The 56,051-nt window shown below is 53.4% G+C and carries 56 protein-coding genes and 1 pseudogene; 48 read left to right on the top strand and 9 right to left on the bottom strand.

Going from position 1 to position 56,051, the window contains the following annotated elements; genetic code table 11:
* Window positions 1-127: 127 nt before the first annotated feature.
* Window positions 128-1,507: a putrescine aminotransferase gene (ygjG, locus tag AX755_RS04340; protein WP_062856357.1), complete on the bottom strand. Its 1,380-nt coding sequence runs from the start codon at window positions 1,505-1,507 to the stop codon at window positions 128-130.
* Between the two features lie 433 nt (window positions 1,508-1,940).
* Between ygjG and AX755_RS04335 the strand changes: the two genes are divergently transcribed.
* Both AX755_RS04335 and AX755_RS04330 read left to right on the top strand, forming a co-directional pair.
* Window positions 1,941-3,461, top strand: coding sequence for a methyl-accepting chemotaxis protein (locus AX755_RS04335; RefSeq protein ID WP_062856356.1), 1,521 nt, complete (start codon window positions 1,941-1,943; stop codon window positions 3,459-3,461).
* 336 nt (window positions 3,462-3,797) lie between these two features.
* Window positions 3,798-5,357: a methyl-accepting chemotaxis protein gene (locus AX755_RS04330; protein ID WP_013098825.1), complete on the top strand. Its 1,560-nt coding sequence runs from the start codon at window positions 3,798-3,800 to the stop codon at window positions 5,355-5,357.
* Here the strand turns inward: AX755_RS04330 and AX755_RS04325 are convergent.
* The gene (locus tag AX755_RS04325; protein ID WP_013098824.1) at window positions 5,354-5,848 is read right to left on the bottom strand and encodes a PadR family transcriptional regulator; all 495 of its coding nucleotides are present in this window, start codon (window positions 5,846-5,848) and stop codon (window positions 5,354-5,356) included. The genes AX755_RS04330 and AX755_RS04325 overlap by 4 nt on opposite strands.
* Window positions 5,849-5,994: 146 nt before the next feature.
* Here AX755_RS04325 and AX755_RS04320 point away from each other — a divergent pair, with 146 nt between their 5' ends.
* Window positions 5,995-6,759, top strand: a complete 765-nt coding sequence (locus AX755_RS04320) for a siderophore-interacting protein (protein WP_023619984.1) — start codon at window positions 5,995-5,997, stop codon at window positions 6,757-6,759.
* On the opposite strand, the gene AX755_RS04315 is transcribed toward AX755_RS04320, so the two are convergent.
* Window positions 6,760-7,929, bottom strand: a complete 1,170-nt coding sequence (locus AX755_RS04315) for a DNA repair ATPase (RefSeq protein ID WP_013098822.1) — start codon at window positions 7,927-7,929, stop codon at window positions 6,760-6,762.
* Between the two features lie 260 nt (window positions 7,930-8,189).
* On the opposite strand from AX755_RS04315, the gene AX755_RS04310 reads away from it, so the two are divergent.
* The 15 genes and pseudogenes from AX755_RS04310 to AX755_RS24270 all read left to right on the top strand — a co-directional run bounded on the left by AX755_RS04310 (window position 8,190) and on the right by AX755_RS24270 (window position 31,591).
* Entirely contained in the window at window positions 8,190-9,863 is a 1,674-nt protein-coding gene (locus AX755_RS04310; RefSeq protein ID WP_062856355.1) for a ShlB/FhaC/HecB family hemolysin secretion/activation protein, read from the top strand.
* A 12-nt stretch (window positions 9,864-9,875) separates the two neighbouring features.
* Window positions 9,876-19,754: a hemagglutinin repeat-containing protein gene (locus AX755_RS04305; RefSeq protein ID WP_062856360.1), complete on the top strand. Its 9,879-nt coding sequence runs from the start codon at window positions 9,876-9,878 to the stop codon at window positions 19,752-19,754.
* Window positions 19,755-19,756: 2 nt separating this feature from the next.
* A complete protein-coding gene (locus tag AX755_RS04300) occupies window positions 19,757-20,299 on the top strand; it encodes an immunity 42 family protein (RefSeq protein ID WP_062856354.1) in 543 nt (180 codons plus the stop codon).
* 167 nt (window positions 20,300-20,466) lie between these two features.
* Window positions 20,467-20,826, top strand: a pseudogene (locus AX755_RS26015) (VENN motif pre-toxin domain-containing protein); the annotation flags it as partial.
* Between the two features lie 48 nt (window positions 20,827-20,874).
* The gene (locus AX755_RS26010; RefSeq protein WP_257287020.1) at window positions 20,875-21,234 is read left to right on the top strand and encodes a polymorphic toxin type 50 domain-containing protein; all 360 of its coding nucleotides are present in this window, start codon (window positions 20,875-20,877) and stop codon (window positions 21,232-21,234) included.
* A gap of 12 nt (window positions 21,235-21,246) precedes the next feature.
* Window positions 21,247-21,546, top strand: a complete 300-nt coding sequence (locus AX755_RS04290) for a hypothetical protein (protein ID WP_062856352.1) — start codon at window positions 21,247-21,249, stop codon at window positions 21,544-21,546.
* An 18-nt stretch (window positions 21,547-21,564) separates the two neighbouring features.
* Window positions 21,565-21,756, top strand: a complete 192-nt coding sequence (locus tag AX755_RS04285) for a hemagglutinin repeat-containing protein (protein ID WP_062856351.1) — start codon at window positions 21,565-21,567, stop codon at window positions 21,754-21,756.
* A gap of 147 nt (window positions 21,757-21,903) precedes the next feature.
* Window positions 21,904-22,632 carry a hypothetical protein gene (locus AX755_RS04280; protein ID WP_062856350.1) on the top strand — a complete coding sequence of 243 codons (729 nt, stop codon included), beginning with the start codon at window positions 21,904-21,906 and terminating at the stop codon, window positions 22,630-22,632.
* A 278-nt stretch (window positions 22,633-22,910) separates the two neighbouring features.
* Entirely contained in the window at window positions 22,911-23,270 is a 360-nt protein-coding gene (locus AX755_RS04275) for a DUF6911 family protein (protein WP_223232826.1), read from the top strand.
* A gap of 222 nt (window positions 23,271-23,492) precedes the next feature.
* On the top strand, window positions 23,493-24,122 hold the full coding sequence (locus tag AX755_RS04270) for a response regulator transcription factor (RefSeq protein WP_062856349.1): 630 nt from the start codon (window positions 23,493-23,495) through the stop codon (window positions 24,120-24,122).
* On the top strand, window positions 24,119-27,307 hold the full coding sequence (locus AX755_RS04265) for an ATP-binding protein (RefSeq protein WP_062856348.1): 3,189 nt from the start codon (window positions 24,119-24,121) through the stop codon (window positions 27,305-27,307). Before AX755_RS04270 ends, AX755_RS04265 begins: the two co-directional genes overlap by 4 nt.
* 62 nt (window positions 27,308-27,369) lie before the next feature.
* The gene (locus AX755_RS04260; RefSeq protein ID WP_013098815.1) at window positions 27,370-27,798 is read left to right on the top strand and encodes a DUF1090 domain-containing protein; all 429 of its coding nucleotides are present in this window, start codon (window positions 27,370-27,372) and stop codon (window positions 27,796-27,798) included.
* A gap of 105 nt (window positions 27,799-27,903) precedes the next feature.
* Window positions 27,904-29,976 carry a fimbria/pilus outer membrane usher protein gene (locus AX755_RS04255; protein WP_224085312.1) on the top strand — a complete coding sequence of 691 codons (2,073 nt, stop codon included), beginning with the start codon at window positions 27,904-27,906 and terminating at the stop codon, window positions 29,974-29,976.
* A 137-nt stretch (window positions 29,977-30,113) separates the two neighbouring features.
* Complete coding sequence (locus AX755_RS04250; protein ID WP_013098813.1) at window positions 30,114-30,797, top strand: outer membrane protein; 684 nt, start codon at window positions 30,114-30,116, stop codon at window positions 30,795-30,797.
* Window positions 30,798-31,057: 260 nt separating this feature from the next.
* Window positions 31,058-31,591 (top strand): serine O-acetyltransferase, encoded by a 534-nt coding sequence (locus AX755_RS24270; RefSeq protein WP_058661840.1) that lies wholly within the window; start codon window positions 31,058-31,060, stop codon window positions 31,589-31,591.
* A gap of 590 nt (window positions 31,592-32,181) precedes the next feature.
* Here AX755_RS24270 and AX755_RS04240 read toward each other — a convergent pair.
* The 3 genes from AX755_RS04240 to AX755_RS04230 are packed head-to-tail and all read right to left on the bottom strand — an operon-like array spanning window position 32,182 to window position 34,730.
* Window positions 32,182-33,195: a phage integrase gene (locus AX755_RS04240; protein ID WP_032610576.1), complete on the bottom strand. Its 1,014-nt coding sequence runs from the start codon at window positions 33,193-33,195 to the stop codon at window positions 32,182-32,184.
* A 9-nt stretch (window positions 33,196-33,204) separates the two neighbouring features.
* Window positions 33,205-34,104, bottom strand: a complete 900-nt coding sequence (locus AX755_RS04235; RefSeq protein WP_032610575.1) for an NAD-dependent DNA ligase — start codon at window positions 34,102-34,104, stop codon at window positions 33,205-33,207.
* Between the two features lie 11 nt (window positions 34,105-34,115).
* On the bottom strand, window positions 34,116-34,730 hold the full coding sequence (locus AX755_RS04230; RefSeq protein WP_032610574.1) for a phage repressor protein CI: 615 nt from the start codon (window positions 34,728-34,730) through the stop codon (window positions 34,116-34,118).
* A 101-nt stretch (window positions 34,731-34,831) separates the two neighbouring features.
* On the opposite strand from AX755_RS04230, the gene AX755_RS04225 reads away from it, so the two are divergent.
* The 12 genes from AX755_RS04225 to AX755_RS04175 all read left to right on the top strand — a co-directional run bounded on the left by AX755_RS04225 (window position 34,832) and on the right by AX755_RS04175 (window position 41,091).
* Entirely contained in the window at window positions 34,832-35,068 is a 237-nt protein-coding gene (locus AX755_RS04225) for a hypothetical protein (protein ID WP_062856346.1), read from the top strand.
* A 34-nt stretch (window positions 35,069-35,102) separates the two neighbouring features.
* Window positions 35,103-35,612, top strand: a complete 510-nt coding sequence (locus AX755_RS04220; protein ID WP_062856345.1) for a phage regulatory CII family protein — start codon at window positions 35,103-35,105, stop codon at window positions 35,610-35,612.
* A gap of 7 nt (window positions 35,613-35,619) precedes the next feature.
* On the top strand, window positions 35,620-35,844 hold the full coding sequence (locus AX755_RS04215; RefSeq protein WP_017441498.1) for a phage filamentation protein Fil family protein: 225 nt from the start codon (window positions 35,620-35,622) through the stop codon (window positions 35,842-35,844).
* Complete coding sequence (locus tag AX755_RS04210; RefSeq protein ID WP_017382392.1) at window positions 35,834-36,034, top strand: hypothetical protein; 201 nt, start codon at window positions 35,834-35,836, stop codon at window positions 36,032-36,034. Before AX755_RS04215 ends, AX755_RS04210 begins: the two co-directional genes overlap by 11 nt.
* A 69-nt stretch (window positions 36,035-36,103) precedes the next feature.
* Window positions 36,104-36,529 carry a tellurite resistance TerB family protein gene (locus AX755_RS04205; protein WP_023307010.1) on the top strand — a complete coding sequence of 142 codons (426 nt, stop codon included), beginning with the start codon at window positions 36,104-36,106 and terminating at the stop codon, window positions 36,527-36,529.
* Entirely contained in the window at window positions 36,529-36,678 is a 150-nt protein-coding gene (locus tag AX755_RS25285; protein WP_017382390.1) for a DUF3927 family protein, read from the top strand. The genes AX755_RS04205 and AX755_RS25285 overlap by 1 nt, the downstream gene beginning before the upstream one ends.
* Window positions 36,679-36,780: 102 nt before the next feature.
* Complete coding sequence (locus tag AX755_RS04200) at window positions 36,781-37,014, top strand: DUF2732 family protein (protein WP_062856344.1); 234 nt, start codon at window positions 36,781-36,783, stop codon at window positions 37,012-37,014.
* Complete coding sequence (locus AX755_RS04195) at window positions 37,014-37,241, top strand: TraR/DksA family transcriptional regulator (RefSeq protein ID WP_062856343.1); 228 nt, start codon at window positions 37,014-37,016, stop codon at window positions 37,239-37,241. The genes AX755_RS04200 and AX755_RS04195 overlap by 1 nt, the downstream gene beginning before the upstream one ends.
* Window positions 37,238-38,095, top strand: a complete 858-nt coding sequence (locus AX755_RS04190) for a DNA adenine methylase (protein WP_062856342.1) — start codon at window positions 37,238-37,240, stop codon at window positions 38,093-38,095. Before AX755_RS04195 ends, AX755_RS04190 begins: the two co-directional genes overlap by 4 nt.
* A 42-nt stretch (window positions 38,096-38,137) precedes the next feature.
* Window positions 38,138-40,441, top strand: coding sequence for a replication endonuclease (locus AX755_RS04185; protein ID WP_062856341.1), 2,304 nt, complete (start codon window positions 38,138-38,140; stop codon window positions 40,439-40,441).
* Between the two features lie 216 nt (window positions 40,442-40,657).
* Window positions 40,658-40,846 carry a hypothetical protein gene (locus AX755_RS04180; protein ID WP_047352651.1) on the top strand — a complete coding sequence of 63 codons (189 nt, stop codon included), beginning with the start codon at window positions 40,658-40,660 and terminating at the stop codon, window positions 40,844-40,846.
* A gap of 11 nt (window positions 40,847-40,857) precedes the next feature.
* Entirely contained in the window at window positions 40,858-41,091 is a 234-nt protein-coding gene (locus AX755_RS04175; protein ID WP_047352650.1) for a DinI family protein, read from the top strand.
* An 89-nt stretch (window positions 41,092-41,180) separates the two neighbouring features.
* On the opposite strand, the gene AX755_RS04170 is transcribed toward AX755_RS04175, so the two are convergent.
* On the bottom strand, window positions 41,181-42,326 hold the full coding sequence (locus tag AX755_RS04170) for a HEPN/Toprim-associated domain-containing protein (RefSeq protein WP_062856340.1): 1,146 nt from the start codon (window positions 42,324-42,326) through the stop codon (window positions 41,181-41,183).
* A 315-nt stretch (window positions 42,327-42,641) separates the two neighbouring features.
* On the opposite strand from AX755_RS04170, the gene AX755_RS04165 reads away from it, so the two are divergent.
* The gene (locus AX755_RS04165) at window positions 42,642-43,709 is read left to right on the top strand and encodes a hypothetical protein (protein ID WP_225855527.1); all 1,068 of its coding nucleotides are present in this window, start codon (window positions 42,642-42,644) and stop codon (window positions 43,707-43,709) included.
* Window positions 43,709-44,047, top strand: coding sequence for an STAS-like domain-containing protein (locus AX755_RS04160; RefSeq protein WP_062856339.1), 339 nt, complete (start codon window positions 43,709-43,711; stop codon window positions 44,045-44,047). The genes AX755_RS04165 and AX755_RS04160 overlap by 1 nt, the downstream gene beginning before the upstream one ends.
* 43 nt (window positions 44,048-44,090) lie before the next feature.
* On the opposite strand, the gene AX755_RS04155 is transcribed toward AX755_RS04160, so the two are convergent.
* Both AX755_RS04155 and AX755_RS04150 read right to left on the bottom strand, forming a co-directional pair.
* Window positions 44,091-45,143 carry a phage portal protein gene (locus tag AX755_RS04155; RefSeq protein ID WP_062856338.1) on the bottom strand — a complete coding sequence of 351 codons (1,053 nt, stop codon included), beginning with the start codon at window positions 45,141-45,143 and terminating at the stop codon, window positions 44,091-44,093.
* Complete coding sequence (locus AX755_RS04150; protein ID WP_017382378.1) at window positions 45,143-46,906, bottom strand: terminase ATPase subunit family protein; 1,764 nt, start codon at window positions 46,904-46,906, stop codon at window positions 45,143-45,145. Before AX755_RS04150 ends, AX755_RS04155 begins: the two co-directional genes overlap by 1 nt.
* Window positions 46,907-47,055: 149 nt before the next feature.
* Between AX755_RS04150 and AX755_RS04145 the strand changes: the two genes are divergently transcribed.
* The 16 genes from AX755_RS04145 to AX755_RS04070 all read left to right on the top strand — a co-directional run.
* Entirely contained in the window at window positions 47,056-47,883 is an 828-nt protein-coding gene (locus AX755_RS04145; protein WP_047747767.1) for a GPO family capsid scaffolding protein, read from the top strand.
* Window positions 47,884-47,898: 15 nt separating this feature from the next.
* Window positions 47,899-49,047 carry a phage major capsid protein, P2 family gene (locus tag AX755_RS04140; RefSeq protein ID WP_016150809.1) on the top strand — a complete coding sequence of 383 codons (1,149 nt, stop codon included), beginning with the start codon at window positions 47,899-47,901 and terminating at the stop codon, window positions 49,045-49,047.
* A 3-nt stretch (window positions 49,048-49,050) separates the two neighbouring features.
* Window positions 49,051-49,704: a phage terminase small subunit gene (gene gpM / locus AX755_RS04135; protein ID WP_006777754.1), complete on the top strand. Its 654-nt coding sequence runs from the start codon at window positions 49,051-49,053 to the stop codon at window positions 49,702-49,704.
* Between the two features lie 98 nt (window positions 49,705-49,802).
* A complete protein-coding gene (locus AX755_RS04130) occupies window positions 49,803-50,270 on the top strand; it encodes a head completion/stabilization protein (RefSeq protein WP_014884903.1) in 468 nt (155 codons plus the stop codon).
* Window positions 50,270-50,473, top strand: a complete 204-nt coding sequence (locus tag AX755_RS04125) for a tail protein X (protein ID WP_000868184.1) — start codon at window positions 50,270-50,272, stop codon at window positions 50,471-50,473. Before AX755_RS04130 ends, AX755_RS04125 begins: the two co-directional genes overlap by 1 nt.
* A 3-nt stretch (window positions 50,474-50,476) precedes the next feature.
* The gene (locus AX755_RS04120) at window positions 50,477-50,692 is read left to right on the top strand and encodes a hypothetical protein (protein ID WP_014884902.1); all 216 of its coding nucleotides are present in this window, start codon (window positions 50,477-50,479) and stop codon (window positions 50,690-50,692) included.
* Window positions 50,673-51,188 (top strand): lysozyme, encoded by a 516-nt coding sequence (locus tag AX755_RS04115; RefSeq protein ID WP_014884901.1) that lies wholly within the window; start codon window positions 50,673-50,675, stop codon window positions 51,186-51,188. Before AX755_RS04120 ends, AX755_RS04115 begins: the two co-directional genes overlap by 20 nt.
* Window positions 51,185-51,613, top strand: a complete 429-nt coding sequence (gene lysB / locus AX755_RS04110; protein ID WP_014884900.1) for an Rz-like lysis system protein LysB — start codon at window positions 51,185-51,187, stop codon at window positions 51,611-51,613. The genes AX755_RS04115 and lysB overlap by 4 nt, the downstream gene beginning before the upstream one ends.
* Complete coding sequence (gene lysC / locus AX755_RS25700; RefSeq protein WP_226866662.1) at window positions 51,498-51,746, top strand: Rz1-like lysis system protein LysC; 249 nt, start codon at window positions 51,498-51,500, stop codon at window positions 51,744-51,746. The genes lysB and lysC overlap by 116 nt, the downstream gene beginning before the upstream one ends.
* Window positions 51,709-52,140 (top strand): phage tail protein, encoded by a 432-nt coding sequence (locus AX755_RS04100; RefSeq protein ID WP_014884898.1) that lies wholly within the window; start codon window positions 51,709-51,711, stop codon window positions 52,138-52,140. Before lysC ends, AX755_RS04100 begins: the two co-directional genes overlap by 38 nt.
* Window positions 52,133-52,579 carry a phage virion morphogenesis protein gene (locus AX755_RS04095; protein ID WP_014884897.1) on the top strand — a complete coding sequence of 149 codons (447 nt, stop codon included), beginning with the start codon at window positions 52,133-52,135 and terminating at the stop codon, window positions 52,577-52,579. Before AX755_RS04100 ends, AX755_RS04095 begins: the two co-directional genes overlap by 8 nt.
* Window positions 52,580-52,647: 68 nt before the next feature.
* The gene (locus AX755_RS04090; protein WP_014884896.1) at window positions 52,648-53,226 is read left to right on the top strand and encodes a phage baseplate assembly protein V; all 579 of its coding nucleotides are present in this window, start codon (window positions 52,648-52,650) and stop codon (window positions 53,224-53,226) included.
* Window positions 53,223-53,582, top strand: a complete 360-nt coding sequence (locus AX755_RS04085; protein ID WP_062856337.1) for a GPW/gp25 family protein — start codon at window positions 53,223-53,225, stop codon at window positions 53,580-53,582. The genes AX755_RS04090 and AX755_RS04085 overlap by 4 nt, the downstream gene beginning before the upstream one ends.
* The gene (locus AX755_RS04080) at window positions 53,569-54,477 is read left to right on the top strand and encodes a baseplate assembly protein (RefSeq protein WP_062856336.1); all 909 of its coding nucleotides are present in this window, start codon (window positions 53,569-53,571) and stop codon (window positions 54,475-54,477) included. The genes AX755_RS04085 and AX755_RS04080 overlap by 14 nt, the downstream gene beginning before the upstream one ends.
* The gene (locus AX755_RS04075; RefSeq protein WP_062856335.1) at window positions 54,470-55,075 is read left to right on the top strand and encodes a phage tail protein I; all 606 of its coding nucleotides are present in this window, start codon (window positions 54,470-54,472) and stop codon (window positions 55,073-55,075) included. The genes AX755_RS04080 and AX755_RS04075 overlap by 8 nt, the downstream gene beginning before the upstream one ends.
* Window positions 55,072-56,051 (top strand): phage tail protein (locus AX755_RS04070; RefSeq protein WP_197474125.1); only part of this gene is annotated, 980 nt, incomplete at its 3' end. The genes AX755_RS04075 and AX755_RS04070, both read left to right, overlap by 4 nt.

Genomic DNA, 56,051 nt, shown 5'->3' with positions numbered 1-56,051 from the left:
TTCTATGCCAGTTATAACTGTTACCCATGTATCCGGTCTAAAGTGTCACCCATGTTTCCGGTTCATACCCTACGCTTACCGGGCTGGTGTAGTAGGCCGGGTAAGCGCAGCGCCACCCGGCGTTTTTTTACGCCTCTTCCACACTCACGCGCAGTGCCGCCAGCGCTTTACGTGCCGCCTTCAGCACCTGCTCACACTGCTCAATGGTCAGCGTCAGCGGTGGCTCAATGCGGATGGTTTTGGAATTGTTGAGTGTGCCGGCCACCAGCACCCGCTGGCGGAACATCTCGCTCGCGAAGCTATAGCCGATTTCGTTATCAACAAACTCAATGGCCATCAGCATCCCTTTACCTCGTGCCTCCTGGATCAGATCCGGGTATTCACGTCCCATCTGACGGAAACCGTCCAGCAGCATGTCGCCTTTCTGCTCCGCCTGCGCAGGCAGGTTTTGCTCCAGCAGCACGTTGATTGTGGCCAGCGCGGCCGCACAGGCCAGCGGGTTACCGCCAAAGGTGGTGGTATGCAGGAACGGGTTGTCGAACAGCACCGAGAAGACCTCTTCGGTGGCAACCGTCGCACCAATCGGCATTACGCCGCCGCCGAGCGCTTTCGCCAGACACAAAATGTCCGGCTGAACGTTCTCGTGCTCGCAGGCGAACATCTTGCCGGTACGTCCCATGCCGGTCTGCACTTCGTCGAAGATCAGCAGCGCGCCAAACTCATCGCACAGCTGACGTACGGCAGGCAGATAGCCCTGTGGAGGCAGGATCACGCCGCCTTCGCCCTGAATCGGCTCCAGGAGCACCGCGGCTACGTCATCGCCGGTTTTACGGCATTCGCTGAGCACGGTGCGCATGGCATTAATGTCGCCGAACGGCACGTGGCGGAATCCCGGCAGCAGCGGCATAAACGGTTTGCGGAAGGTGGATTTGGCGGTCGCAGACAGGGCGCCCAGGGATTTACCATGGAACGCGCCGCTGGTGGCGACAAAAGTGAATTTCCCGCGCGGCGACTGGTACGCTTTGGCGAGCTTAAGCGCCGCTTCGACCGATTCCGTGCCGCTGTTGCTGAAGAAGCTGTATTTCAGTTTGCCGGGTGTTAAGGCTGCCAGCGTTTTCGCGAGCATGGCGCGAAGCGGGTCGAGCAGTTCCTGGCTATGGAGAGGTTGTTTCGCGAGTTGATTCTGTACGGCGGAAACCACTACTGGATTACGGTGCCCCACGTTGAAAATGCCAAAACCACCCAGGCAATCAATAAACTCCTGTCCCTGGGTGTCGACAAGCGTATTCAGACTTCCCGCTTGCCACTCTACGGCTCCGTAATCCCCGCCGGCGGTAACAGATTTGCGATACTCCAGAAAACCTGGATTGACGTGCTCTTTAAAGTAATCGATGACCTCTCGGTTAAGTTGTTTCATCTCCTCATGATCAAGCGTTCGCTTCTCAATGAGATTCAGTGCGTGCGCGGTACAGGCAAGAGCCGAGGCGCTGGAAGGTAACCTGTTCAAAATATGCTCCCGGGGATCGCGTATCACATGATACTGCGTTAAGTATTGCAGGGATTACGCCACTTCAGCGGACTTAACGAAAATCGGGATAAACGCCAGGTTAAAATAATGTTGCGCAATATTTAATCATGCCGATGTTTTCCAGACGGGATTTAGCGGTACGGAAAACGGGGGCAGGAAGACGTGGATGGGGTCAATTGCACCAGGGGGGTGCAGGCGGTGCGACTTAAGTGGGCGTAACAGATCATCCTTTGCAGATAATTTCATTGTGAAAGTATTTAAAATCAATCAATTATAAAATCTCACAAAAAGTGCGGTTTAAGTGAAATCTGCGATCTCCATCAAGTTTAACAACTAAAGATAAATTGTTTACCGCCGAAAAAACAATAAACCACAAAATTAACATTCAAATAACCTGCAAGGGATGCTCACGATGTCCTCTCCAACCTATGTCACCCAGAATGAATATCTTCTGGACGATGACACCACCTTAATGTCTACCACAGACGTCCACAGCTATCTGACTCATGCTAACGACACCTTTGTTCAGGTGAGTGGCTATCAGCTTAATGAGCTGATGGGTCAGCCGCATAATCTGGTGCGCCATCCTGATATGCCTAAAGCCGCTTTTGCCGATATGTGGTACACCCTGCAACAGGGCGAGCCGTGGAGCGGAATTGTCAAAAACCGCCGTAAAAATGGCGATCACTACTGGGTGCGCGCCAACGCGGTGCCGATGGTGCGCCACGGGAAGGTCACCGGCTATATGTCGATTCGCACCAAAGCGACGGCAGAAGAGATCGCCACCGTGGAGCCACTCTATAAGGCCCTGAATGCCGGACGCTGTACCAAACGGATCCATAAAGGGCTGGTGGTGCGTCAGGGCTGGTTCGGAAAACTACCGGCAATGCCGCTGCGCTGGCGGGTACGCGGCGTGATGGCGGTGCTCTTTGGCGCGCTCGCCGCCACGCTGGTGGCAACCTCAGCAGGCTGGGTGTCGTTGGCCGCAGCAGCGATAATGATGCTGCTGGGCACGTTATTGTTTGAACAGCAGATTGTCCGCCCGGTAGAGAACGTGGCGCGACAGGCGCTGAAGGTGGCAACCGGCGAGCGCAATAGCGTGCAGCACCTGAACCGCAGCGACGAACTGGGCCTGACCCTTCGCGCGGTGGGGCAACTGGGGCTGATGTGTCGCTGGCTAATCAATGACGTATCAAGCCAGGTGGTGAGCGTGCGCGACGGCAGCGACAAGCTGGCGCAGGGTAATGAGGATCTGAACGACCGCACGCGTCAGACCGTTGCAAACGTGCAGCAGACCGTGGCGACGATGAACCAGATGGCGGCCTCCGTTCAGAGTAACTCTGAAACCGCCACCGAGGTCGATAAGCTCTCCGTAGCCGCCAGCAGTGCGGCGACCAAAGGCGGGAACGCGATGCAGACGGTGGTCAAAACCATGGACGATATCGCCGACAGTACCCAGCGTATCGGCTCCATTACCACCCTGATCAACGATATTGCCTTCCAGACCAATATCCTCGCGCTGAATGCGGCGGTAGAAGCGGCACGAGCCGGTGAGCAGGGTAAAGGCTTTGCGGTGGTGGCAGGGGAAGTTCGCCATCTTGCCAGCCGCAGCGCTAATGCCGCCAACGATATCCGTAAGCTGATTGATGCCAGCGCCAGTAAGGTACAGTCCGGCTCCGAGCAGGTACACGCCGCAGGACGCACCATGGATGATATCGTTGAGCAGGTGAAAAACGTCACGCAGCTGATCGCGCAGATTAGCCATGCCACCTCTGAACAGGCTACCGGGCTTTCGGAGTTAACCCGCGCGGTGGCTGAACTGGACAGCATCACGCAGAAAAACGCCGATCTGGTTGAAGAGAGTGCGCAGATCTCCGCGATGGTAAAACACCGGGCCGGACGTCTTCAGGATGCAGTGACGGTTCTCCATTGAATCTGTAATGTTCCAGAAAAGCCGTTTATTCTGCCAGGCGTAAACGGCTTTCGTCGCTTCATTTGTAATTATTCTTGCGATTTATTGTTAATTTTATATTAAGTAACTAAAGAAAGTACCTCAGTTATTTATCCCTGCCTAAGTCATTTTTCCCCGATGCTATTTCATAAATGCCCCGTCTGGTGGTTGAGTAACGATCGATACGGCTATATTAATAGCCTCTGCCTATCCATTGTGATGGTTATGAAATAAAAAAACGATCAAAGTCATAAAGTTAGCGGTTTCGTTACCGATAACGGTGATCGTCTGAGAAATAATCACATCGATGGAGTAAATATGTTCTTACATGACGTAAAAATCGGCACGAAATTATTTCTGGCGTTTGGATTCTTTATTGTCCTGATGGTGGTGAGCGCGAGTTTGTCTTTAATGAGTCTGAACCGGGCAAACAACGGGATGCAATCCATTATTACCAGTGATTATCCAACCACGGTAAAAGCGAACCAGTTAATCGATAACTTCCAGGAATTTATTAGCACTCAGCAGCTCATGCTGCTGGATGAACAGGGAACGTACACGGCGCAGTCGCAGCAGCATCTTAAAGAGATTAGTGAGCACATCACGGTGCTCCTCGGTGAGCTGAACAACGTGCTGCAGGATCAGCAATCGCAGCAGGTGCTCGCCGAGATACGCGGCGTGCGCCAGCAGTATCTGGACTCGCGCTATCGTATTTTGCAGGCGGTGCAGAATCACGATCGCGCCGGGGCGCTTCAGGAGATGATGACCAACACCCTCAAACTGCAGCAGGCCTATAAAGCCAAAGTGCAGCAGCTGATTGCGATTCAGAACACTGAGATGCAGAACGCCGGGGTGCAGGTGGAAAGTGATTTCAGGAGCAACCGCCTGCTGCTCATCCTCATCACCCTCTTCAGCGTGGCGGCAGGCAGCCTGATTGGCTGGTTTATCGTGCGTTCCATTACTCGTCCGCTGGGCCAGGCCGTGGATTTTGCGGCGGCGATTGCGGATGGCGATCTCACCGGCAGTATCACCTCGCACGGTAAAGACGAAACCGGCCTGTTGCTGCATGCCCTGATGGAGATGAAAACGCGTCTGCTGGACATTGTGCAGCAGGTGCAGACCGGCTCGGAGAATATCTCCAGCGCCGCCGCGCAGATTGTCGCCGGGAACCAGGATCTGGCCGCGCGCACGGAAGAGCAGGCCAGCTCTGTGGAGCAGACCGCCGCCTCGATGGAGCAGATCACCGCGACGGTGAAAAACACCGCTTCGCATACCGGAGAAGCGACCAACCTGTCGGCAGATGCTGCGAAGGTGGTCAAAAACAACGGTGAGATGATGAAGCAGGTGACCAGCAAAATGCGCCTGATTAACGAGACCTCGAACCGGATGTCCGACATCATCGACCTGATCGATGCCATTGCCTTCCAGACCAATATTCTGGCGCTGAACGCGGCGGTGGAAGCGGCCCGGGCGGGCGAGCACGGTCGTGGCTTTGCGGTGGTGGCTGGTGAAGTGCGCCAGCTCGCGCAGAAGAGTGCTTCGTCAGCCAGTGAGATCCGTGAGCTGATTGAAAGCTCCACCAGCCAGACGCAGGACGGGATGAATCTGGTCGAGAAGGCGAGCGAGCTTATCAATGGCATGGTGGGCAACGTGGAAGAGATGGATGTGATCCTGCGTGAGATCCGCCAGGCCAGCCACGAGCAGACAGAGGGGATCTCGCAGATTAACAGCGCGATTGGCCTGATTGATGCCACCACCCAGCAAAACTCCGCGCTGGTGGAGGAGTCTGTTGCCGCGGCGGCCTCCCTCAACGAGCAGGCGATGCACCTGAAAGAGCTGGTACGCGTCTTCCGCGTGAGCGCGCACGCACCGGCTTAATCCAGCTGGGAGATCTCCAGCGCCGCGCGGTCGATCACGCCAACGATCTGCTTAAGCTGCGCGTCGCTGAGCGCTCCCTGATTCACCTTCAGGTCTAACACCGCTTTGAAGTTATCCAGTGCCCGCTTCATCTGCGGGTTTTTGCGTAGCTGGAAACCGACCGCGCGGGCTTTGATACGCGCCTGAATCTGCTCAAGCTGTTCCTGGTTTTCCTCCAGCCACTGCTGTCCTGCCGCATTGATGGCAATGCGCTTACGCCCATTCTCTTCTTCCGTAATGGTGATAAACGCCTGATCCTGAAGATAATCCAGCGTCGGGTAAATCACGCCAGGACTCGGGGTGTAGTTCCCCTGGGTCAGGTTCTCAATCTCTTTGATCAGCTCATAACCGTGGCTCGCGTTGCGGGTCAGAATATCCAGAATCACCAGCCGCAGATCGCCGTGACCAAAAAAGCGTGGTCGACGTCCGCCGCCATCATGTTCGTGTCGCATAGTGTGCCTCGTAAATTGATATATCTAAACTATATCTAAGATATATTCAGATGCAATCTAAAAGATCTTGCATTCTTGCTGATTAGCAATCATTATCATTTAAAATCAATTTAGATATATCGTATTCACCTGAGAAGGGTCTTAACATGGCAACCACCCGCTATCCACAACGCGTGCGTAACGAACTGCGTTTTCGTGAACTGACCGTGCTCCGTGTTGAGCGCGTAAGCGCTGGTTTTCAGCGCATAGTTTTAGGCGGCGAGGCGCTGGAGGGCTTTAGCTCCCGCGGTTTCGACGATCACACCAAAGTGTTTTTCCCGGCCCCGGGAACGACGTTTGTGCCACCGGTGGTCACCGACGAGGGCATTGACTGGGGCGACGGCGTGCGCCCGCAAAGCCGGGATTACACGCCGCTGTACGACGCCGCGAAGCATGAGCTGGCGCTTGATTTCTTCGTGCATGACGGTGGCGTTGCCAGCCAGTGGGCGCTAGAGGCGAAAGTGGGCGACAGGCTGACGATTGGTGGCCCGCGCGGTTCGCTGGTGGTACCGGAGGATTACGCCTGGCAGCTGTATGTGTGCGATGAGTCCGGGATGCCGGCGTTGCGTCGCCGCCTGGAAGGCATCGCCAGCTTGCCGAAACGCCCGGAAATTCACGCGGTGGTCACCGTCGGGGATGAATCATACAAGGATTATCTGGCGCACCTGAGCGCGTTCAACATCACCTGGGTGATCGGCCACAGCGAGCAGGCGGTGGCTGAGCTGCTGGCGTCGCTGAACGTTCCGGCGGAAGATTACTTTATCTGGCTGACCGGGGAAGGGAAGGTGGTTAAAAACCTGAGCCGACTGTTTGAGACTGAGGCTATCGATCAGCAGCTGGTGCGTGCCAGCGCGTACTGGCACGCGAAATAATTACGCTGCTGAATCGAGCTGCGCTTCGCTCACCTGATGTTCGAGCGAGGCGCGGACCTCGTTCAGCGCCTTTTCCTGCTGCGCGAAGTACGCTTCCATATTGCTGAGCGACGACACCAGCAGCCAGGATTCTTCTTTCTCCAGTTCTGCCAGCTCGTTCACTAAGGTGTCGATCTGCTCGCGAACCTGGGCCATTTTTTTGCGGATGCGCTCCAGATCGTTCAGCCTGTCGCTGGCCATCAGCGGCTCGAAGCCCTGCTGCAGGCGCGCCACCAGAGAACGAATGGCTTTGACGTCTCCACGCTGTTTGGCCTGGTTGAGCTGCACCATCATCGCGTTGGCTTCTTCTTTCAAATCGTCTGCCACCAGATCCGGGTGACACAGCTTGCTCGCCTGCCGCCAGAGCCGTTTCAGCTCGTCCCGATCCTCCTGTGAAAGATCTTTCCCTTTACGCAGACGCACTTCGGCATCCTGATGCTGCTCGCGGTATTTCTCGTACTCTTCGTTGGCCTCGTCACGCGCCTGACGCGCAGGCTCTTCCTCACGCGTTAAGCCGCTCTCCAGCTCCAGCGCCTCGGCCAGCAGGTTAGCAATCAGGTTACTTTGCTGCTGCAGATGCTTACGTGCCTCGGCTGCCTGTACGGAATCGGCAGGAAGTTCGCGCCAGCGCTGGGTGAGTGTTGCCAGCACCTCCACGGCCTGGGCCATGTAGCGCTGACAGCGGCGATAGTCTTCCTCGCGACGACGCGCCTCAGCCTGCTGGCGGCGCAGGTTCAGCTCGGCCAGCGTTTTACGCAGGGCGAGGATCTGCTGCATCAGCGGGCCCAGGCGGGAGAAATAGAGATCGTTGAACTCATCAAGCTGCTGTACGCGCGCGTTACGGCGGTCAATCAGATCGCGCAGTCGCTCTTCCAGCGCTTTCAGTTCCAGTTTGCTCGCGGCGACCTGCGGATCGCGCCATGGCGTCACGGCACGCTGGCTCTGTAGCCACGCGACGATCGCGGCGATGGCCGCAGTGTAGTTTTTCTGCTCAAGCGCCACGACGATTGCCTGTAGCTCATCGTCAAACGCTTCATTTTTCAGCCGGGTTAGCTGGCTCTGAATGATGTCGTCATCTTCCAGTTCAATGGCATTTTTAATGATTTCTAGCCGTTTGATCGGTGTGCTCATGATGCCTTTCGCTTTGGCGCTTAAGTATTTGAGTTAAGGTTAGTTGTTGGAAACGCTACAGGAAATAATACACACGGATGATGATCGGCGCGATGGGGGATTTCTTTAGATTTACGCAGTGTCACCCGCTAAATTCTGAAAATGCAGCAAAATAGACCTTAAATTAAATGCGTGTATTTACACTGTTTACTTTTTGACATAAGTTGCGCGTTTTTTGACAGGCAAGTCTGAAAACGGACTTTTAGCAAGGAGTGGCAGTGATGACAGGGAAAACGTCGATACTACAGGTGCTGGCTGGCATGGCCTTGCTGGCAGGTGCTGCGCAGGCGGCCCCCCTGTCTCCGGCCGACCGTAATACTATTCAGCAGCAACAGCAGCAGCTGCTGGATGAAAACCAGCGCCAGCGTGAAGAGCTGGAGCGCAGCGTGGTATTACCGCGTCCTGTTCAGCCCGACAGTGCTGCGACTCCGCAAGGTCCCTGTTTTGTTATCTCGCGCATTGAGCTGACGGGTACCACCCTTCTTTCTCCGTTAGCCAAAGATCGCCTGGTTGCGCCGTGGGTGAACCAGTGTCTTGATATGGCGCGTCTCAACGCCCTGACCAACGCCGTCTCTGACTGGTATATCAGCCGGGGGTATATCACCAGCCGCGCATTTTTAACCGAGCAGGATCTCTCTGGTGGCGTACTGCATCTCGCGGTACTGGAAGGCAAACTCCAGCAAATCCGGCTTGAAGGGGTTCCCACCCGCACGCTGAGCATGACCTTCCCCGGCCTCGAAGGGAAAATTCTTAACCTGCGCGATATCGAACAGGGCATGGAGCAGCTTAATCGCGTGCGCCAGACGCCGGTTGAAATAGAAATTTTGCCCGGCGACAGGCAGGGCTATTCAATCGTCAATCTGACGGCTTCGCCTGAATTCCCGCTCAGCGGTTCAGTGAGTTTCGATAACAGCGGGCAAAAGAGTACCGGTACCGGACAACTCAATGGCGCGCTATACGGCAATAACCTGCTGGGGCTGGCGGATAAGTGGTTTATCAGCGGCGGGCGCAGCAGTGATTTTTCGAACAGCCATGATGCTCAGAATTTTGCCGCCGGGGTCAGCGTGCCTTATGGCTACGGCTTGCTGGACTACAGCTACAGCTGGAGCAACTACCTCAGCACCATCGATAATAACGGCTGGCTCTGGCGTTCGACGGGCGACACCGAAACCCACCGTCTGAATGGCTCCTGGGTCCTGTTCCGCAATGGCGATATCAAAACCGGCGTGTCGGCGGGCATCACCCACCGCATCAACCATAACTATCTCGACGATGTTCTGCTGGCTACCAGCAGCCGCAAACTTTCAAGTTTCTCCCTGGGCCTTAACCACACGCAAAAAATTGCCTCCGGCGTGGCGACCCTGAACCCGACCTTCACTCAGGGTGTGCCGTGGTTTGGCGCCGAAGATGATAACGACAAACATGGCGATGTGCCGAAAGCCGAGTTCCGCAAATGGAGCGTCAACGGCAGTTTTCAGCGCCCGGTTGCTGACGGGCTGTGGTGGTTGACCAGCGTCTATTTTCAGTGGTCGCCGGACCGGCTGTACGGCAGCGAGCGCCTGACGCTGGGGGGAGAGACCTCCGTGCGCGGCTTCAAAGAGCAGTACCTCTCCGGTGATAACGGCGGTTACTGGCGAAATGAACTCAATTATTCGCTCTTTACGCTGCCGTGGGTGGGGGATGTTGGCCTGTTGGCAGCAGTTGACGGTGGCTGGCTGAAGAAGGACGGATTTGACCGTTACGCCTCCGGCACGCTGTGGGGCGCCGCGTTTGGTCTGACGACGGCTCATCGCGGCTATTCAAGCCAGTTTACCGTTGGCACACCGATGGCGTATCCGGACTGGCTGGCACCGGATCACCTCACGATTTACTACCGCGTATCAGTGGCTTTCTAAGGGACAGGGATGATGAAACAGGATCTGGTTCGTTTTTCACAGCGCGCGCTGAGCGCGTTACTGAGCGTGCTGCTGGCAACGCAGCCGTTGTTACCCGCGGTGGCGGCATCCATCACCCCGTCCGGCAATACGCAGATGGATAAGGCGGCTAACGGCGTGCCGGTGGTGAACATCGCCACGCCGAACCAGTCCGGTATTTCCCATAACAAATACAACGACTACAACGTCGGGAAAGAGGGGCTGATCCTCAATAACGCGACCGGGCAGCTTAACCAGACTCAGCTTGGCGGGCTTATCCAGAATAACCCCAACCTGAAGGCCGGGCAGGAAGCCAAAGGTATCATCAACGAAGTCACCGGCGCTAACCGCTCAAATTTGCAGGGCTATACCGAAGTGGCCGGCAAGGCGGCGAACGTCATCGTGGCGAATCCCTACGGTATCACCTGTAACGGCTGCGGATTTATCAACACGCCGAATGTGACCCTCACCACGGGTAAACCGGTGCTTGATGCCAGCGGTAAGCTGCAATCTCTTGATGTAACCCAGGGGGCGGTCACCATCGAGGGCGCGGGCCTCAATGGCTCGCAGAGCGATGCGGTGTCGATCATCTCCCGTGCGACGGAGATCAACGCGCAACTGCATGCGAAAGATTTACGTGTCGTTGCAGGGGCGAACCGCGTAGCGGCGGATGGCAGCGTCAGTGCGTTAAAAGGTGAAGGTACAGCCCCGAAGGTCGCGGTAGACACCGGCGCGCTGGGCGGCATGTACGCCAACCGGATCCGTCTGGTCTCCAGTGAAACGGGGGTGGGCGTAAACCTGGGCAACCTTAACGCGCGACAGGGGGATATTGCGCTCAGCAGCGCGGGAAAAGTGGTGCTGAAAAACACCCTTGCCAGCGGTAGCACCACGGTCAGCGCGGCGGACGTAACGTTACGCGGAGACCATAAAGCGGGTGGCAACGCCACTGTCTCCGGCCAGACGGCGCTGACGCTTGACCAGGCTCACGTTGCCGCGGATAACAACCTTCAGTTAACAACCCGCGGCACGCTGACGCAAAACGGCGGTGCGTTCACGGCAGCAAATGACGCTACGCTTGCCGCGACCACCCTGATCCAGAGTGCAGATGCCCAGGCAAGCGCGGGTCGTCATCTTGCCGTAAATGCTGAGAAAAACGCGGCGCTTAACGGTTCTGTTGTGGCGGGTCAGCAGCTGTTGGTCAAGGGAGGCGAGCTGGTGCAGCAGGGAAATCTCAGTGCTTCCGAGATTGCCCTCAACGCGCAGACGCTGACGCAGGAGAGCCGCAGCACAACAAATGCCAGCGGGAACATCACGCTTACCACGTCTGGCCACAGCCAACTGAAAGGCAGCACAACCGCCGGGCAATCTCTCGCCGTCAGCGCGGGCAGCCTCGCGAACCATGGCGCATTAGCCGCCGTGTCGGATACCCGGATTAACACCGGTATATTCAGCAATACCGGCACCGTTCAGGGCAACAGCCTGACCGTCTCCGGGACGGATATCACCAGCTCCGGCGCGCTGAAGAGCGCCTCCACGCTGGATATCCGCGCAGGCAATGCCACGCTTTCCGGTGAGACCGGCGCGAAAGGGAAAACCACCGTAACCGCGAGCGGCAATCTGAACAACAGCGGCACGCTTATCAGCGATGACACGCTAACGCTGAACGCGGCGCAGATCGTCAACAGCGGTACGCTTTCCGGTGTCCGGGGGCTCACCACCTCAGGGAAGACGTTCACCGCCAGCGCAACGTCAGTGACCCACAGCGACGGGGATGTGGCGCTGAACAACACCGATACCACGCTTGCTGGTGAAACCAGTGCCGGTGGCGCCGTTACCGTGCAGGGCCGCAGCCTCAACACCACGGCCACGGCACAGACACAGGGCAACAGCGTCGGCGTGGCCGTGCAAAACGCAAAACTTGAAGGAACTCAGGCTGCCAAAGGCAACATGAGGTTGAAGGCTGACAGCAGTCTCAACCACACGGGAAAATCATCAGCCTCAGGGCTTAAGGTTGAAACCGGCCATCTCAGCAACGGTGGAACCCTGACGGCCTCCTCGCTTGCAATCGACAGCCCTGAGGTCATTAACGGTGGTCTGATCCACGCCGGACAAACGCTGTCGCTGGTTACCCGTCTGCTGGACAACCGCAGCAGCGGCGTGCTGTACAGCCCGTCGGCACTGTCACTTTCCCTCTCTGAACTGAACAACGCCGGTATTATCACCAGCGACGCGGCGCTTTCCCTCTCTGGTTCAAATCTGACCAACAGCGGCGAGCTGAGCGGGACTTCACTGGCAATTGATTACGAGACGCTGAAGAACAGCGCGGAGGGGATGCTGCTGGCTCAAGGGGCAAACCGCATCACGGCACAGTCGGTGTCCAGTGCGGGCAGCCTGGTGGGCAACACCCTGACGCTGAATGCCGATCGCCTGGAAAGTGCCGGTCTGTTACAGGGCGATAGCGCATTATCACTGACCGCCGGAATCCTGAATTTACTGACAGGCTCCCGCACGCTGACGGGGGGAGCGCTCGGCCTTTCAGGTACCACGCTGGCTACCGCAGGGCAGCTCCAAGGACAGGATGTCAGTATCCGCTCCCACGACTGGACTAACCGCGGAAGTTCCCTCGCGACCGGCTCACTTGACGTTACGACCGCCGGAACGCTCAGCAATACCGGCGAACTGATGAGCCAGGGCAACGGCACGCTGAATGCGGTCAATACCGTTAACAGCGGCACTATGTTGTCGGCCGGTGACCTTTCGCTTAACGGAAAGACGCTGCGCAACAGCGGTACGCTTCAGGGGAATCGCGTCACCGCGCATCAGGACACCATCACGAACAGCGGAACGCTGACCGGGATTGCCGCCCTGACGCTGGCCGCCCGCCTGGAGATGGCGGCGCCATTACTGACGCTGATGAATGACGCGTCGGGATCGTTGCTGACCGCGGGCGAGTTGTCTGTGACAGGCGGCGATCTGCGTAACGCAGGGCAATGGCAGGGAAAACAGGTACTTATTCATGCGCAGGCGCTTACGAACGGCGGTGCGATCCAGGCAGAAAATTTACTGGATGCGCAAATCGACAGCCCCCTTACCGGGACAACGGGCAGCAAAATCACCTCTAATGGAGAACTGGCGCTCTCAGCACTGACGCTGGTAAACAGCGGGCAGTGGATTGCAAAACACCTCACGCTGGGGGCCAGTACGCTGAACAACAGCGGTGAGATCACCGGCGTTGATGCGCTTTCGGTTGCCCTAACGCAGCTGAATAACCAGGCCGGAGGAAAACTGCTCAGCGCAGGCGCGCTGACGCTTGATGCGGAAAATGCAACGAATGCCGGGCAAATCCAGGGGAAAGCGACCACGGTTACCGCCGGGCAACTCATTAACAGCGGACGGCTTCAGGGAGAAGCGCTGACGCTGAATGCCTCGGGCGCGCTGAACAATACCGCCAGCGGTGTGCTGCTGAGCGAGAATGCGCTGACGGTATCGACAGCCACGCTGAACAATCAGGGCACGCTGCAGGGCGGTGGGGAATCTTCGGTGAAGGCCACCACCCGCGTACAGAACGACGGCAAAATGCTTTCCGGTGGCAAACTCACGCTGGCCGCACCGGAACTGGAGAACAGCAGCAGAGGTCTGGTTCAGGCGGTAACGTTGCTGCTGGATGTGGTGAACGCGGCAAATAGTGGGCGGATACTCGCTACTGACAACGCTGAGCTACGGGGAACGACGCTGACCAACGACGGCATGCTGCAGGGTGCAGACCTGCTGGTTAATTATCAAAAACTGAGTAACAACGGTACGGCTCTCGGTACCCGTTCGCTTACGGTGAAGGGCGATGAGATTACCCATACCATCAGCGGTAAGTTGTTCAGCGCGGGTAACCTCACGCTCAACAGCGGCACGCTGAAAAACGCCGGGCAGATTGTGGCGCTGGGAGACGTCACGCTTCATCTGTTAAATGCGCTTGAGTTCAGTGGAACGCTCGCCGCCAGCAACACCCTGTCTCTCACCGCTCAGGGGGATATCACCAATAATGGCACCTTACAGGGAAACAGCCTCGTTCTGAGCACGGGTGGAGTATTAACCAACAACGGCCAGTTCACTGCAGGTAAGGGTGACAGCACGTTCAGCGCGCAACGTATTGTGCTCAATGCAGCCGGTAGCCTCTCGGCAGGCGGCGACGTGGTATTTAACAGCCTGAGTGACATAACCGTAAATGGCTTTACCGGTACGGCTGGCAGCCTGACGATGAATGCTGTGGGCACCTTGCTTAATACCGCACTGATTTATGCCGCGAATAATATGCAGCTCTTTGCCGACCGTATTCATAACGTCTACGGCGATATTCTGGCAGGGAATAGCCTGTGGATGCAGAAAAATGCGGCGGGTGCAGCGAACAGTGAAGTGGTGAATACGTCCGGGAATATTGAGACGCAGAAGGGTGACATTACGATCAATACAGCCCACTTATTAAATGAGCGGGATGGAAGTAATTCGAATACACAGATAACTGATTTGGATAACCCTTCCTGGGTTGGTGAATCATCCTTTGTCGTAAGCCTGGATGATATGGAGGAAGGAAGTTATTCAACAGAAAAAAATCGTACGGATGTCTGGGTAGGAAGCTGCATGAGTTTTCCAACCTATCCAGGTGCGTGCAGCATGGATGAGCCTTTCTTTACCACTTCTTATCGGATTAATGATTCGGGTCAAACTAAACGTTTTGCGATTAAAAGAACTGAGGTTGATGTAACCAGTACTGGCCATGCAGCGCGCATCGCATCAGCTAATAATCTCAATATCACTGCCAATTATCTCGACAATAGCGGTAGCAATATACTTGCTAATCGCGATATTAGCCTAAAAGGTGAGCAGCTCAACAACCAAAGCTACCAGGCGAGTTCTGAGACTGAATATCTTGTCTACACGGCATCAACCATTAATGCCGGTGGTGTAACCTATATTCTGACTGGGCGTGAGGCCGAATCAGAAAATACCGCTAATGTTGTCAGAGCTGTAATACAGGCAGGCGGTAATGTCTCTGCCACCTTCACCAACGACATCAGCAACACTCTCGTCACCGCCAACACGGACGGCTTTAGCAATACGATTGCCGCCCCTACGCTGACCCCGCTCAGCAACCAGTCCATTACCAGCGGCGAGCAGGCGCAGTCCCTTGTCGAAGCGGATGCGCAGGACATCACCACCCCGCAATGGCGTGATGCGGTGAGTGACGCCCTGAAAGATATCTCCGGCGGTTCATCGCTCTCCGACCAAAACGGCAGCAGCGGTAACTATCCACTGCCGTCCGGCAACAACGGCTATTTTGTTCCCTCCACCGATCCCGATAGCCCGTATCTGATTACGGTGAACCCAAAGCTCGATGACCTCGGCAGCATGGACGACAGCCTGTTTAATGGACTGTATGACCTGCTTGGCATAACACCCGGTGCCACACCGCGTGAAACCAACAGCGCGTACACAGACCGGAACCAGTTCCTTGGCTCGGCTTATTTCCTTGACCGTCTGGGGCTGAACCCGGATCGCGACTACCGGTTCCTCGGCGACGCGGCGTTTGATACCCGTTACGTCAGTAACGCGATTCTGAACCAGACCGGCAGCCGCTATATCAACGGCATTGGCTCCGATCTCGATCAGATGCGCTACCTGATGGACAGCGCCGCAGAGCAACAAAAAACGCTGGGGCTGAAATTCGGCGTGGCGCTCACGGCGGAGCAGGTTGCCGCGCTCGATAAAAGCATGCTCTGGTGGGAGTCAGCGACCATCAATGGTCAGACGGTGATGATCCCGAAAGTCTACCTGTCGCCGAAGGATGTCACCGTGCACAGCGGCAGCGTGATTAGCGGCAATAACGTCCAGCTGGCGGGCGGTAACGTCATTAACAGCGGCAGTACAATTGCGGCGCAGAATGGGCTCTCAATCGACAGCAGCAACAGCCTGAGCAACCTCAACGCCGGACTGCTGAGCGCAGGCGGCGGGCTTAACCTGAGCGCGCTGGGGGATATCAATAACATCGGATCCACCATCAGCGGCAAAACGGTAGGGCTGGAGAGCGTCGCGGGCAGCATTAACAACATCACCCGCGCACAGCAGTGGAATGTCGATGCGGGAAATGTGCATTTCAGTGGCACCGATGTCGGCAAGACGGCCTCCATCACCGCCACCGACGGGCTGACGATGCGCGCCGGACAGGATATCAACGTGACCGGCGCAAACGTGTCGGCGGGTGGCCGCCTGGGTATGGCGGCGGGGAATGATATCAACATCACCGCCAACGAGATTGCGACCAGCGAAGGACGCGCCGGGCGCAACCGCGCGACCACGGAGACGGCGTCCGTCACGCATCAGGGCAGCACCCTGAGCGCGGGCGATGACCTCACCCTGCAGGCGGGTAACGACGTGAATGCCCGTGCGGCGGCGATAGCGGCGGAAGGCGATGTGGGCATTCAGGCCGGTCGGGATGTGAACCTGCTGGCTGAAGCGTCGATGGAACGCTCCAGCAGCCAGGCGAAGAAAAAAACCGCCATTGACGAATCTGTACGTCAGCAGGGTACGGAGATTGCCAGCGGGGGGAATACGGTGATCCTCGCAGGGCGCGACGTAACCGCGCAGGCGGCTGACGTGACAGCGCAGGGCGATATTGGCGTGGCGGCAGGCCGCGACGTAAACCTGACGACGGCGACGGAGAGCGATTACCGCTATCGGGAACAAACTAAAACCAGTAGCGGCTTCCTGAGCAAAAAGACCACCCACACCATCGAGGAAGAGAGCGCGACGCGGGAGAAAGGCTCGCTGCTGAGCGGCGACAATGTGACGGTGTCGGCGGGTAACAACCTGCGGGTGTTAGGTTCTGCGGTCGCTGGCGACGGCGATGTGGCCCTTTCCGCAGGCAACAATGTGGACATCGTGGCGGCGACCAACACCGACACTTCCTGGCGCTTTAAGGAGACCAAAAAGTCCGGCCTGATGGGCACGGGCGGCATTGGCTTCACCATCGGCAGCAGCAAGTCCACCCACGATCTTCGCGAGCAGGGCACCACCCAGAGCGAGAGCTTCAGCACCGTCGGCTCGACGGGCGGTAACGTCAGCATTGCAGCGGGCAAACAGGCGCATGTCGGCGGGGCAGATATCATCGCGCAGAAGGATATCAGCCTGACCGGTGACAGCGTGGTGATTGAGCCGGGGCATGACAAACGTACCCGCGATGAGAAATTTGAGCAGAAGAGCAGCGGGCTGACGGTGGCGCTGTCCGGGGCGGCGGGGAGTGCGGTGAACAGTGCAGTGCAGACGGCACGTGACGCGAAAGGCGAGAGCGATGACCGCCTTGCGGCGCTGAAGGCCACCAAAGCGGCACTGTCAGGCGTACAGGCGTCGCAAGGTGCAGAAATGGCGCAGATTAACGGCGATCCCAACAGCGGTATCGGCGTCAGCGTTTCGCTCTCTTCGCAGAAATCGAAATCCGAGCAGCACATGCAGAGTGACACGGTTGCGGGCAGTACGCTGAATGCGGGGAATAATCTGTCCATTACCGCGACCGGAAAAGGGAAAGGGGAGAACAGCGGCAACATCCTTATCGGCGGCAGCCAGCTGAAGGCGGGCGGCGACACCGCGCTTGTCGCAGCGAACGACATTGTGCTGGGCGGTGCGGCCAGCACACAGCAGACGACAGGAAAGAACAGCAGCAGCGGTGGCGGTGCAGGCGTCAGCATTGGCGGCGGCAAGAGCGGTTACGGCATCGGCGTGTTTGCGAATGTGAATGCTTCGAAAGGCAGTGAAAAGGGCGACGGTACGGCCTGGACGGAAACGACGCTCGACAGCGGCGGGACGGTCTCCATGACCAGCGGTCGGGACGCCATTCTGAACGGCGCGCAGGTGAGTGGCGATAAAATCGTTGCGGATATCGGGCGCGATCTGTGGATGAGCAGCCAGCAGGACAGCAACGATTATAAATCGACGCAGAACAGCACGGCGGCAGGCGGCAGCTTCTCGTTCGGCAGTATGACGGGGTCCGGCTACATCAGTGCCAGCCAGGACAAAATGAAGAGCACGTATGACTCGGTGCAGGAGCAGACAGGGCTCTTCGCGGGCGATGGCGGTTTTGATGTGACGGTGGGACGCCACACGCAGCTTGACGGTGCGGTGATTGCCTCAACGGCGACGGCGGACAAAAACAATCTCGATACGGGCACGCTGGGCTTCCGGGATATCCACAACGAGGCGGATTACAAGGTCAGCCACAGCGGCGTCAGCCTGAGCGGCGGCGGTGACTTTGGCGGTGATGCATTCAAGGGCAACCTGCCGGGCGGCGGGGTATCGGCAGCGGGCAGCAGCGGTCATGCGGAGGGTACGACACAGGCGGCGGTGGGCGAGGGTAACATCACCATCCGTGATACCGAAAACCAGCAGCAGGATGTGGCCAGCCTGAGCCGGGATACAGAACACGCAAACGACAGTATCAGCCCGATATTTGACAAAGAGAAGGAGCAGCGGCGGCTCGCGCAGGTGAGCGCCATCAGCGATATCGGCGGGCAGGTGGCAGACATCGCCAGAACGCAGGGCGAGCTGAATGCGCTGAAGGAAGCGCGTAAGACGCACCCTGACCTGACGGTTGAGCAACTGAAAGAGACGCCAGAGTACAGGACTCAGCAGGCGAAATACGGCACAGGCAGCGACCTGCAACGGGGTATCCAGGCGGCAACGGCGGCGCTTCAGGGGCTGGCAAGTGGAGACCTGACGGCAGCACTGGCGGGGGCGTCGGCGCCGGAACTGGCAAATTATATCGGCCACGGTATGGGCATCGATGACAACGCGGCGGCGAAAGCCATTGCTCACGCCATACTGGGTGGAACGGTTGCAGCGTTGCAGGGCAACAGTTCGGCGGCGGGTGCTGCGGGCGCGGTCACGGGGGAGCTTGTGGCGAACGCGATAATGGCGTCGCTGTATCCGGGCAAAGCGGTGAGTGACCTGAGCGAGGAGCAGAAGCAGACGGTCAGCACGCTGGCGACGATATCGGCGGGGATGGCCGGAGGAATAGCGGGAGACAGCACGGCTTCAGCGGCTGCGGGGGCGCAGGGCGGGAAGAATGCGGTTGAGAATAACTATCTGAGCAGTAAGCAGATAGATGCTTGGTCCGCTGAAATGAAGTCCTGTCAGGCCAGGGGCGGCGACTGTGGCAGCATCATAAAGAAATACGAGGAATTGAGTACCGCCCAACAGCAGCAGTTGATCAGTGACTGTGCCACCAGTCCGGCGACGTGTCAGCAGAAATATGGTGATGTGTTGGCCGACAGCATGGCGGTGAAACATGCACTGGATAAAGCGCTGGGTCAGGACATTCCGGCTAAGATGGCTTATGATCTTACTGCAACATGGATGCATCAGATCCAGGCCGATGGGGTTATTTCAACCAACAAAGTGTCGGAAGCTCTTCAGAAAGAATATGGACTGGATGCAATCCAGGCTGATATTGTAGCAGGTGCGGCGGCAGCGGCGTTTGGGGGAATTAGTAAGGCTGGGAAAGGCAGTGCATTACCTACACCAACAGCTACTACGGCAACGAATGGTCTGAGCTATCAATCTAACCCTAAACATACACCTGGGCAGCAAGGGTATAGTTTCAATGCCGGAACTGAGCCTAAAAACTCGATAGACTTATTTGGTTCATCAGTTGTTAGCGGCAAAAAAAGATATTCTATTGATGCTGAAGGAAATGTTCATCAATTTACGAATACAAATGATGGAACTTGGCATTGGTCTGGTAGTACAGGTGATAAGACAGTTCCTATCAAGAAAAGCGATATACCAAATAGTGTGAAAAAAGAGTTTGGTTTACCTGGGAAATGGAGGTAAGTATGATTTTCGGTGATCCTTATCGTTTTGCTGTTTGGGTTGAACCTGTCTCACAATGGAGTGGTTCTTACACAAATGGACTGTTCCATTTAATTATAAATGGGAATATGTATCCAAGTGATATTAGAACATCCACGCTCTCTTCAGACCTCAGAGAAATTTCTGATAATGATTGTGCTTTAGTCTCTCAACCATTAAATAGGGACGTTTTTACACTGTCTACACAAGAGGCGTTTAGTAGATTATTTAACTTGGCTTATCCGGAGTCTTCTGAATTAGATGAATATCCTGCTCAAGTTTTTGATTATTGTATAACATCCTCTAATGTTAGTGATTCCGGCGCTTGTTTTTTTGCTGTTGCAGATGAGGATAGCGTGAGAATCATCGGAGGAAAAACCGAACAGTTAGTTAAAGTTGAAAATGATGAAAGAAACGTGTGGCGAAAAATAGATAATCCCATCATTGAGGATGTAATAATTTCTAAAGTTGATATGAATGAAATAATATCATCTATTAGAAATTTCTCGGAAAAAATTATTAAGTAAGGGTAAACTCCAGCCCCTATGGCTGGGATTTTTATTTTATCGGTCAGGCAGTTATGTCTCTTCCGCTATCCGGACAATAAGTTGCCCCGGTTCGGTGAGAACCTCTATCTTCTGGGCGGTGGTAAAGCCCAGCGGCTCCAGTCATATACCGGCGAGGGTGAGCTGCGGGGGCGCAGGGCGGAGATATCGCCGGCGCACTGGCGGGATCCCTGGCACCGGAGCTGGCGCATCTGCTGAAATCGACGGAGGACAATCCGGCGGTCAACACAATTGCGCATGCGATACTGGGCGGCGCGGTTGCGGCCGGTGCGGCGACCGGTGAGCTTGCAGCGAAAGCGATAGCGGGCATGCTGTACCCTGACGTCAAAGATTTATCGAAGTTGAGCGAAGAGCAGAAGCAGACGGTTAGTGCACTGGCGACGATATCGGCCGGGATGGCTGGCGGGCTGGCCGGGGACAGTACGGCTTCAGCAGCTGCGGGGGCGCAGACTGGGAAGAATGCGGTTGAGAATAATTCGCTGAGTAAGGACAAGCCGCCGGTTAATATCTATGACATTAATCCACTGAAACCAAATGTGCTGGACGCTGATGGGAATCCTCTTAAAGGTGGTGGTATTGGTAAGTTTACGATTAATAAAGGGCTACAGAACAAGCACTTACCGGGGGCAAACGAGTATAAAATAGCTTCCGAAGCGGGTCTGAATAAAAGCGTTCTTACCGTAGCGCCTGATTCATTGCTACCCAAACTGGGAACGGGTCAGCAGGTAGGTAATACTCCTGTAGGCGTTCCTGGCTCTATGGAGCGAATAAATTATGGTCAAAATATTGGAAACTATATTGACCCTGTGACAGGAGTATCCACACCTACTACAAATGGCATAGTCCACTATGGTAAAAACGGTGTGCATATTGTTCCCGCAAGACCTTCAGAGTAATCAGGAGGAGTAATGGTTTTATCTGATTTAAGTGTATACCTGAGACTTTCATTGCAGAGGGCTTTGTTGGGAAACGTTACCCCTAACATTAGAGCCGTTATTACTGAATTATCTGGTAAAAACATTAGCTTACTTTTTTATTTTGAAGGTGAAGTTGATGACGACGATGAAGAGCTTGCATCGGTAATAGAAACGGAAATTATTGCCGATTTTGATGATGATTTTACTGTAGATACAATAGTTCAGCGTCTTGATTATCCACAGAGGATAAAGAATACAAATGGTTTACTGGTATATCTAAGAAAAGAGTAGCAATAAAGATCCCGCCTCTTGCGCCGGGATCTTTCCCTCGACGATTACTACAGCGGTCGTGACGCCAGCCTGAACAGTGCGCAGGTGAGTGGCGATAAAATCGTTGCGGATATCGGACGCGACCTGTGGATGAGTAGCCAGCCAGGACAAAACTGCCGGGCGGCGTGGTTTTGGGAGCGGGCAGCGGCAGCAAAAGATTCTGCAAACTGAAGACTGAAGGGGTAATACAAAGGGATTATCAGTATTACTGAAAAAAATTAGTAATAGCGGTTCTGAGCACCTGCTCGGAATCCTTGTGGGATGAGGGCATTATGGTGCCTTCTAAATTAGGATAAAATTTATTAAGGATATTTAAATATGTCAAAAAAATTACTATTAAGTGTTGCTGTAGCATCAATGTTTCTGACTGCTTGCTCTGCATTTAACGGCGGTAGTGAATTATTGTCTGATAAGAATAACAGTGATGCTTTAATTAATTCAAAAATAATAGACGGAGAAACAAATGTCTCTTCTTTGTCCAGTGTTATTGGAAAAAAAGATGAATCCCGCTCTGCTTTAAAGAAAACATTCCCTGATGGGAAGCTTTCGGTTGCTTCATATACAGGATTTTTGAACGGCATGACCGGCACTTATGCACATAGAGTTCTTTCAGTAGTCTATGGGTCTGATAATATTGTCATTAATCATGGTATCTTTGTAAAAGATTTGCATAATTCTAATAAATATAATCTTGATTATGTAAGTGCCCGTAATTTGGCATTTACAGAATTAGAAAAAGGTAGTGATAAAACAAAAGTAATAAATTTATTAGGTAATCCTGATGGTATGACGTTCACGGATGAGGGTAACCTTCTGCTTATCTATTCTAAAACGGATGTTTCCAGAGATGCCTCATCTTATATCCCAGTGGTTAACATGATAAGTGGGACAGAGTCTGGTGTATCAGAAAGGCTCTATATTGAGATGAGTAAAGATGAAAAAGTAAAAAATGTTATTTCAGCTACTGTGCAAATTATTCAGGGAAGAGGTATTGGCAATGCGGATAGTTATAATGAAAAATACGAAAATATTAAAAGTAAGTTCTAGATGGCGTATCAATGTCAAATCATAATCGTAAACGCTAATAGCATTTTGCGATTTAATATTTCTTCATAAATTGACATTCCTGTTAGCCCAGTAATTATTTACTGGGCTGCTCAGTAGCAGAGCATTGATATCGGCGAGCAGATGGCAGGCATAGCCAGAACGCAGGCCATAAAATTCCTAAAATGTGTAATTTGCCAGCGACATCACTTTATCCTGCTCTGGATTGTTCATCTTCCATGTTAAAATACGTAGCAAACAACATTGTTAAAGGACAAACGATGAAAATGAAGCTTTCCCTGTTTTGCGCAAATACAGGTTTAAGTAAAAAGGACTTCCCCTTATGGTCAGATGTTTACGATGCGCTTCATCAGCTCAGGACGAATACGGGAAGCGTTAATATTGTAGATGTTGATAATCAAAAAACGCTCAGCATCCATTCGGATGGTATGCATTTCCTGCTCTCATTAATTGAGGGTAAGGATGATAAAACAAAAATACAAAGCATCCAAACTGCTTGTTTTGGAAGGAAAGAAAGTTCTGTTCCGCCTGTTTTTCTGAGTCATTCTCATGGCCTGACAAGTGATTTCGAGTTTGTGACTGAGGTTTCCAGAACCTTTTTCATCACAGGACAGGTTTAGCGTTTTGCTGCATTAAAACAACCTGTTATATCCGGCATTTAAATTCCAAACCCATTTATTTAAATCATTATGCCTAATGAAAAGTAGGTTGTGGTCGTGTATTTCGTATTTTTTCTGAATTATTCTCAAACCAGACAAACCTTGTCCTGATTCAACACGTGGTAGGCTATGGTGTATAGCGTGTAATGGAGCCGTTAATGCCTCAGGAAAGAATAAACACCAATGACAAAAATACTGCTTGTGGATGACCATCCGGCAATCTGCTTTGCGCTCAAGGTGCTGCTGGAAAAAAATCCGGATTTTATCGTGACGACATCCTCCGGCGAGAACCTGCTGGCGCTGCTGCATCGGGAACAGCCGTCGCTGCTGATCCTCGATCTGGAACTCAAAAACGCTGACGGGCTGGATCTTCTCCCGCGTATAAAGCACCACTTCCCTGCGCTCAGGGTGCTGGTTTATACCAACCAGCCTGCAGGGATCTACGCACTGCGTACGCTGAAGGCCGGGGCGAGCGGGTTTATCAATAAAAGCCTGGCGCTGGAGCGCGTCGAGCCGGTTTGCCAACTGCTGCTGGACGGCTATCACTGTTTCCCGGAAGAGACGTTCACGAAAATCGTCGAGGCTACTGAAATACAACATGATACCCGGGCGCTGCTGGCGAGTTTCTCCGATCGTGAAATCGCGGTGCTGAACTATCTGAAGCAGGGCAAAAGCAACAAGGAGATTGCCGACCGGCTGGCGCTCAGCAACAAAACCATCAGCACCTATAAGGCGCGAATGATGAAAAAAAGCGGCTTTGCGCATTTTGAACAACTTTTCGAACTTATTGATACTTCAGAGCCAGAGACGTGAGAGCCGTTACTTTTATACTGCTTTTTTGTATTGCCTTTACCGTGTGCGCCGCGCAACAGGAGGAATCCCTTCGCCTGCTGGCGCGTAGCCATGAAAAGGTGATCGAACCGGGACTCAGCGGCAGCGAATGGCGCTGGGTGCGCGAACACCGCAAAATCCGTCTGGCGGTCTGGGAGCCGATGATGCCCCCTTACGACATCACCACCGGGCTGAATGATTACGGTGGTATCAATGCGGATTTCACCGGGCTGGTGGCAGAAAACCTTGGCCTGGAGATCGAGGTGGTGCGTTATCCCACTTATGACGATGCCTTGTCAGCATTGCGGGCAGGCAAGGCGGATTTTATGCCTCAGGCAGGGGATAGCCAGCAAAAACAGGGGCTGATGCTGAGTGTGCCCTACAGCGACAACATCCCGGTTGAAGTGGTGAATACCGATGCCTCGCCCGATGAGCCGGTGAAAAGGATCGCCGTTTCGCCTGTCTACAGCAGCAGCGACGTGCTGGCCCGTTATCCGGGGGCTGACATTGTGAATTTCTCCTCCACGCGGCATGCGCTGGAGGCGCTGGCGTTTCGTGAAATCGATCTGTTCTTCAGCGATGCGATCACCGCGCGCTATCTGGCGAGTCAGTCCAATTTAAGCAATCTCAGTATTCGTCCTGTGGCGGACACGTTCGAGGCGTCGGGATTCTCGTTCGCCGCGATGCCAAAGATGGCGGTCTGGATCACGATCCTCAACAAGATGCTGACGGCGCTGCCGGAGAACGCGGGGGTGGAGATCCACCGTCGCTGGAGCGGGGGGATCCCGCTTTCCCTGAGCGAAGAGCCACCGCGTTACACCTCGCTCGAACATAAATGGATCAAAGAACATTCCCGGATCCGCGTCGCGGTGGCGCAGGATAACGCCCCCATTGCCTTTTTCAACGAGCGCGGGCAACTGCGCGGCATCCTGGCGGATCTGCTGACCGCGCTCCGCCTGCGTACCGGGTTCACCTTTGAAATCCGCCGTTACCCCAGCCAGGCCGCCGCTTTCAGAGCTATAAATCGCGGAGAGGCCGAGCTGATTGCAGGCGTCACGCAGGAGGGGATCTGGCAGGCGGATCTCCTCACCACCCGAACCTGGCTGTATAACTCCTGGGTTATGGTTGGACGTGCGCTCCCGGGGAAGGAGGCGCTTCAGCCCCGTGTGGTGAGCCTGCGCGGTGAAGCGCCTGATGGCTGGCTTGGCCGACAAAATAGTGGCCAGACGGCGAAGGTCGATACCTGGTGGCAGGGTTTTAACAGCGTGGTGAAGGATAAAAACGACATGATGGTGGTGCCGCTGATCATTGCCAACGCCCAGCTCACCCGCAAAGAATTTGCCTCACTGAAAATTCTTGCCAGCATCGATGCCGAACCGTTGCGCTTTGCCTTTGGCGCATCGCGGCAGGCCTGGCCGCTGATCACCATTCTGAATAAAGCGCTGATCAACATCCCGCCGGAAGATCTCCACGCCCTGACGCGCGGCAGCAATACGGGCAATGCGTTTGCCTCTGTGTCGATGTCGGCGCTGTCGATTACGTGGATGGTGACGTTCACCGCCGCCGGTCTGGCCTTGCTGGCGCTGGTGGCCGGGTGGATCTACCGTCGGCGGCGCATCCAACAGGCGCGCATCCGCAAGCTTATTCAGTCGCTGCGCGCAGCGAAACAGCGCGCAGAGCGAGCCCGTCGGGGAAAAAGCGCCTTTCTGGCGACCATGAGCCATGAAATTCGCACGCCCGTCAGCGCCATTATCGGCATGCTGGAGCTGGTGATGAAACGTCCTGACCATGCCCCGCAAAACCCGCAGTCGATACGGGTCGCCTGGGACGCGGCGCAATCGCTGTTGCTGCTTATCGGGAATATCCTGGATGTGGAGCGTATTGCGTCCGGCCGTCTGGTGCTCCGCCCGGAGCGCGCCTCGCTTCGAAACCTGATTGAAGGAACGGTGTCGCAGTTTGAGGGGCTGGCGGCGCAGAAATCATTGAAGCTGCTGCTGGAAATGGATACCGCCCTGAAAGGGGACGTATTGATCGATGTGATGCGTTTTCGTCAGATCGTCACCAACCTGCTGGGTAACGCCATTAAATTCACCGACCACGGTCAGGTGATGCTGCGGGCGCAGCCGCAATGGCAGGACGGCGAGTTTATGCTGCTGGAGCTGACAATAGCAGACACCGGCGAGGGGATTGATATCGCGACGCAACAGCGTCTGTTCCAGCCTTTTAGTCAGGGTGAGAGCCGTACCCGGGCGCAGGGCAGTGGGCTGGGGCTTTATATCTGCCGCCAGCTCGCGGACATGATGGACGGGGATCTCACGCTGAATAGCGTGCCGGGTGAGGGGACAATGGTCACGGTGACGCTCAGGCTGCCCGTCATGGCCGCACTGCCAGAGAAAGAGACTAAAGCTTGTGTGCCACCCGGCAAACGCGCAGCCTTGACCATCATGGTGGTAGACGATAATCCGGTCGGGCGGATGCTACTTACCCAGCAGCTTGAGTGGCTGGGGCATGCGGTCACCCAGCACGACAGCCCGGCAAAGCTGCTTGAGAGCCTGGCAATCCGACAGCCGGACGCGGTGATCACCGACTGCAACATGCCCGAGATGAGTGGCTATGCCCTGTCGCGCATCATCAATGAATATTACCCGGATGTCACGGTGTTTGGCATGACGGCGGACGCGCGTGAATCCGTGCGGGATGAGGCGCGGGAAGCAGGCATGCGCGACTGTATCTTCAAGCCGGTCACGCTGGTTGCGCTGGAAAATCTGCTTGCCCCTCTGGCCCCCTCCGGTAAATCGCCGGTTGCTTCGCCATATTCCATCACGCTCCCCCCAGCACTGCTGGACGGTGAGCATCTGGCAACGTTTCTGGATTTGCAGATAACCGTGCTGGAGGAGACGCTGGGCGATATTGCGCTGTGGCGAAAGGAACCCGGTACACCCTTGAAGGACGCGCTGCACCGACTGCGGGGCGGTATTCAACTGCTCGGTATGCCAGCGCTTGAGGCGCGCTGTCTGGAGCAGGAGCAGGCTGCCGACAGCGGCGGCATCCGTCAGCTTGAGGAGGAGATTCAGGCATTAAGGGCTGCATTACAGCGCTGGCGCGAGACGGGACTACAACCGGGCGAGACCGTCCTACAGCAGAATGAGGACGGGCGTACAGCGTAAGCTTCCCGTCCGCCGGGGTACTCTTTTATTCGAGGACGTTCACATATAAAGGAGATATCCCGATGAAAAAACTCGTATCCGCCCTGGCCGTTATTGCCTCTGTTGGTATGTTCACCTCCGCCCAGGCGGCAGAAAGCTGCTCTGCCAAAGCCGCGGCACTGGAAAAAGAGATCCGTATCGCCCAGCAGTACGGTAATACCTACAAGGTCAACGGCCTGAAAAAAGCGCTGGCTGAAGTGAAAGCGCACTGCACCCCGGCAAGCGTACAGGCTGACGCGCAAAAAGAGGTGAAGAAGCTGGAGAAGAAACTGGCCGAGAAGCGCGAAGATATTGCCGAGGTTCAGGCCGATCTGCGTGAAGCGAAAGCCAAAGGCGACAGCAAGAAAGTGGCGAAATACCAGCGCAAACTGGCTGAAAAACAGAGCGATCTGAGCAGCATTCAGCAAGAGCTGAGCCGCGCACGCGCCGCGCTTGCCTCCCTGCAGAAATAACGCTTTTTTGTAAAACAGGTGAGGGGGCGTGAGCCTCTTCACCTTTTTGCGCTGCCTGCCATCATGATGCGACTCCGTCTTCTCTGTTTTATGCTGCTGTGCGCCATGGCAGAAAGTCGTGCGGTAAGCCAAAAGACGTGGGTGATCCTCAATAACCTCTATAAAGGGGCGATTTCGTTTGAGGTGTCTGCCTCGGGGCCTTGCCTTAGCCAGCCGCTGATGGAGGAGTGGGGCGTGCGTGACGCGGTGCTTGCGCGTCTGGTCTGGGATGCCAAAGGTTGCCTGACACCGCAGTCTGCGGAGCAGTTTAACCTCAAATACTGGTATCGCCCACAAGCGCAACTGCTGACGCTTCTGTTCCCGCCAGACGCCATTAGCCCGCAGCAGAACGGCGTCAGCACCAGCCGCTGGGATGATGGCATCAACGCGCTGTTTATTAACTATCGTCTGGATGCGGATAACAGCCAGGCGCAGTATGACTGGGAGCGTTCCGGTACTGACGCCACGCTGAGCCTGGACAACGGCCTTAATGTGGGCCCCTGGCGTCTGCGTTATCAAAACACCTTCTGGCGTGAAAAAGAGGGACAACACGGTTCGTACACCAATGCGATGTCGCTCTGGCACAGCATCACGCCGCTGCGTTCGCGTGTGACGCTGGGCGACGGCAATACCTCTTCAAATATGTTCGACAGCCTGGCGTTTCGCGGTGCATCGCTCGCCAGTGACGAGGCGATGTACCCTGATAGCTGGCGACCCTATTCCCCGTGGATCAACGGCTATGCCCGCACAGAGGCGGAAGTCACCATTCACCAGAACGGGGTACGTGTTTACCGTATTCACGTCCCGCCTGGGCCGTTTACCATTCGCGATTTTTATCCGCCGGACCCGGACGGCAACCTGGAACTGACGGTGCAGGAGAGCGACGGTACGGAGCGTACCCGCCTGCTGCCCTATTCCAGCATGCCCAATCTGGTGCATCACGGGCTCTTTAGCTACGAACTGGCCGCCGGTCGGTATAAGCCTTTTCACGGTATCGACAGGGACAAGGATCGCTTCTGGCAGAGTACGTTCTCGTGGGGAGTTGCCCCGCAAGTCACCGTGTTTGCCGGGCTGCAGCAAGGGGAGCACTATTTCAGCCAGGTCGCGGGTATTGGCGCTAACCTCGGGCGGTGGGGGGCGTTTTCCGCAGATGTCAGCGCGGCTCGCTATACGCAAGAGGCGGAGACGCTACGGGGCAAGGTGTGGCGTCTGCGCTATGCCAAAGCGTTCTTTACGACCGAAACCAGCCTCACCGCTCAGCTCCAGTGGTATCCACGTAATGAACGTTACCGGTCGCTGGAAGAAAAAATCACGCGGGCGGAGCTGCTGAGATACGGCTGGGACGATGACGTCACCCGGCGGGCGCTGCGCGGGCAGCTGGAGCTTAACCAGAATCTTGGCGAGGACGCCAGCCTGAGCCTGTCGTGGCACGGGTTGAAGTCACGTGAACCTGACGCAGTCAGCATGGGGATGACGCTGAGCCTGGATGCGACCTTACAAAACGTGGATGTCAGCCTGTACGGCGGTTATGAACGCTACGGTAAAAATCCGGATGAAACCACCGTGGGTATCAACATCAGTGTGCCTTTATCCCTTTGGGGGACGACGAGTAATGTCGGCTATATCACCGAGCTCGCCAGCCGGGGGGAAGATAGTCATGGAGTGAATGTGTACGGTTCGGCGTTGAGTGATTACAGCCTGCGTTACGATCTGCAGGCGACGCATACCGTACACCGCAATGATGAGTTGTCTGCGAGCCTGGGCTATCAGTACAACGCGGGCGAGCTGAACCTCAGTATGGTACGCGGGGGAACGCGCCGTGATTATCACGCCGACACCAGCGGCAGCATTCTGGTACACGCAGGCGGCGTGACGCTTGGCCAACAGCTCGGCAGCACCGCTGCGCTGGTGGACGTGCCGGACTCGCCGGGCATTGGCTTCTATAACCAGTTTGGCTCCACAACCAATGCCAGAGGCGAGCTGCTGGTGAGTTACTTAACGCCATGGCGCGTGAACCGCATTACGGCCGATAGCCTGAGCTTGCCGGAAAACACCGCGCTGGATGTGACGGAACTGGAATCGGTGCCGACCGATGGCGCGATTGTTCTGCTGCGTTTTCCCCAACCGGTAACGGATTGAAATAAAAAGGAACGGTACTAAAAACAAGACAAATCCCTACGTAAAATTACCAGGTAAAACGCGTATTCATCCTAATAGTTTGCCCTTTCGGGACTGCTTATGATTCGTCTCACTGACTGTTTTTCAATGGAGTGTAGATGAAGATGAAAGCAATTTTAATCGCCCTGCCTGTCGCGATGATCCCGGCTACCGTTCTGGCGGCAAATACGGAAGAAGGGTATTACGGTTCGGCAAAATACCTGCAGATTGAACAGCGTGCGAAAGAGATGGATACCAGCGCGCGTCCGGGTGTCGGGCAGTTTGTGGGCGGTAAAGAGAAAGAGCATTTTGGCGGCGCGGCGATTGCCGCAGGCTACCAGTTCGGTAACGGCTGGCGTACCGAAGGGGAATACACCTTTAAACAAAAGACGGAGTACACCAGCGGCTCCAGCACATTCGCGAACAGCTTTAACCACCTGCAGACCGAAACTGAACGACTGATGTTGAATGTCTACCGCGATTATGAACTCGGTTACGGTGTCTCTGTTTACGGAACCGCAGGGCTTGGCGTGAGCAAGATCAAAGCGGGCGGCTGGCAGGGTAACGCCGGACGTGAATACGCCTCGACCACCCAAAGTAACCTGACCTACGCGTTAGGAGCGGGCGTAAGCTACACGCCGGTTGAACGTCTGTATGTCGACCTGGGCTATCGCTATATCGATATGGGCAAGATCGAAAGCGGATATAACAATTTCACTAACGCGCGCGGTTTAAAAGACGAGCAGATGAAAGCGCATATTGTCTCTAACGAATTTACGCTGGGTATGCGTTACGTGTTTTAACCTGTTGTGACCGTCACTGCTTTAAAACAGGGCCAACACCGTGGGAGTGCGGGGTTGGCTTTTTTATTGCGCAGGTGTGGCATGTTGATTGCCCGAGCCAGATTAGTAACCGTTGCGGATGATGAGATCGGTGAAGACCTCCTGGCCTTTTTCAGTATAACTCACTCATTTTGCAGACCTGCAGTAAATATTGATATAATCGCTTGACTTGACGTCCGGCGAACTTGATTAGCAAGTCTAAAAAAAGAGATTTTTATTTGATGAAATTTTCACAGCTAAAACGATTCTGGCATGTAGAGATTATTGGTCTTGAAAAAAAATTTTCTTTTCTGCGCCTAATGACACGCCTAAGGAACAAACCGGGTTTGAAATATGTTTTTTGGTGGCGACTGGCAAGTTATTTGTATGAGAACGGCCACCGCCGCATGGCTTATCGTGTCCACTCACGCATCAAAAGTAAATTTGCTTGCGATATTATGCTCGGTGCAACTATCGGTGAAGGGCTAACTATCGCTCATCATATTGGTATAGTAGTGACAAAGCGAGTGCATGCAGGAAAAAATATGAAACTTACCCAAAATTCTGTTATTGGAAGCAGTGGAAAAGGTACACAGGGTAAGATCGTCATTGGGAATAACTTTTATCTGGGATCGAATAGCTGCATAATCGGCGACGATCTGAAAATTGGCGATAATGTTACTATTGGCGCAATGACATTCATCAATAAAGATCTCCCGGATAACTGCCGTGTTTATACAAAAAAAGTAACAGAGATTGTAAGCGTGTCGGTATAAGAGTAAAGCAGATTGGGAGGAATGATTGCTTCACTAGCTTGCTCGGTTGAATTACATTAAATCCGCAGGAACGGGTTTTTGTCTCGTTGACCTATAACCCATTCCTTTCTCCATCTCATTTTTATCACCAACCCGCGTAAGCGCATGCTGGATTATATAAAATCAAAACTGGAACGCGTATCTATGTTTTGAAGTCAGTCTGCGCGCAACTTGTTCGGAATCATATTTTAAGTATTTTCATGGTAGTGAGTAACATTGTCTGGTTTATCCTTGTTGACATAAGAAAACTTCTTTTTCACTTTAAGTTTTCGGGGAGTTAAAAGTCAAAAAAGCGCGAAATTCATCTTTGGGGCTAAACCCTGCACAAAATGCGATGACTTTGCTTAACGTTGATAGCAAATGGTAGTGATTAAACGGCAATAATTTCAATTTGGTATTCGCATCTGGACTTGAACCAGCGCCCAGGCGATTATGAGTCCCAAACTTAAAGCTTATAAAACAATAAGTTACTTTAATTTCAACGTCTTGCGCCGTCGAATAGTGGGGAATATGAAAGCATAGTGAATAGGTTTGCTGCCATTTTGCTGCCATCAAATCAGATTTAAGGGGTTGTACTCCACTGCTTCTGTCAGATGGTCTGGGGCGAAATGAGCATAGCGCATCGTCACCTTAATATCAGTATGTCCAAGGATACGCTGCAGTACAAGAATGTTACCCCCGCGCATCATAAAGTGGCTTGCAAATGTGTGCCGTAGAACGTGTGACAGCTGCCCGTCAGGTAGCTCAATCCCCGCTCGCTTAATTGCCCCACGAAACGCAGAATAGCACCCCGTAAAGACTGGTTTTGATGTTCTTACTTTTGGGAGTATTTCGTAAAGCTCATCACTTATTGGAACGGCGCGGTTTTTCTTGCCCTTGGTTTTGATATAAGTGATTTTGCCGGGGCTTATTTGCTTGCCTGTTAGTGACTCCGCCTCGCCCCATCGTGCGCCGGTTGCAAGGCATATTTTGACGATGGTTACTAAATCTACCGCTTTACTTTTCTCACACTCTGCCAGCAGTTGCTTGACTTCTTCGACTGTGAGCCAGGCCAGCTCTGCCTCATCAATTTTAAATTCCCGGACGTTTTCGAGCGGATTGGGCGCACTCCAGTCATCCAGCCTTTTCAGTTCGTTGAACATGGCGCGGAAATACGCCAGCTCAAGATTAACGGTGCGGGGTGTCACTGCTTTTACCCGATCAGAACGTGTAATTTTCCCGCTTAAACGTTGCTCACGGTAGGTTGCAAAAAGCTTGGCGTTAAATTCAGTTGCAAGAGGGTTGCCCATGGCGAAGCAGGCAAACTCCATCGCCCCCTTACGCTTGAGGCCATCAGAGAGTGTAACTCCATGAGCATTGAACCAAGTTTCAACAAGGTCTGTAACCCGTCGCTTATCTGCTTTCTCTCCTAACCAAGGCTTATCCTGTGCTTGATCCTTAATGTGGCGTTCAAAGGCCATGGCTTCCCCTTTGGTGGCGAATTGGCGACGAATACGCCGCCCATCCCTACCGTTGGGGAAGACCTGAGCCTGCCACTTTCCATTGCTTAATTTGCTTACTGCCATTCTGCAGGCCTATTGAGATATAGAATTATTATCACGCATTAAGGTTTGCCAGTGTTCTTCACTGAGGATTTTGAGCGGAACTCCTTTATTGTCACGATAATCAATAGCCTGTTCTATCTTTCTTCCGAAGCTTTGAAATTTCCAATCCTTAGAGCTGAGGGCACCAATAATTAGATAGTCCAAATCTTGAGTAACACGATCAACAATTTGGCAGCCAAGCTTTAAAAGGTCACTTTCACATTGTCTACGGGAACCACATAGAAACTTACCAGTGAGACAGACTTTACTATCTGTAGGGTTAAACTCATCAATTAGGTCAACAGGTGATGTTGTGGAATATCCATCCACAATACCCTCAGAAATATTTGAGCCAGTGAAAGCAGTAATTTCTTGTAATAATTTGGTGCGTTCTTCGTCTGTGATCACCCCATCACTCAGGATTGATTGAACCAGTTCGTAAAGATGTTTGCCGGGATAGTTGCTTTTTAAAGCTGCATTTGTAGATAAGAACCAGTTTAAATAGCTGATTTCTTCATCGCTCAAATGATAGTCGGAAGCAAGCCCCTTACATAGACCCTCTAGCAAATGCTTGTCAGAGTCAGCTGAGTAAAGGTCTATGTTAGGAGTATCCATCAATCCGCGTTGCATTTCATGGAGCAGGTCTTTCAATTCGTCTAATTCAGCTTTTTCAACTACACCATCCGAAAGGATTTCACTTATTTTATTTCTGATGCAGTTTACGAAATAATTTTGGGAAAGAACGTCTGATTCCATCAGCCACGTATCAAGGAAAATCATTTCTTTTTCACTTAGTTTCCCGTCACAGGTCATCCCTTCAATTAGGTTGATTAAGTTAGCGATGGCTTTATCTCTATTGTGTGTATAGTTGAAAGCGCTAAATTGAGTCATACCAATATTCCTTATTCAGTAAACGTTATTTTGCTGATCACTCTGCCATTGGCTTCAATATCCGATGGTGTGCACTCAAAGGATGCGGGGCCATTTTCTACGCGTAAACGTCCGCCTGGAAGACGGTAAACCTGTCTGATACTCATAAAGCCATCTATTTCAATCAACCAGATTCCATCGTTGATCTCTCCCCTGAACTCGTCCACTAGATAGAACGAATTTTCAAACTTCACAATGAATGGGGCAGTTGTGTCTTGAGGTAAAAGGCGAGAGTCGTAGCGAACTTGGTCAGAGGATGAAAAAATCCCGTTTGAGATTTCTTTTAATTGCAAAGGCAATCCACTGTCGCTATCTGCTTTTGTTGTGGGCAAGCCTTGTCCTGTAGTTAACCAAAGCATAGATGCACCTGTATCAAGATGGCAGGCAATGAGCCAATCATGTGGAAAAGTATCGCGCATCCAACGGTTTGCCATAGTGCTCTGGGATACCCCAAGGTGATCGCACAAAGCCTGTCTGGTACTGAATCCATAGGCCTGGAGGATACGTGTTATCGCTTCCTTTCCACCACTTTGAGATGGAAAGTTGTATTTTGAGATCGCGGAAAGGGTCTCTTTTGTGTTTGACATATTTAAAATGCGATCCTATCATCGGTTTTGTGGTGTTCGGAATGATTGCGAATAGTTCCGAATAGTGAAGTTTTTAAACACAAACTGAGGAATAGTGCATCATGAAAAGCAATTTTTCAATGCGCCCCAGCATCAACCTTGTGGTATCTGAGCCATTCATCACACTGGATGAGTTCTGTCGCCGTACTGGTTATAAGCCAAGCTATGCCCGTCAAATGATCCGTGAAAACCGACTTCCTATCAGGAAGAAGGCCGGAGTTAACAGCCTTATCGAAATAAACATGTTTGCTTTAACGATGGAAGCGGCTCAGGGATGCGAAGTCACAATGCAAGCCTGATAGTTCCATTTTGGGATAAAAAAGGACTTACAACATGTTTGATTATCGCGTTTCCAAACATCCTCACTTTGATGAAGCCTGCCGCGTTTTCGCACTGCGCCACAACATGGCGAAGCTTGCAGACCAGACAGGAATGAAGGTCCAGACGCTGCGCAACAAGCTTAACCCTGAGCAGCCCCATCAGCTCACGCCGCCGGAAATCTGGCTGCTGACGGATATCACTGAGGACTCCACGCTGGTTGATGGTTTCCTAGCTCAAATTCATTGCCTGCCGTGCGTACCTACGAACGAAGTGGCAAAAGAAAAACTCCCGCATTACGTCATGAGCGCGACAGCTGAAATTGGTCGTGTGGCTGCCGGTGCTGTGTCGGGTGAAGTCGGGACAACAGCCGGGCGCCGCGATGTGATCAGCAGCATCAATTCTGTTACCCGCCTTATGGCGTTGGCTGCGATATCCATGCAGGCACGTCTGCAGGCTAACCCAGCGATGGCTAGCACTATTGATACGGTTACAGGTATCAGTGCGACTTTCGGGTTTATGTGAGGTGGTCATGCTGAAAAATGAACCTTCTTTTGCCTCGCTCCTGAAAAAGCAAAGTCCGGCAATGCACTACGGCCACGGCTGGATTGCAGGAGATAACGGCAAGCGCTGGCACCCATGCCGCGATCAGTCCGAATTATTAAACGGGCTGAAAACAAAAGCGGCTAAGCCGTCAGCTTTTTTAATTATTCGCATTGCTCGTTTGATTATTAAAGGAGTGAAACATGTCTCGTAATGAGCTGAGAATTATTCTGGGCGTGATCATCCCAAATATGGCGGAAGGTTTTGAAATTAAAACGCGTGACGGTGCTGTTTTGCGTGTCGATCCTGAATGGGAATGCTGCAAAGAATTTAAAGAAGGTTTGCAGGCTGAAATTATCAACCAAATTAAAAGTAAGCCCGTTCCGGTTGCCGGTTATATCTAATTTGACGCCTGCCTAATGCTCATAACGTGGGCATTGTGAAGACAGTCAACTAAAAATGAGGAAATAACAATGTTTGGAATCTTTAAAAAGAAAGCTCGTAAAGCCGTTGTAGAAGTTAAAAAAATGGAAAACCGCGACGCGGTAGAGGCCACTGTTTGGGGCGCCTATTCCATTGCGTACGCTGACGGAACCTGTGATGCGAAAGAAATCGGCGTGCTGGAAAAAACAATTTCAGCTCTGCCAGCCTTTGCGCCTTTTGCCGGTGAAATTGCGCAGATGAGCAGTAATATCCGCGCCCGTTATGAAGCATCACCGCGTAGCGCTAATGCTCAGGCTCTGCGTGAACTGGCGGATGTTGCGGGAACTGACGACGCGGTGAACGTGTTGTGCCTGTGTCTTGATATTGCTGACCAGGACGGTATCGGCAGCGAGGAAGAAGCGCAGCTTAAGAAAATTGCGCAGGCTCTCCAGTTGCCACTGGACCAGTACCTGTAATGGGAAAGCTGCGTTGTCTCATTATCTGTGTGCTGCTGTTTCTGGTTGTTGCAGTAGATTTCACGGGCCGTCTTATGTCGATGTTGGCTGATGGTGTTTTGGTAGCGGGGATTATTGCAGTAGCGCTCCCAATGTTTAAGAAAGCCTGATTCTTACAGCCCGCGTTGCGCGGGCTATATCCGAGCAAATAACCCGTTTTTTTGGCGTAAACCCGCCGGGCATTTTTTTGCCTGAATTCTGAGGAAATGAATATGAAAAATTTGAAAACCCGCTCAACAAAAATTGGTCCAGACGATGCTGGCCTTTTCGTTTTGTTAAATGAAACGCGCCTGGATGAGCGCCGTTGCCGCGCTGATGCAATGGCGGCACGTCTGGATAGTCTGGCCGCGCTTATCGTTTCCCGTCAGTTGAGCTATGTCGAGGCGGCCGAATTGCTTCGCGTTGAAGCGGTACGCATCCAGAACGAAGCGCAGGAGCTGCACTAATGGCTGATTCGATGGACCTCGCCCAGCTGCGCGAACAGGAAGACCGTGAGCGCCATATCAACAATGCCCGTGCCAGAGTGCCGGGCGTTTACCGTGTTCTCTGTGCGGAGTGTGATGCTCCGATCCCGCCAGCTCGCCGCCGCGCTATTCCCGGTGTGCAGTGTTGCGTTACCTGTCAGGAAATCATTGAGCTTAAATGCAAGCACTACAACGGAGGCGTTGTATGAGCACTATTCTGAAATGGGCGGGAAACAAAACCGCAATTATGGCAGAACTGAAAAAACACCTTCCCGCTGGCCCGCGTCTGGTTGAACCTTTCGCGGGTTCCTGCGCAGTGATGATGGCAACAGACTATCCTCATTATCTTGTCGCAGATATCAATCCAGATTTAATTAATCTGTATCGTTCTATTGCAGAAGATACAGAAAACTTTATTAATCTTGCTAAGGCGGTTTTTGAAAGTTTTATTGTCGCTGAAAATTATTATCGTGTGCGTGAAGCGTTTAACCACGATCAGCAATTAGACCGACTGCACCGTGCTGTATATTTTCTTTATCTAAACCGCCATTGTTATCGTGGGTTATGCCGCTACAACCTAAGCGGTGTATTCAACGTCCCTTTCGGTAATTATAAAAAGCCTTATTTTCCTGAGAGTGAAATCCGCGCATTTGCTGAGAAAGCGAAGCGAGCCACCTTTGTTTGCGCTAACTACGAAGAAACGTTGTCTTTGTTGCAGACGGGCGATGTGATTTATTGCGACCCTCCTTATGACGGGACTTTTAGTAATTACCACACTGCCGGTTTTACAGAGGACGATCAGTATCGCCTGGCGTCTATTCTTGAGCGCCGCGCGTCAGAAGGTCATCCGGTCATAGTTTCAAACAGTGACACCTCACTTACTCGCTCCCTTTATCGGAATTTCACCCATCACCGCCTTACCGCAAACCGCAGTATGGGCGTTGCGGCTGGTGACAGTAAGTCTGCCGTGGAAATCATTGCTACCTCAAAATCGTGTCACTGGCTTGGATTTGATCCTGCAACCGGACCTGACTGCAGCGTGAATTATGAGGTGCAGGCGTGAGGGCAACGGCGTTTATTCGCGCTTACATTATGGGGTGTCAGAATGTCTGACACCGTTTTCCCCTACGCATGGAATGCCCCGCGCCCTGCAATCGGTGGTTTTAAGCAAGCCGATGCGGCGCCGGGGATCATGTATCTGACGCCGGACGGCAATCGCAAGCGTTTGTCGATTGCCGAACTGGCAGAAACGGATGAAGCACCAGACCGGGGCCGGGCGGTTCGTCGTCGCCTGGCTTCACTGCCTCATTTTGTCCGTCGTATGTATGCTCAAAAACTTGAACAGGTAGACCGTAAAGGCAAACAAGCGGCTGATGCCTGGCTTATCAATACCTTTGAACGATTTGTTCTGAGTCGTATAGATCAGGTTAACGAGCAGTATCTGCCGCAGGGGGTTATGCCTGCGGCTTTGTTGCCTCTGCGTGAACAATTCTGGCGCCTGCTTTGGGCTGGCAAAAGAGAGCTGAAAAGACTGGCGCATAACCTTGCTGACCTGTTGGGTAGCGAGTTTAACCGCGAGTTTGATTTCCAGATGGCCCGCACGTCCGATCCCCATTTCGCCACCCTTTCAGGTTATGGCCGCATGGGGTTTCTTGCCAATCACCTCAAAACGTCGGTCCCGTGCTGGACGGCCTACTGCAAAGAAGAACTGGAGGCGGAAGACGCACTGAAAGCAGTGGCCCGCCTGCAGTCTCCGCAGTGGTGGCTTAATCGTCTGCGCCGTATGCATGCTCGCTGGCGTGAGCATCTGATGGTTGCGGCCGGGTATGTACACAAAAAATCCGCACCGTACTGCAGTGACCCATGTTTGCAGGAATGGACGGCGCAAAAGAAAGCCAACCGCGAATTTCTGAAAGCGATGGAGCTGGAAGATGAGGACACCGGAGAGCGCGTATCGCTGATTGATAAAGTGGCCGGCAGCGTTGCCAACCCAGCCAACCGACGCCGTGAACTGATGGCGCGCATGCGTGGGTTCGAAGATTTAGCGAATGAGGCCGGACTGGCCGGGGCGTTCTTCACGCTTACCGCTCCATCCAAATACCACTCAATGCAGTACGACGGGCGCCGGAACAACAAATACAGCGGCGCGTCACCGCGTGAAACGCAGAAATATCTTTGCAAAGTATGGGCGCGCACGCGTGCGGCCTGGCTGCGCAATGGTATTCGCGTGTTTGGCTTTCGCGTTGTTGAGCCTCACCACGACGAAACCCCGCACTGGCACCTCCTGCTTTTCATGCGCCCGGAGCATATCGAACCGGCAACAGCAATCTTTCGTAAGCACGCCATGCGTGAGGATGGGAATGAGCCAGGCGCCGCTGAAAACCGCTTCGAAATGAAACCCATCGAGAAAGAGAAGGGCAGCGCAACGGGCTATATCGCCAAATACATTTCAAAAAATATTGATGGCTATCAGCTTGATGACGATCTGGATGATGAAACCGGCAAGCCTCTGAAAGAAATGGCCCGCCGCGTAAGTGCCTGGGCGTCTCGCTGGGCGATCCGCCAGTTCCAGCAAATAGGCGGCGCACCGGTAACTGTTTGGCGTGAATTACGTCGCCTCGGTGATCGTGAGCTGGTCCTGCACCCCGAAATTGAGCCAGTGCGTCAGGCTGCCGACAGCAGCGCGTGGGATTTGTACGTAAGTGCGCAGGGTGGCCCGCTGGTTTCCCGTGATCTCCTGCGCGTGCGCCTCAGCTATGAAGTCACCGAAAACGGCAACCTCTACGGGGATGACGTCTCCAAAATTTCCGGCGTTTATTCCCCGATCCGTGGGCCGGAATCACTGATTCATACGCGCACTACCAAATACAAAATTGTGCCGAAACGTCAGGCCGACGGCGTTTCCGGTTTTGACCTTGATTTTTCAGGCGGCCCCGCCGCCCCTCGGAGTTCTGTCAATAACTGTACGCGGGAGCCGCGGGAGGTTGAAAAACGCGCCGATCCTGGCGGCACGGTCATGAATGACTGTTCCAGCTGGGCGGATATGGACTCTTTATCCCGGAAAGAAAAACGGGTGATAGCGCAGCGGCTGAGCGAAGCGGCAAAGGCATCCAACAAGCGCGTAAAAGTGAGGCCAAAAGCCAGCCCTATGACGGAGAAGGAAAAGCAAATTAGTGAGCTGCTGGATCTGCGTGGCGTGGATGCTAGTGCCGGAATGGTCCGTTCGTTGATTTCTGGCGCGGTGGTTGCTTTTGGCGATCAGGTGTTAACGGTTGATGAAGGCCGCCTTACAGTCCGAAACCGTGCTGAGGCAGGTGTTCAACGTCTGCCGTCCCAGATTGTGGAGATTAAAAAGCAGGCGGATGACCTTCTGAACCGAATGAAGCGTGCATTCTCAGGGCGGAATTAGCCCGTGATCAACATTGTCAGGTCTGACGGTGTGATACCGAGTTCCAGTAATGATTAACCTCAGCAAACAGACTCATCTGATTGATTGATAGAAAATATTTTACAACCCCGAAATCCTCATATACTGTATATATAAACAGTGGATATGCATACAGTTGTCAGCATCTCTTCCTGGGGATGCTGGCTGGTTTATCCCGTAGTGAGGATAGGAGGGAAAATGCAGGACTATCTTTTGGAGTCGTTGAAACTCCAGCGTATTGATTTCTTTATCAAGCTTGTAGCGGCTAGTGAGTGTAGCGAAGAAGAGAAACGCCTTGCGATCCAGTGGGTGTCGGAACTGACGGACGAGCTGATGGTGAAAATTCGGAACCATGATTACGGCCGGGCGATGGACGTTATCAACTAAAGGGGGGCTTTATGCGCATTGAAATAATGATCGATAAAGAGCAGAAGATAAGCCAGGCAACACTGGAAGCTCTTGAATCCGAGCTTTACCGAAATTTGCGCCCTCTCTATCCAAAAACGGCAATCCGCATACGTAAGGGAAGCGCTAACGGCCTGGAGTTGAGCGGCTTAAAACTTGACGAAGATAAAAAGCGAGTAATGGAGATTTTGCAGCAGGTCTGGGAGGCCGACAGCTGGCAACATTAGGGAACGTTTCTGGCGTCAGAACTTGATTCTGACGCCAGCAAGGTTGAACAACGAGTGAGGCGAGGCGTTAGGTTATAATCAGAATTATGTTAGTCTTCAATATGTTTTTGGAGATTCAGTATTTGGCGATCGATATTAAATACAACCTCTTTAGTTAATTCAACGAGGTCCATTACATCATCTTTTGAAATATTTGTTAATTTTCCTGCTGTGTCTCTGCCGTTTCTATGAACAATGTCATGACGCTTTTTTACTGCCTCACATAATTTAGAGATTCTTTTTTTTGGGAACTCAACAAAAAGAACTTTGTTGAATAATTCAGGAATAGTGTTCATATTATGGAAGGATATGAAATCCAATTCATCCATTATTAATTTGTCTAGCTCATCTAATTTTGTGAAAATATCATTTAGTGTGAATTTTTTTGCTGAGAACTTATCATGTGACTCAACAAATCGACGCTTTACGGCTGGACGCGTCATCACCTGCTTTTTCATTGTATCAGAAAGGTATGCCTCGAATGCTGAAATTACTCCGGAAAATGCGAGGCGGTTCATTAAATGAAATTCTGGTAAGTTTATTGGCAGGATTATTAGTTCATCGATAAAATGTATGAAATTATCGAGAAAGTATGTTTTTTCTGCTTGAATTTCTGCTAGGTCATGAAAGTCATCAGTCCACCCAGCATTGGCTAATTCTGTTATGTCTAATTCAATATCTGCATCATCAGGCGAAATGCTTAATATTGCTATCGCCCAGCTTTCAATTGTTTTACACGGGAAGTGGAAGTTTGCAGCAGAATAGATTGGGTATTCATCGAAATCTTCAGAGAGCATGAATTCTAATAAATTATTTCCAAGGTTTTTATTTTTGGAAAATTCATTTTCTTGTGCGGTTAAAAGAAGATCTACCCATGATTGCATGTTGGGATGTTCTCTTAAAATCGTTAATTCATGTTGGTGGAGACCTTCATCATTATAACTTTCCAACATGTCAATCCATTTTGAGCGTATTTCATTGAATTCATTCTCAAGATGCTTATATGAAAATCCATCTAATTCTAGTCGTTTGCGAATTGTGCCAGCAGTGGTTCTGTACCCTAGGAAGATAAATTCTCCGGTGTTTTCGTCGACGTTACGTACACGCTCGCTCTCTCTAAAATACCAACGATGCCAAGAATTTTTCCATTCTTGGATAGTTAAGCCATTCAGCGTGATACTAGCGAAAGAACCCATATATGACCTCTTTTTTAGTCCAACAACATCACATCATAGGGCTGTGCAATTTGTTAACAGCATGTCCCTTTAATCGTATGTAGATTTGATTCTGAATCAAATTGATGTGCATAAACTACGATGTAACAGCGAAATTTCAAAGGGTGCATGTCTATGCCGCATGAATCCGCATGATCGTTTGAGGATCGTTTTAGCCGAGGACCGTCAGGAATGGCGGGCTTTTGCTTAAGTCATGCAGGTGCATGAAAACCACTTCGTAAAGCGGGCAGGCGTGGCGGGGCTACGAGCGCGCGGTTTTGGGTGATATGGTCGGATGTGAGCGATTTTAACCTTAGTTTCAGAGTTGGCTTTGCTCTGAAAACACCTAAGTTATATGATGAGCAAAAATCGACAAAAAAGGCTCGGCTAATGGGTTTAGGATTAAAAGACGCTATTGTTCACACAGCTGCATTTCATCAGAAAGATGAGAACAAGTTACTTTTGCCAAACAACCACTGGCACCCCGGATTTATTACCGTATTAGCCGCTTACGTAAACCATCATCGGATTGCTGAGGAAAACTGTACCTTATCCAGCCCTGACTACATGAGAGCCATAAATTTGCAGGGAGCGTTATGGGGACAGGACCAGTATCAGCAAGAGCGTGTTAATGTTGGAAAAAATTACAGTTTAGTTACAGCTCTAACGAATGTTGAGGCTGTTGATACCGCAACCAGTAGCATTAACAGTTGCGTACGGCAGTTAACTTTCCCTGAGCGTGATCCGCGAGACTACCCAAAGGGGCTTACGGACCTGACTCATGTGATAGGCGAGCTTCATGATAACGTCTGGTCACATGGTAAATCGACAGGCTTCTCCTTTGCACAACGCTCGGCAGTCCCTCATACGAATAGACAAGAGCATTACTTAGAGTTTTCTTTAGCCGATTGCGGGTTGGGCTTTCTGAGGGAGCTACGGCGAGCAGGCATTCAGGGTATTGAATCTCATCGTGATGCTATCGCATGGTGTATCCAGGAAGGGCATTCTTCAAAACATGCCGATCTACAGGATGATTGGGCGCAACAGCTTCCTCAGGATTTTATGGGTGGAAGTATGTTTGGTAATGGGGTTGCTGTAAAAGAAAAAGAGAATAACCATCAAGGGCTTGGGTTGTACCACTTGATGAAATTGGTAAAAACATACAACGGGGAATTGCAACTGGCTACAGGAAATGTATGCTTAGAGGCAATTGGTGATGAAGTGAGCTACACTGAGTTACGTAATGATTGGCCGGGTGTTGCGATTTCATGCCGCTTTAAGATTCATCAACTGGCAGTAGATAACGATAACGAAGAAAATGACCCTCAGCTTATGGAAATCATGCGGGCGTTAGGAGGAGAGTAATGAACAAAATCGCATACAAGTTACCCGAGGGTGACCTGGCTTCGCGCAATCAGGCTATCCCCCAGCGACACAAGATTGAAGTTTTTATCAAAGAGGGGAACTCAGTAGATCTGGATTTGAGCGGCGTTTATTCAATTTCCGAATCTTACTCTGATGAAATCTTTGGTGTGCTGGTTGTAAAATTTGGTGCTACCAAAGTCCTGAAGCAGGTAAAGGTTAGAAACGCATCCCCCTCAATTCTAAAAAGCATTGCAAAGGTAATCCAACGTCGTAGTAATGAGGTTGCATCAAAGAAGGTGCATTCTGTTGGATTTGATGGCTCGTATGCTGTTTGCTAACGCAAAGATGTAAAAAGGCGCTCTTAAGAGCGCCTTTTTTGTTCTAATCTCGTGCATCTAAGATATATGGTTCGAAACTAATCACTTCATCGTCCAGCCAGTCGTTAACTTCCATCATTCGCTTCTGTAAAGACATCAGCTCATTGCGTACGAACACGCGCGCAGCTTTTTCGACATCACCAAATCCGCCAGTATTCGTCGGAATGATCCCCATCAGTTGGGGCGGTACGCGGTGAGCTGCCAGCATGTCATCACGGCTCACGTTTTTGATGTTAAGAAACTCATCTTTCGCTGCGACTTCTGACAGCGGGATGATCTGAATACCGTCTTTCTTACCGTTCGGGCTGTACATAAACAGGTTGCGGAAGTTGCCTGGTCCTTTCGATTTTTTAAGTGCTTCGCGTATGTTGTCCACGTCTTTCTGATCGGCGGCGGGGTCGCTCATGTACATGATAAAACCAGCATGGCTACCGTTGAGGTAATACTTACGGCGAAACAGTGTGGCCGATTCATTCAGCAGTGCGGAAGGAATGGCAGAGAGGTATTCCGGCATTCCGTATAGCTCCTGGTTAACGTCAGGTTCCATCAGATGAAACACGCTTCCCTCATCGAACTGATAGGGCTGTGAGTTGTGACCATACTGTGCAAACCAGTAGGTGTCCTGGTCAATGCCGCGGCGGGTGTATTTCGCAAGCGAAGCGCGCAGCTCCATGATCTGGCCTAACCGGTTCAAGCGTTTTTCAAGATACGCGTTACCAAATACCAGAAAGTCCTGGGCGAACCGGGAAAAGGCTTGTTTAGACAGCCAGCGGTGAGGGATGAAGGTACTGGTAAGAATATTGCGTTTTACCTGAATGGCGCTGGAGTGATGTACGGCGGCGCGGTAAGTTCGCGCCAGGCCATCCATGCTGATCGGTGGTTCGTACCAGCGGTCCACCTGCACGCACTCCAGGTAATCAAATAACTCCCGGCGGTCCATCACGGGGATCGGATCGCCAAACGTAAACGCCTCCGCATGTGCATTACTGACCATGTTGGCCGTATCGGTGGCGGTCTGGCCGCGCGGTGCCTTGCTGCGGTTTTTGCGGTTAGCCATTAAAAAATCTCCACAATGTTGCTTGTACTGGCGGAAGCTCCTGCCAGTGGTTCGTTATAAAGTGCGTGCATGGTTGCCCAGGCTAAATCCGCGTGGCTGGCTTCCTCTGTGCGGGCTGCTTCGTAGGTTGGCCGGTTGCCGCTGGCGGTGGTTGAACGGCGAATGGACATAAAGGACTGCGCTATATCCAGCATCCCCGCGTCAAACTCCAGACGGCGCCCGCTGATGATGTCGTAGGCTTTAAGCACCAGGGCATTTTTTACGGTCGGGTTGTAGACAAACTCACGCGCGGCAGGGAAAAACTGCTTAACCGTTTTGTAAACGCCATCGCCAACGCCGGTCGAGTCAATGCCGATGTAGGTCACGTTGTAGCGTCTGGTGATTTCCTCAATCGCTGAGGCCTGGGCGCGAAAGTCCATCCCGCGCCACTGGTGACGCTCAAGGATACGGAATTTACCCCCGGGGACGACGGGAGGCGCAATGACAACGCAACCGGCGCTGTCACCGTTCTGCGTTCCTTTTGCCGGGTCATAGCCGATCCAGACAGGGTGGTATGCAAACGGACGCAGTAAAAGCGGTTCGAAATCGTCCCACACATCCCAGCTGTCAACCATGCAGGACTGCAGCAACGCCAGCGGGAACACGGACGCCAGGTCGTCAACAAACTGACACATCAGCAGGTTGTTGTATTCGTCCGGGCTGTACTCCAGGCGCAGCTGGTCCAGATCGAAAAGGTTACACCCGCCGTTTACTGCATCTTCGATGGTGACTATCTGGCGGTACTGGCCGTCAGGACATAAAACGCCGTGCGCCAGGCTACTGTGAGAAAGGTCAAATTCTACCCTGTCGGCTTTCGGGCGCCCTTTATTGAACAGGGCGCCAGACCAGAACGGGTAGGCGCTGTGCGTCAGGCTGGAAGGGGTCGAGAAATAGGTCTGGCGCCATTTTTTGTGCAGCGCCATACCGGAGGCCACCTTGCGCAGCTCCTGGAATTTCGGAATCCAGAAATACTCATCAAGATACAGATTGCCGTGATAGCTCTGCGCGGTACGGGCATTTGTACCGAGGAAGTAAAGACAGGCACCGTTAGGCAGCACCATCGGATCGCCTTTCAGCTCAACGTCCACCTCTTTTGCGAAGTCGATGATGTACTGTTTAAAAACATGCGCCTGCGCTTTACTCGCTGACAGAAAGATTTGATTTCGCCCCGTGGTGAGCGCGTCTATCAACGCTTCACGGGCGAAATAGTAGGTTGCACCTATCTGGCGTGACTTTAAGAGGTTGCGAATACGGTGCTTAATGCCAGCGTCCCACCAGTGGCGCTGGTACTCGAACATACCGGCGCGGAAAATCTCTTCCAGCTTTTCGATCTGCTCGTCGGTAAACAGGTTTTTTTCCGGCGGCTTGCGCGGGCCTTTATTACGGTTCGCCACGTTCGGATTCAGGTCTGCTTCATTGCCGCCATTGTTAAATTTGCCGATCCTGGCCTGTCGTTCTGACTGACGCGCCAGCAGGTCAATTTCTTTAAAGTCCTTTCCTTCCTTCTGCTCCTTCATGACGAGCTGGCAGTAACGTGCGGCGGTGGTGAGCTGCATCTGATCCAGTGGGCCATATTCGCCCCACTTATCGCGTTTTTTCCAGCTGTGAACGGTTGCAACTTTCTCGCCCAGCATTTCAGCAATGCGGGCTACGCGGTATCCCTGAAAGTACATCAGCATTGCCTGACGACGGGGATCGAGGTCTGCGGGGGTCAGTGTTGTCATGGCACAAACATACGGCCTCAAATCAGCACTTTCCCCGGCTTCGCATTGTGTGGGAGTTCGCACAAGCCCAACGCGTTGTTTACACGCGCCCATCACCGCAAACATAAGGCTCTGAACGTGTTACGAACTAACTAACCGGAGCCGGACCGATGGCAAAAAAATCTAAGCGTTTTCGTATTGGGGTCGAAGGGGCCACTACTGACGGGCGCGTTATTGAGCGTGAATGGCTCACCCAGATGGCAGCGAGCTATAACCCGCAGGTATACACCGCGCTGATCAATATGGAGCACATCAAGGGCTTTACTCCTGATGGGCCCTTCCGTCGTTTTGGCATGGTGGAAAAGCTGGAAGCGGAAGAAATTACCGAAGGGGCATTGTCCGGGAAAATGGCGCTGTATGGCTGGATTGCCCCGACTGACGATCTGGTCACGATGACCAGCAACTGGCAGAAGCTTTTCACCTCAATGGAAGTAAACACCAGCTTTGCCGATACCGGCTCTGCTTATTTGGTTGGCCTGGCGATTACTGACGATCCGGCAAGCCTCGGCACTGAAATGCTGCAGTTCAGCGCCAGCGCAGAACATAACCCCCTGGCGCGCCGCAAGCTGGACAAAGACAACCTGTTTACCGCTGCTGTTGAAACGCTCATCGAGTTTGAGGACGTGCCGGAAAAAACCAGCCTGTTTACCCGCGTGAAAGAGCTGCTGTCCCGCAAGGGCGCCGATGATAACGCCCGCTTTGCTGATGTGAATCAGGCTGTTGAAACCATCGCGCGTGAGCATCAGGCGCTGGCGGAGCAGGTCAGCACCCATCAAACCGATTTCAGCAACAAGCTGAGCGATATGCAGAAGGTTGTTGATGAGACAACCAGCGCACTCTCCACCCTGCGTGAGCAGCTTTCCACTCAGGACAGCCGCAGCGAACGCCGCCCTAATGCGACCGGCAATAACGGCGCAGAACAAACCACCGATTGCTGACGGAGCAAAAGCACAATGAAAAAAGAGACACGTTTTAAATTCAACGGCTATCTGACGCAGCTCGCCAAACTCAACGGCGTATCTGTGAGCGATATCGCCTCGAAATATACGGCTGAGCCGTCAGTGGCGCAGACGCTGGAAACGAAAATCCAGGAGTCTTCCTCGTTCCTGCAGAAAATCAACATTATCCCGGTTGATGAGCAGTCCGGCGAGCGTCTGGGGCTGGGTATTGGTTCCAGTATTGCCGGAAATACTGATACCACCCAGAAAGACCGTGAACCCGTTGATCCGACTTACATCGACGGTGAAGGGTACAAGTGTACCCAGACCAACTCTGATACGGCGCTGCCCTATGCGAAGCTGGATTTATGGGCCAAATTCCAGGACTTCCAGACGCGCATCCGTGACGCCATCATTACCCGCCAGGCGCTTGACCGCATCATGATCGGCTTCAACGGCGTGAAGCGTGAAAAAACGTCAGACCGCGCGACCTATCCACTGCTGCAGGATGTGAATATCGGCTGGCTGGAAAAAATCCGCCAGGAGAAACCCGTACAGGTGATGGATAAGATCGTGTCCGAAGGCGAGGTTATTTCTCAGACTATCCGTGTCGGTAAAGGCGGTGATTTCCTGAATCTGGACGCGCTGGTTATGGGCGCCGTGAATGAGAAAATCGCGCCGTGGTATCAGGAAGATACGGAGCTTGTGGTTATCGTCGGGCGCCAGTTACTGGCGGATAAATATTTCCCGATCGTCAACCGTGACCAGCCAAACAGCGAAACGCTGGCGGCAGATCTTATCGTCAGCCAGAAGCGTATCGGCAACCTCCCGGCCGTTCGTGCGCCGTTCTTCCCGGCGAATGCCATGCTGATCACCCGCCTGGATAACCTGTCTATTTACTGGCAATCAGGCTCCCGCCGCCGTTCGGTCATCGACAATCCGAAGCGTGACCGCGTGGAAAACTTCGAGTCCGTTAACGAGGCGTATGTTGTCGAAGATTACGACGGCGTTTGCCTGGTTGAGAACATCGAACTGTTGCCCGTGCAGGCAGGTGGCAATGCCAGCCCAGCGCTGACAACTGAAACCATCCAGGAAATCGTCACGGCAGCGGTGAAAGGCGCGCTTGATGCGCAGGCAGCTGGCGGTGCTGGCGCCGGAGCGTGATAAATGAATCCGTTCCGTGCTCACACTCAGTATGTACAGGCACAGGATGCCGCCCGGCAGGGCGGCAGTAATGCCAGCCTGACGGGCTACAACCAGATGCTGTTACAGCTGACAGAACACCGCAGGCGCCTTAAAACCGTCCAGTCAAACGAGCGCAAGGCTCAGCTCAAACGTGAGTTTCTTCCCGCTTATGCCTCATGGATTGCCGGTTTACTGGATGCTGACGCGTCAGGCCAGGACGACGTGGCGATGTACGTCATGATCTGGCGCATTGATGCCGGAGATTATACCGGCGCGCTGGACATTGCCCGCCATGCCATTAAACACGGCTGGGTCCTGCCGCAGCGATTCAACCGGACCTGCGGGACCGCTGTTGCGGAAGAGTTTGCCGACGCGGCAATGCGCGCTTTTTCTGCCGGTGAATCATTCAGTGCCGCCATTCTTACCCAGGTGCTCGATATCGTTGAAGGTCAGGATATGCCGGATCAGTCCCGCGCCCGACTTCATAAGGCGATGGGCTACGCGCTGCGGGATAACGATCAGGCAGTGGCGGCACTTAACCATCTGAAGCGTGCCCTGCAGCTGGATAACAGTTCTGGCGTCAAAACGGAAATCAACAAGCTTGAAAGCCGATTGCGACAGGCAATGTCGGCTTAACGAATCGTGCCAACGCGCGGGGCGGCACGGGGTGGCGACAGGCTTTATGCCGCGTCAAAACCCCGTCCACCGCCCAACTATTTGGGAGTGCCAGAAATATGCAATTCGTTTCGCCGGAACAGGCCGGGGAAAGTACCCAGGACGTTATTAAAAACACCAGTTTCTGGCCTGATGTCAGGGTTTCAGAGTTCCGCCGTGATATGCGCATGGATGGGAGTGTCACCGATCCACGCCTGCGTCTGGCGTTGCTGACAGCGATTGCTGAAGTTAACGCCGATCTTTATGAGTTCCGCGAGAAACAACGGGCGCAGGGGTATGCGAGCCTGGCCGACGTCCCTGCTGATGTGATCGACGGCGAAAGCCAGCGGCTCATGCTGTATCGCCGTGCGGTGTTTTGCTGGGCAAAAGCAAACCTGGTTGAGCGCTATCGCGATTTTGACGCAACCGGCGACGGAAGCAAGAAAGCTGAAGATATCGAAACAACCTTAGGCGAGCTGTGGCGCGATGTGCGCTGGGCGGAGTCCCGCCTGCGCGATATGCCGCATATGACGGTGGAGCTGATTTGATGAAAGTGCGTGCGCATCAGTATGACACGGTGGACGCACTCTGCTGGCGCCATTACGGGCGCACGCAGGGAGTCACTGAACAGGTGCTGCAGGCGAATCCGGGGCTGGCTGAATATGGCCCCTTTTTACCGCACGGGCTGCAGGTGGAGCTGCCGGACATTACGGCGTCAACCACTGCGCAGACTGTCCAGTTATGGGACTGAACTATGACGCTTGAACGAATCAGCGCCTTTATCACTTACTGCGTTGCCCTGCTTCTGGCATGGCTCGGCGATTTGTCTCTTAAAGATGTGTCGACCATCACCGGTCTTGCGCTGGGGATTATTACTGCAGCGGTGACCTGTTATTTACGCTGGAAAGCCTACCAGCTGCTGCGGGACGGCAGAATATCCAGGGGGGAATATGAGTCCTTCAATCGTTAAGCGTTGCCTGGTCGGCGCGGTGCTGGCGATTGCCGCCACGCTGCCGGGTTTTCAGTCGCTTCATACCTCCGTCGAGGGGCTGAAACTGATTGCTGATTTCGAAGGGTGTCGCCTCCAGCCATACCAGTGCAGCGCCGGGGTATGGACTGACGGGATCGGCAATACGTCCGGGGTAGTACCGGGCAAAACCATAACGGAGCGACAGGCCGCGCAGGGGCTGATTAATAACGTGTTGCTGACGGAAAAAAGGATTGAAGCCTGTCTGCAGGTTAAGCCACCTCAGCATGTTTACGATGCCCTGATCAGTATCGGTTTCAATGTCGGAACGGGGGCAATCTGCCGGTCAACAATGGTTTCTTACATCAATCGCCAGCAATGGTGGCAGGCGTGCAACCAGCTCCCCCGCTGGGTTTATGTAAATGGTCAACGGAATAAAGGGCTGGAAAACCGGCGCGCCCGTGAGCTTGCCTGGTGTCTTAAAGGGGCAGGGGCATGACGCGCGCGCTGGCGGTGATCCTGGCTCTGGTGCTGGCATTGCTGGGCTGGCAGTCATGGCGGCTTAACAATGCCGGTCACACCATCGGGACGCAGGCTGAGGCGCTTAAAAAGAACAAGCAGGAGCTGGCGAAGAAAAACAGCCAGCTCATCAGCCTGTCCATTCTTACTGAAACCAACAGCCGGGCGCAGATGCAACTTTATGCTGCAGCGGAGGAGACTTCCGCGCTGTTGCGGAGCCGCCAGCGCCGGATCGAGGAGCTAAAACGTGAAAACGAGGATTTACGCCGCTGGGCTGACACTCCTTTGCCTGCTGACATTATCCGGCTGCGGGACCGCCCGGCCCTCGCCGGAGGTGCAGCTTACCGTGAGTGGTTGTCCAAAAGTGACGCAGTGCCGCCTGGACAGGTCAGCGCCGCGCAGTAATGGGGATTTGAACCAGGTGCTGGATGAGACTGAGGCCGCCTGGGCGGTATGTGCCGACAAAGTGGACACGATCATAGCGTGTCAGGAGCAAGACAGTGAACAAGCCGCAGTCCTTACGCAACGCCCTGAATAAATCGGTGGCGTATGTCCGTGACAACCCGGACAAACTGCACCTTTTTGTTGATAACGGTTCGCTGGTTGCAACCGGCGCCCGTTCAATGTCATGGGAATACCGCTACACCCTGAACGTGGTGATTGAAGATTTTAGCGGCAACCAGAATTTAGTGATGGCGCCCGTATTGCTCTGGTTAATGACCAATCAACCGGACGCTATCAACAACCCGGAGCTGCGCGAAAAACTTTTTACCTTTGACGTCGATATCCTGAGCAATGATCTGTGTGATATCAGCCTCAATCTGCAGCTAACGGAGCGCGTGATTGTCAGCACAGACGGCACCGTATCGAGCGTTGAAGCGGTGCCGGAACCCGACGTACCCGAAGAAATGTGGACGGTGAAACGTGGATGACCTGCAGAGGGTGGATGACTGGCTGGCGGCCCTGCTGGCGAATCTGGAACCGGCAGCCCGCAACCGTATGATGCGACAACTGGCGCAGGAGCTGCGCCGGTCGCAACAGCAAAATATCAGGCTGCAGCGTAATCCAGACGGCACCACCTTTGAGCCGCGCCGGGTGACGGCCAGAAGTAAAAAGGGGCGCATCAAGCGCCAGATGTTCGCCAAATTGCGCACCACTAAATACCTGAAAACCGCAGCCACTGCGGACTCTGCCAGCGTGCAGTTTGATGGGAAAGTCCAGCGCATCGCCCGTGTTCACCATTATGGTCTGCGTGATCGAGTCAGACGCAACGGCCCGGAGGCCCGGTACCCGGCACGCCGTCTTTTGGGCGTGAATGATGAGGTGGAAACCATCACCCGTGACACGCTGTTGCGCTGGCTGTCGGAGTGAAATTTGTGTCACGGACGGCACAAAACCTAACGCTGCCTCCCTTTTCCCTCTGATGGCAACCTTTCGTTATGAACGCACAACTAACCGAAATCATGCGCCTTATCACCAACCTGATCCGCACCGGCACCGTAACCGAAGTGGACCGGGAAAACTGGCTGTGCCGGGTGAAAGTGGGCGAGCTTGAAACCAACTGGATTAACTGGCTGACACTGCGCGCAGGCGGTGCCCGTACATGGTGGTGCCCGTCGCCGGATGAGCAGGTGGTGGTGCTGAGTATGGGCGGCAATCTGGAAACCGCTTTTGCCTTACCTGCGATCTATTCCAACCAGTTCGCCCCGCCGTCGGACTCTGTGGACGGCTGCGTAACGGAATACCCGGACGGTGGCTGGTTTGAATATGAACCAGCGACCGGCCGCTGGCATGTGCGGGGCATCAAATCCATGGTGATCGAGGCTGCAGATAACATAACCCTGAAAACGGGGGAATTTGTGGTGGAAGCAAGCAACACGCGCATAAACAGCGAAGTGGTGATCAATGGTGGCGTCACCCAGGGCGGCGGCGCCATGAGTTCTAACGGGATCGTAGTCGATAAACACGGTCATACCGGCGTTAAGTCCGGCGGTGATACATCGGGAGGTCCGGTATGACGCTGTATATCGGCATGAGTCAGGACAACGGCAGGGCCATTACCGACACGGACCACCTGCGCCAGTCGGTCCGGGATATTCTGCTGACCCCGCAGGGGAGCCGCATTGCCCGGAGGGAATACGGCTCGCTTCTGTCTGAACTGATAGACCAGCCGCAGAACCCGGCGCTGCGCCTGCAGGTTATGTCTGCGGTCTATGTGGCTCTGAGTCGCTGGGAGCCACGGCTTACCCTGGATTCCATCACCATAAACAGCAGTTTTGATGGTTCGATGGTGGTTGAGCTTACCGGGCAGCGTGATAACGGCGCGCCGGTTTCACTTTCGGTATCAACAGGAGCAGACAATGGCAGTCATTGACCTTTCCCAGCTGCCCGCCCCGCAGATAGTGGATGTGCCGGATTTTAAAACGCTGCTAAACGAACGGAAAGCCGCGTTTGTAGCCCTTTATCCGGCAGACGAGCAGGACGCGGTAAGACGCACGCTTGAGCTGGAGTCTGAACCCGTGACCAAGCTCCTGCAGGAAAATGCGTATCGTGAAATCCTCCTGCGTCAGCGCATTAACGAGGCGGCGCAGGCGGTCATGGTGGCTTATTCCATGGGGAGTGATCTCGATCAGCTGGCCGGTAACTGCAACGTAAAACGTCTGACGGTTATTCCTGCCGATAACGACGCGGTACCGCCGGTTGCTGCCGTGATGGAAAGTGATGAGGCTCTGCGTCAGCGTGTTCCTGCAGCTTTTGAAGGGCTGTCAGTTGCAGGCCCAACGGGAGCTTACGAGTTTCACGCTAAAAGCGCTGACGGGCGAGTGGCTGACGCCAGCGCAACCAGCCCGGCCCCGGCGGAGGTGGTGCTTACCGTGCTGAGCCGTGAGGGCGACGGAACGGCTGCGGCGGATCTGCTGGCTGTGATTGAACAGGCGCTTAACAGTGAGAACGTGCGGCCGGTTGCTGACCGTCTGACGGTGCGCAGCGCTGAAATCATTCCGTACAGCGTGGATGCGACGATCTTTCTTTACCCGGGGCCAGAAGCTGAGCCGGTGATGGAGGCGGCAAAAGCCAGCCTGCAGAAATATATCGCCAGCCAGACGAGGCTGGGGCGTGATATTCGCCGCAGTGCTATTTATGCCGCGCTGCATGTTGAAGGTGTGCAGCGTGTTGAACTGGCCTCGCCGCTCGCTGATGTGGTGCTGGATAAGACACAAGCCGCTTCATGTACGGAATGGAGCGTAACCAACGGGGGAACGGATGAATAGTCTGCTTCCTCCTGGTTCATCGGCGCTTGAGCGCCGACTTGCTCAGACCTGCAGCGGAATTTCCGATCTGCAGGTGCCGCTGCGGAATTTATGGAACCCGGCAACATGCCCGGTCAAGTTTCTGCCGTATCTGGCGTGGGCCTTTTCGGTTGATCGCTGGGACGAAGGATGGGCGGAGAGCGTGAAGCGCCGTGTTGTGCAGGATGCGTTCTATATCCATCAGCACAAGGGCACAACCAGCGCGGTGCGGCGTGTGGTGGAGCCGTTCGGCTTTCTGATCCGCATCATTGAATGGTGGCAGACCGGCGAGGCGCCGGGCACGTTTCGCCTGGATATTGGGGTGCAGGACCAGGGCATAACAGAAGAAACCTATCTGGAGCTGGAGCGCCTGATTGGTGACGCCAAACCCTGCAGTCGGCATCTGATCGGCATGTCCATAAATCTGCAGACGAGCGGGCCATATTTTGTGGGAGCTGCCACTTACACCGGCGAAGAAATCACGATTTACCCGTATATCAACGAAACCATCATTTCCGGTGGCACTGCCTACGAGGGCGGCGCCGTCCATGTTATCGACACAATGAGAGTGAACCCATGAGCGCAAAATTTTATACCCTGCTGACGGATATTGGCGCGGCGAAACTGGCAAGCGCTGCCGCGCTCGGTGTGCCGCTGAAAATTACCCAGATGGCGGTGGGGGATGGCGGCGGCGTGCTTCCAACTCCCAGCGCACAACAGACGAAGCTGGTTTCCGAAAAGCGGCGCGCTGACCTGAACATGCTTTACATCGATCCGCAGAACAGCAGCCAGATTATTGCTGAGCAGGTGATTCCTGAAACGGAGGGCGGTTGGTGGATTCGTGAGGTTGGGCTGTTTGATGAAACGGGCGCGCTGATCGCAGTGGGGAACTGCCCGGAGAGCTATAAGCCGCAGCTGGCAGAGGGAAGCGGCCGCACGCAGACAGTGCGCATGGTACTGATTACCAGCAGCACCGATAACATTACGCTGAAAATTGATCCGTCCGTAGTGCTGGCAACCCGAAAATATGTTGATGACAAGGTGCTGGAACTGAAGGTGTATGTCGATGAGCTGATGGCGGCGCATCTTGCTGCAGCTGATCCGCATACGCAATATGCGACAAAAGCCAGCCCGACGTTTACCGGCACCCCAAAAGCCCCGACTGCAGCTGCAGGTAACAATACCACTCAGCTTGCCACGACTGCGTTTGTGCAGGCGGCTCTGATCGCCCTGGTGAATGGCGCCCCGGCTACGCTGGACACGCTGAAAGAAATTGCTGCGGCTATCAACAATGATCCTAATTTCAGCACCACCATTACTAACGCGCTTGCACTGAAAGCCCCACTGGCAAGCCCTGCCCTGACCGGAACGCCGACGGCGCCCACGGCTGCGCAGACTGTCAACAATACGCAAATTGCCACTACTGCTTTCGTAAAATCAGCTCTGGCTGCGCTTGTTGGCTCATCACCTGCGGCGCTTGATACCCTGAACGAGCTGGCGGCGGCGTTAGGAAACGATCCTAACTTTGCAACCACCATGACAAATGCCCTCGCAGG

It is taken from the genome of Enterobacter sp. SENG-6 (assembly GCF_001605945.1).
Lineage (GTDB): Bacteria > Pseudomonadota > Gammaproteobacteria > Enterobacterales > Enterobacteriaceae > Enterobacter > Enterobacter cloacae.
The sequence above is the reverse complement of the archived record's forward strand: the minus strand, read 5'-3'. Positions and strand labels throughout refer to the sequence as shown.

Excerpts from the sequence above, each read along its gene's own strand:
- AX755_RS04335 (WP_062856356.1), top strand. The coding sequence starts at position 1,941 with ATGTCCTCTCCAACCTATGTCACCCAGAATGAATATCTTCTGGACGAT.
- AX755_RS04330 (WP_013098825.1), top strand. The coding sequence starts at position 3,798 with ATGTTCTTACATGACGTAAAAATCGGCACGAAATTATTTCTGGCGTTT.
- AX755_RS04325 (WP_013098824.1), bottom strand. The coding sequence starts at position 5,848 with ATGCGACACGAACATGATGGCGGCGGACGTCGACCACGCTTTTTTGGT.
- AX755_RS04320 (WP_023619984.1), top strand. The coding sequence starts at position 5,995 with ATGGCAACCACCCGCTATCCACAACGCGTGCGTAACGAACTGCGTTTT.
- AX755_RS04315 (WP_013098822.1), bottom strand. The coding sequence starts at position 7,929 with ATGAGCACACCGATCAAACGGCTAGAAATCATTAAAAATGCCATTGAA.
- AX755_RS04310 (WP_062856355.1), top strand. The coding sequence starts at position 8,190 with ATGACAGGGAAAACGTCGATACTACAGGTGCTGGCTGGCATGGCCTTG.
- AX755_RS04305 (WP_062856360.1), top strand. The coding sequence starts at position 9,876 with ATGAAACAGGATCTGGTTCGTTTTTCACAGCGCGCGCTGAGCGCGTTA.
- AX755_RS04300 (WP_062856354.1), top strand. The coding sequence starts at position 19,757 with ATGATTTTCGGTGATCCTTATCGTTTTGCTGTTTGGGTTGAACCTGTC.
- AX755_RS04290 (WP_062856352.1), top strand. The coding sequence starts at position 21,247 with ATGGTTTTATCTGATTTAAGTGTATACCTGAGACTTTCATTGCAGAGG.
- AX755_RS04280 (WP_062856350.1), top strand. The coding sequence starts at position 21,904 with ATGTCAAAAAAATTACTATTAAGTGTTGCTGTAGCATCAATGTTTCTG.
- AX755_RS04275 (WP_223232826.1), top strand. The coding sequence starts at position 22,911 with ATGAAAATGAAGCTTTCCCTGTTTTGCGCAAATACAGGTTTAAGTAAA.
- AX755_RS04270 (WP_062856349.1), top strand. The coding sequence starts at position 23,493 with ATGACAAAAATACTGCTTGTGGATGACCATCCGGCAATCTGCTTTGCG.
- AX755_RS04260 (WP_013098815.1), top strand. The coding sequence starts at position 27,370 with ATGAAAAAACTCGTATCCGCCCTGGCCGTTATTGCCTCTGTTGGTATG.
- AX755_RS04255 (WP_224085312.1), top strand. The coding sequence starts at position 27,904 with ATGGCAGAAAGTCGTGCGGTAAGCCAAAAGACGTGGGTGATCCTCAAT.
- AX755_RS04250 (WP_013098813.1), top strand. The coding sequence starts at position 30,114 with ATGAAGATGAAAGCAATTTTAATCGCCCTGCCTGTCGCGATGATCCCG.
- AX755_RS24270 (WP_058661840.1), top strand. The coding sequence starts at position 31,058 with ATGAAATTTTCACAGCTAAAACGATTCTGGCATGTAGAGATTATTGGT.
- AX755_RS04240 (WP_032610576.1), bottom strand. The coding sequence starts at position 33,195 with ATGGCAGTAAGCAAATTAAGCAATGGAAAGTGGCAGGCTCAGGTCTTC.
- AX755_RS04235 (WP_032610575.1), bottom strand. The coding sequence starts at position 34,104 with ATGACTCAATTTAGCGCTTTCAACTATACACACAATAGAGATAAAGCC.
- AX755_RS04230 (WP_032610574.1), bottom strand. The coding sequence starts at position 34,730 with ATGTCAAACACAAAAGAGACCCTTTCCGCGATCTCAAAATACAACTTT.
- AX755_RS04225 (WP_062856346.1), top strand. The coding sequence starts at position 34,832 with ATGAAAAGCAATTTTTCAATGCGCCCCAGCATCAACCTTGTGGTATCT.
- AX755_RS04220 (WP_062856345.1), top strand. The coding sequence starts at position 35,103 with ATGTTTGATTATCGCGTTTCCAAACATCCTCACTTTGATGAAGCCTGC.
- AX755_RS04215 (WP_017441498.1), top strand. The coding sequence starts at position 35,620 with ATGCTGAAAAATGAACCTTCTTTTGCCTCGCTCCTGAAAAAGCAAAGT.
- AX755_RS04210 (WP_017382392.1), top strand. The coding sequence starts at position 35,834 with ATGTCTCGTAATGAGCTGAGAATTATTCTGGGCGTGATCATCCCAAAT.
- AX755_RS04205 (WP_023307010.1), top strand. The coding sequence starts at position 36,104 with ATGTTTGGAATCTTTAAAAAGAAAGCTCGTAAAGCCGTTGTAGAAGTT.
- AX755_RS25285 (WP_017382390.1), top strand. The coding sequence starts at position 36,529 with ATGGGAAAGCTGCGTTGTCTCATTATCTGTGTGCTGCTGTTTCTGGTT.
- AX755_RS04200 (WP_062856344.1), top strand. The coding sequence starts at position 36,781 with ATGAAAAATTTGAAAACCCGCTCAACAAAAATTGGTCCAGACGATGCT.
- AX755_RS04195 (WP_062856343.1), top strand. The coding sequence starts at position 37,014 with ATGGCTGATTCGATGGACCTCGCCCAGCTGCGCGAACAGGAAGACCGT.
- AX755_RS04190 (WP_062856342.1), top strand. The coding sequence starts at position 37,238 with ATGAGCACTATTCTGAAATGGGCGGGAAACAAAACCGCAATTATGGCA.
- AX755_RS04185 (WP_062856341.1), top strand. The coding sequence starts at position 38,138 with ATGTCTGACACCGTTTTCCCCTACGCATGGAATGCCCCGCGCCCTGCA.
- AX755_RS04180 (WP_047352651.1), top strand. The coding sequence starts at position 40,658 with ATGCAGGACTATCTTTTGGAGTCGTTGAAACTCCAGCGTATTGATTTC.
- AX755_RS04175 (WP_047352650.1), top strand. The coding sequence starts at position 40,858 with ATGCGCATTGAAATAATGATCGATAAAGAGCAGAAGATAAGCCAGGCA.
- AX755_RS04170 (WP_062856340.1), bottom strand. The coding sequence starts at position 42,326 with ATGGGTTCTTTCGCTAGTATCACGCTGAATGGCTTAACTATCCAAGAA.
- AX755_RS04160 (WP_062856339.1), top strand. The coding sequence starts at position 43,709 with ATGAACAAAATCGCATACAAGTTACCCGAGGGTGACCTGGCTTCGCGC.
- AX755_RS04155 (WP_062856338.1), bottom strand. The coding sequence starts at position 45,143 with ATGGCTAACCGCAAAAACCGCAGCAAGGCACCGCGCGGCCAGACCGCC.
- AX755_RS04150 (WP_017382378.1), bottom strand. The coding sequence starts at position 46,906 with ATGACAACACTGACCCCCGCAGACCTCGATCCCCGTCGTCAGGCAATG.
- AX755_RS04145 (WP_047747767.1), top strand. The coding sequence starts at position 47,056 with ATGGCAAAAAAATCTAAGCGTTTTCGTATTGGGGTCGAAGGGGCCACT.
- AX755_RS04140 (WP_016150809.1), top strand. The coding sequence starts at position 47,899 with ATGAAAAAAGAGACACGTTTTAAATTCAACGGCTATCTGACGCAGCTC.
- gpM (WP_006777754.1), top strand. The coding sequence starts at position 49,051 with ATGAATCCGTTCCGTGCTCACACTCAGTATGTACAGGCACAGGATGCC.
- AX755_RS04130 (WP_014884903.1), top strand. The coding sequence starts at position 49,803 with ATGCAATTCGTTTCGCCGGAACAGGCCGGGGAAAGTACCCAGGACGTT.
- AX755_RS04125 (WP_000868184.1), top strand. The coding sequence starts at position 50,270 with ATGAAAGTGCGTGCGCATCAGTATGACACGGTGGACGCACTCTGCTGG.
- AX755_RS04120 (WP_014884902.1), top strand. The coding sequence starts at position 50,477 with ATGACGCTTGAACGAATCAGCGCCTTTATCACTTACTGCGTTGCCCTG.
- AX755_RS04115 (WP_014884901.1), top strand. The coding sequence starts at position 50,673 with ATGAGTCCTTCAATCGTTAAGCGTTGCCTGGTCGGCGCGGTGCTGGCG.
- lysB (WP_014884900.1), top strand. The coding sequence starts at position 51,185 with ATGACGCGCGCGCTGGCGGTGATCCTGGCTCTGGTGCTGGCATTGCTG.
- AX755_RS04090 (WP_014884896.1), top strand. The coding sequence starts at position 52,648 with ATGAACGCACAACTAACCGAAATCATGCGCCTTATCACCAACCTGATC.
- AX755_RS04085 (WP_062856337.1), top strand. The coding sequence starts at position 53,223 with ATGACGCTGTATATCGGCATGAGTCAGGACAACGGCAGGGCCATTACC.
- AX755_RS04080 (WP_062856336.1), top strand. The coding sequence starts at position 53,569 with ATGGCAGTCATTGACCTTTCCCAGCTGCCCGCCCCGCAGATAGTGGAT.
- AX755_RS04075 (WP_062856335.1), top strand. The coding sequence starts at position 54,470 with ATGAATAGTCTGCTTCCTCCTGGTTCATCGGCGCTTGAGCGCCGACTT.